Below are 56029 nucleotides of genomic sequence, written 5' to 3'. Positions count from 1 at the left end.
CTGCATTTGGGCGGCGACGGTGCTCTTGCCGCTGCCGATGCCGCCGGTGAGGCCGATGCGCAGCATGGCCGACTCAGAAGCCCAGGGGGAAGGCGAAGGGCAGCCAGGCGCGCACGGTGGCCGGCCCGAGGATCAGGCAGAGCAGGCCAGCGCCCGCCAGGAAGGGGCCGAAAGACAGAGGCACATGCCGGTTGGCCAGGCGGCCCACCAGCAGCAGCACGATGCCCAGCACTGCGCCCACCAGCGAGGACACGAGGATGATGGCCAGCAGGAAGGGGGCGCCCAGCCAGGCGCCCAGGGCGGCCAGCAGCTTAAAGTCGCCAAAGCCCATGCCCTCCTTGCCGGTGGCGGCCCGGTAGAGCCGATAGACGATCCAGAGGCTCAGATAGCCGAAGATGGCGCCCCAGATGGCCGAGGTGGGCGAAACCCCGGTCAGCCCATAGGCTGCCCCCGCCAGGCCCAGCCACAGCAGCAGGTAGTTGAGCGAGTCCGGCAGAAGTTGGGTGTCCAGGTCGATGACGAACTGGCAGACGAGGATCGCACAGAAGGCCGCCCAGAGGGCTGCGACCGGCGTCATGCCGAAGCGCCACGCGCACAGCGCGAACAGCGCGCCCGTGACCAGTTCGACCGCCGGGTAGCGCAGGCCGATCGGCGCCTTGCAGGCGCTGCAGCGGCCCCGCAGCACCAGCCAGCTCAGCAGCGGGATGTTTTCGTACCACCGGATCTCGTGGCCGCAGTGGCCGCAGCGCGATACCGGTCGCGCGAGCGTGAGTGGTGGCAGCGCATCGACCTGGTCGAGCGCGGCCTGGGCATCCTGCTCGAGAAGGCCAGGGGGCTTCGTGTCTTTGCCGAAGACCAGTTCCCAAAGGCTGGGAATGCCGGGCTGGGGCGCCAGGTTGGCCGTGGCATCCACGAGCCAGCCGCGGTACATCATGCGCGGCAGGCGATGGATCACCACGTTGAGGAAGCTGCCGACGACAAGGCCCAGCAGGCCGCCTGCCGCGGCATCCAGGAACGCCGGCGCCATCAGACGACCTGGCCCAGCTTGAAGATCGGCAGGTACATCGACACGACGATGCCCCCGATCACCACCCCCAGCACGACGATGATGATCGGCTCCATCAGGCTCGACAGGCCCGCCACCATGGCGTCGACCTCCTGCTCGTAGAAGTCGGCGGCCTTGCCCAGCATGTGGTCGATGGAGCCGGACTCCTCGCCGATGGCCGTCATCTGCAGCACCATGGGCGGGAACAGGTTCGCGCCCGTCATGGCCGTCGTCAGGCTGGTGCCCGTCGACACCTCCTGCTGGATGCGGGTGGTGGCCTTGGCATACACCGAGTTGCCCGATGCCCCACCCACCGAGTCGAGGGCCTCCACCAGCGGGACGCCAGCGGCGAACATGGTCGAAAGCGTGCGCGTCCAGCGCGCCACGCAGGACTTGTCGATGAGCGCGCCGAAGATCGGCAGGCGCAGCAGCAGGCGGTCCATGCCCTCCTGGAATTTCTCGTTGCGCTTCCAGGCCTGCATGAGGAAGTAGCCGCCCGCGATCAGCACCCCGAAGATCAGCCACCAGTAGCCCACGAAGAATTCGCTCATGGCGATGACCAACAGCGTGGGCGCGGGCAGGTCGGCCCCGAAGGAGGTGAACACCTGCTTGAAGGACGGGATCACGAACAGCATGATGATCGTGACCACGATGAAGGCCACCAGGATCACGGCCGTCGGGTACATCAGCGCCGACTTGATCTTCGACTTGATGGCCTCGGTCTTCTCCATGTAGATGGCCAGGCGGTCGAGCAGCTCTTCCAGGATGCCGGCCGCCTCGCCGGCCTCGATCAGGTTGCAATAGAGGCTGTTGAAATACTTGGGATGCTTGCGGAAGGCCGAGGACAGCGAGGTGCCGGTCTCCACGTCGGTGCGGATGTCGTTGAGCAGCCGCGCCATGTTGGGATTGCTGTTGCCGCGGCCCACGATGTCGAAGGACTGCAGCAGCGGCACGCCGGCCTTCATCATCGTCGCCATCTGCCGGGTGAACACGGCCACGTCGCGTGGCTTGATCGCCTTGCCCGAGCGCAGGCGGCGCTTCTTGATCTTGGTGGTCAGGACGCCCTGGCGCCGCAGCGAGGCCTGGACCTGGTTCTCTCCCAGGGCCCGCATCTCGCCCCGGACGGCCTTGCCGTTGCGGTCGCGGCCTTCCCACTCGTAGAGGTGTTCCTTGGCAGAGGTGGGGCGGGTGGGGCTTCGTTTCTGGGCGGCTGTGGCCATGGCAACTCCGTTGGGCGCGCGTCCGAGTCTATTCGTTGGTGACGCCGAGCACCTCTTCGAGGGAGGTCACGCCCTGCATCACCTTCTGCAGGCCCGAGCGGCGCAGCGAGCGCACGCCCTCGCGCTCGGACTGGGCGGCGATCTCGAGCGCGCTGCCATCGCGAAGAATGATCTTCTGGATCTCCTCCGAGATCGGCATCACCTGGTAGATGCCGACCCGGCCCTTGTAGCCGCCGCTGCAGGCGGGGCAGCCCACGGGTCGGTAGGGCTTCCAGCTGCCGTCGATCTCCTCGCGCCGGAAGCCAGCGTCCAGCAGCGCTTGCGGCGGAAGGTCGGCGGGCAGCTTGCACTGCGGGCACAGGCGACGCGCCAGGCGCTGGGCGGTGATCAGGATGACGCTCGACGCAATGTTGAAGGGGGCGATGCCCATGTTGCGCATCCGCGTCAGCGTAGTTGGCGCGTCGTTGGTGTGCAGCGTGGAGAGCACCAGGTGGCCGGTCTGCGCGGCCTTGATGGCGATGTCGGCTGTGTCCAGGTCGCGGATCTCGCCGACCATGATGATGTCCGGGTCCTGCCGCAGGAAGGCGCGCAGCGCCGCGGCGAAGGTCAGGCCGGCCTTCTCGTTGACGTTGACCTGGTTGACGCCCGGGAGGTTGATCTCGGACGGGTCCTCGGCGGTGGCGATGTTGACACCCGGCTTGTTCAGCAGGTTCAGGCAGGTGTAGAGCGATACCGTCTTGCCCGAGCCCGTGGGCCCGGTCACCAGGATCATGCCGTAGGGCCGGCCGATGGCGGTGAGCAGGCGCTCCTTTTCGTCCGCGTCGTAGCCGAGCGCGTCGATGCCCAGGCGCGCGCTGCTGGGGTCGAGGATCCGGATCACGATCTTCTCGCCGAAGAGCGTAGGCAGTGTGCTGACGCGGAAGTCGATCACCCGGTCGGCGCCGATCTTCAGCTTCATCCGGCCGTCCTGCGGGATCCGCTTCTCGGAGATGTCCAGCTTGGAGATCACCTTGATGCGCGAGGCCAGCTTGTCCTTGATGGCCACGGGCGGGCTGGCGATCTCGCGCAGTTCGCCGTCCACCCGGAAGCGCACGCGGTAGTTGTGCTCGTAGGGCTCGAAGTGGATGTCGGAGGCGCGCATCGAGAAGGCGTCGAGCAGCATCTTCTGCAGGAAACGCACCACGGGGGCGTCCTCCACCTCGGAAGAGGCGGCCGTCTCCTGGGCCTCGTCCGGCTCGCCGAGCAGTTCGTCGTATTCGAACTCGCTGCTCGCCAGTTGCTCCAGCGTTTCCGAGGGGGTGGCCGCGCTCGCGTCGACGAGGCGCGACAGCTTGTCGTACTCGGCCACCACCCAGTCCACGCCCAGTTGGGAGGCGAACTTGATCTTTTCTGCCGCCTGCTGATCGGAGGGGTCGGCCGTGGCCACCACCAGCCGGTTGCCACGCTTGGCCAACACCACGATGCGGTAGGACTGGCAGAGGCGCACATCCAGCAGCCCCTTGGGCAGTCGCAGCGGATCGACTGCGGCGAGATCGACCAGGGGGGCGGAGAAACTGATCGCCAGCACATGCGCCAACTCGTGCGGAGACACCTGACCGGTGCCGGTGAGTTCGGCAATGAAACTGCTGCGCGAGGCCAGCGAGCGACGGTAGATCTGCTCGGCGGCTTGCGGGTCCAGAATGCCTGCCGACACCAGGGCGCGTGCCAAACCAGGCAGCGCGACGGAGGCGGTGTCACGAAGCGGTGGGTCGGCAACAGCCATGCGGCGGAAAACGGAAGGTGGGAGCTGGACGGTCAACGGACCATCGCGCCAATGTACATGGGTTGCACAAAAACACATTGTGCAACACGGCTGTAAGCCCTTCGTGTTTGTGCCGGGCGTTGGATTGGGCCGACAAAAAAGCCCCACGACGTGGGGCTTTGGTGCCTTGCCCGGTGGGCAAGGATAAATCTGGTCGGGGTGAGAGGATTCGAACCTCCGGCCTCTACGTCCCGAACGTAGCGCTCTACCAGGCTAAGCTACACCCCGCTGATCAATCCTGCTTGAGTGCCGATCAGGTTCGGCGCTCAAGAAGCTGAGCCGCTAACTGTAGCATACCTTTCGAGTAAATATTGGCGGGTAGCGCGTCGAGCGCGGAAATTGCGCGTTCGGCTTCGCGCGCGGCCGCGGCACGGGTCGCTTCCAATGCGCCGGTTTCCCGCACGATCTGGACCACCTGCGGGAGTTGGGAGACGTCGCCTGTTTCCAGTGCCGTGCGGACGATGGCGGCCTGCGTGGCGCTGCCGTGCTTCATGGCGAGGATGAGTGGCAGCGTGGCCTTGCCTTCCCGGAGATCGTCGCCGACGTTCTTGCCCGTTTCGGCCGCATCGCCCGCGTAGTCGAGCACATCGTCCACCACCTGGAATGCGGTCCCGAGGGCTTGGCCGTAGGTGGCGCACGCCTCTTCCAGATCGCGCGGGGCGCCGGACAGGATCGCCGCCAGCCGGGTGCTGGCCTCGAACAGCTTGGCAGTCTTGGAGCGGATGACCTGCAGGTAGGCCTGCTCATCTAGCGACGCATCGCCCATGTTCATGAGCTGCAGCACCTCGCCTTCCGCGATGACGTTGGTCGCTTCGGCCAGAACGTCCATCACGCGCATGTCCTGGGCGTCCAGCATCATCTGGAAGGCGCGCGAATAAAGAAAATCGCCGACGAGCACGCTGGCTGCGTTGCCGAAGGACTCGTTGGCTGTGGGCCGGCCTCGGCGCAGGGTGGACTCGTCCACCACATCGTCGTGCAGCAGCGTCGCGGTATGGATGAACTCGACGACCGCTGCCAAGTTGAAGTGCTGCGTCCCCTCGTAGCCGAGCGCCCGGCTCATCAGCAGAAGCAGGACCGGGCGCAGGCGCTTGCCACCTGCGGCAATGATGTAGCGCGACACCTCGCTCACCAAGGGCACGCCCGTGGACAGGCGGGCGTCAATGACCCGGTCGACCTCGGTCATGTCGCTGGCCACGAGGTCGAGCGCTGCAAAGGTCGGCGGAGGTGGGCTGGCTGTGGTGGAAGACAAGAGAGGTGGCGCGAGGCGCGGTGATCGGTCTTTCGAGCGCCGGAATTATAGGGAGCGGCCACGGACAGGCCTGTCCTTTGGTTGCCAGGGCGTGCATCTTGCCAGTGCCCGTGCTATCATGGAGAGCTTCGCGGAATGAGCCGCGGAGAATCTTTCACAAGAGGTTTCCCATGTACGCGGTCATAAAAACCGGTGGCAAGCAGTATCGCGTTGCCCCCGGCGAGAAAATCAAGGTAGAACAGATTGCTGCGGACGTTGGCCAGGAAATCGTGATCGACCAAGTGCTTGCCGTCAGCGACGGTAGCGCGATCAAGGTCGGCACGCCCCTGGTGTCCGGCGCCACGGTGACGGCCACGGTGCTGTCCCACGGCAAGCATGACAAGGTGCGCATCTTCAAGCTGCGTCGCCGTAAGCATTATCAAAAGCGTCAAGGCCACCGCCAGCAGTTCACCGAGCTGCAGATCGGTGCGATTGCCGGCTAAGCCCAGGAGCAGGACACCATGGCACAGAAAAAAGGCGGCGGCTCTACGCGTAACGGGCGCGATTCCAAGCCCAAGATGCTCGGCGTGAAGGCGTTCGGCGGCCAAGTGATCAGCGCCGGTTCCATCATCGTGCGTCAGCGCGGCACGCGCCTGCACGCCGGTGACAACGTGGGCGTGGGCAAGGACCACACCCTGTTCGCGCTGGTCGATGGCCGCGTGTCGTTCGGCATGCGCGGCGCGCTGAACAAGCACGTCGTGAACATCACCCCGGTCTGAGCGACCTCGCTCTCCCGTGTGAAGCCCCGCTTTGCCGGGGCTTCATCGTTTATGTGCCTCCCGGCACGTCTCATTTGTAAACTGCCCTCATGAAGTTCGTCGACGAAGCCTTCATCGACATCGCCGCTGGCGATGGCGGCAACGGCTGCGTGTCGTTCCGCCATGAGAAGTACAAGGAATTCGGCGGTCCCGACGGCGGCGACGGCGGCCGCGGCGGCCACGTCTTCGCGGTGGCCGATCCCAACCTCAACACGCTGGTCGACTACCGCTTTTCGCGTCGGCACGAAGCCAGGCGCGGCCAGCACGGCATGGGCTCCGACATGTTCGGGGCCGCGGGCGACGACGTCACGCTGCGCATGCCGGTCGGCACCATCATCAGCGATGCCGAGACGGGAGAGGTGCTGTGCGAACTGCTCGTGCCCGGCGAGCCGGTCACCATCGCCAAGGGCGGGGACGGCGGCTTCGGCAACCTGCGCTTCAAGTCGTCCATCAACCGCGCGCCGCGGCAGAAGACGCCCGGCTGGCCCGGTGAGCGCAAGAGCCTCAAGCTCGAACTCAAGGTGTTGGCCGACGTGGGCCTGCTGGGCATGCCCAATGCCGGCAAGTCGACACTGATCAGTGCGGTCTCCAATGCCCGCCCGCGCATCGCCGACTATCCCTTCACCACGCTGCATCCCAACCTGGGCGTGGTGCGCCTGGGGCCGGAGCAGAGCTTCGTCATTGCCGACCTCCCGGGGCTGATCGAAGGCGCCTCCGAAGGGGCGGGCCTGGGCCACCTCTTCCTGCGACATCTGCAGCGAACCCGGCTGCTGCTGCATGTGGTCGATCTGGCCCCCTTCGACGAGGGTGTGGACCCCGTCGCCCAGGCCAAGGCCATCGTGGGCGAGCTCAAGAAGTACGACAAGGGCCTTCACGACAAGCCCCGCTGGCTGGTGCTCAACAAGCTGGACATGATCCCGGTCGAGGAGCGCGCCGCCCGCGTCAAGGACTTCGTCAAACGCCTGCGTTTCAAGGGACCGGTCTTCGAGATCTCCGCCCTCACGCGAGAAGGATGCGAGCCGCTGATGCAGGCCATCTACCAGCACGTCAAGGCGCAGCAGAAGGCCGAGCAGCCGCCGGAATACATCGATCCGCGCTTCGCTTCGCCCCAGGACTGACCACCGCCTTCGCCCGCACTCTCCACGGCGCCTAGCGCCGCACGATTCCGCTCCATGACCCGCAACTTCTCGTCCTCCGTCCTGCGCGATGCGCGCCGTCTCGTGGTGAAGGTCGGCTCCAGCCTTGTCACGAACGAAGGCAAGGGTCTGGATGAGCAGGCGATCGGCGAATGGTCGCGCCAGCTCGGCGCGCTGGTCCGTGATGGCCGAGAACTGGTCATGGTGTCGAGCGGCGCGATTGCCGAGGGCATGAAACGCCTGGGCTGGTCCGTGCGGCCCAAGGAGGTCCACGAACTGCAGGCGGCCGCCGCCGTGGGGCAGATGGGCTTGGCCCACATGTACGAGAACAAGCTGCGCGAGAACGGCCTGCGCAGCGCGCAGGTGCTGCTCACGCATGCCGACCTGGCGGACCGCGAGCGCTATCTCAATGCCCGCTCCACCCTGTTGACCCTGCTCGGCCTGGGCGTTCTGCCTGTCATCAACGAGAACGACACCGTCGTCAACGACGAGATCAAGTTCGGTGACAACGACACGCTGGGGGCGCTGGTCGCCAATCTCGTGGACGCGGATGCGCTGGTCATCCTCACCGACCAGAAGGGCCTCTATACCGCCGATCCGCGCAAGAACCCCGATGCCACCTTCGTGCATGAAGCCCAGGCTGGCGATCCCGCGCTGGAGCTGATGGCCGGCGGGGCGGGCTCCAGCATTGGCCGGGGTGGCATGCTGACCAAGATACTGGCGGCCAAGCGGGCGGCCGGATCGGGTGCCTCCACGGTCATCGCCTGGGGGCGGGAGCCCGATGCGCTCATGCGGCTGGCGCGCGGTGAGGCCATCGGCACGCTGTTGGTGGCCGACACCGCCAAGCACCAGGCCCGCAAGCGCTGGATGGCCGACCACCTGCAATTGCGCGGCGCGGTGATCGTGGACGAGGGGGCCGCGCGCAAGGTCCGGGGCGAGGGCAAGAGCCTGTTGCCCATCGGCATGACGGCCGTCGACGGCGACTTTTCGCGGGGTGACGTCATTGCCATCCGCGATGCGGCGGGTGTCGAGCTGGCACGTGGCCTGGCGAACTATGCGGCCGCTGAGGCGCGGCTACTCTGCCGGCGCTCGTCGACGGACATCGAAGGGCTGCTGGGCTATTCGGCGGAGCCCGAGATGATCCACCGGGACAACCTTGTGCTGATGTGAGTGCGGGGCCTTGATGGCCCTCTCGCCGCTTGGTGTGATCCGCCGCATGCGGCGTGTTGCACCGCTGCTTGACTGCCGGCCGGCCCGGGTCTGTGGTGCTCAGTTGAGCAGGATCTCCGGGCGCTTGAGTTCGCGCACCATGTCCGTCACGCTTGCCCGCGGCGCGCGTCCCCGGCAGAGCGCCTGCCGGGACAACTCGTACGTGTAGATCGAATTGCGCTCGTCGATCCGCTTCCAATCCGGGTTGTCGACCAATCGCCACGCGCCATCGGCCGATCGTGCGTAGGTCTTGTATTCCGCCGTGGCGCAGCGCACGCCTTCGTAGAAGGCATTGACGGTGCCGCCGCCCTCGCGCCAGCCCAGCACCACATAGCGAACGACGCCATCCGGCGTGATCACGATGGTCTTGGGGTCGATGCCGAACTTGAGCGTCATGTACGCCGGCATCTCGATCTGCAGCGCACGCTTGACGTCGTAGGCGGGCGGAGGCGGGACTGCCGATTCCTGCCAATCCGGGTTGTCGACCAGTTGCGCATGCGCGGTGCCCGCCACCAAGGTCGCCGTGGCGAGCAGGTGCGTGAACTTCGCCGCTGCCGTCGAGCGCCACCGGGCACTAGGGACTTGCGGGTGTCGGGCTGTCGGGATGCGAGGCATGATCGGAGGCACTGTTGGGGTCGGGGTCGAAGGACGCCCCTGGCGGCAATTCGAAGGTGGGCGCAGCGGCAGCGGGCCCGTGCGGTGGCCGATCGCGATGATCGGCCTCGCGGCCTCGCATGCTGCCGCGCAGGAAGCGGTTGCGCATGTCGGGCCGCGGCAGGAAGCGGGCCAGCTCGGTCAGCGCCATCTCGTAGACGCCACGCTTGAACTCGACCACCACGTCCAGCGGGACCCAGTAGTCATGCCAGCGCCAGGCGTCGAACTCGGGATGGTCGGTGGCACGCAGGTTGAGATCCCAGTCGTGCCCCACAAGTTGCAGCAGATACCAGATCTGCTTCTGGCCCTTGTAATGGCCGCGGGCGTCGCGGCGGATGTAGCGGTCGGGCACCTCGTAGCGCAACCAGTCGCGGGTGCGGGCCACGATGCGCACGTGGTCGGGCATCAGGCCGACCTCTTCGTGGAGCTCGCGGTACATGGCCTGCTCGGGTGTTTCGCCCCGATCAATCCCGCCTTGAGGAAACTGCCAGGAGTGGGTGCGGATGCGCTTGCCCCAGAACACCTGGTTTTTCTGGTTGAGCAGGATGATGCCGACGTTGGGCCTGAAGCCGTCCCGGTCAAGCATAATCAAACCCCAATTTTTGAACTGGTTCGATTATGCATAGATCGATGCTGGCCGGGGCTTGACGCCGGCCAGCCCAGTTCCCGGCACCGCGCCGCTTGCGGCACGCCGCCTTCCTTCCAGCCTCTTGCCCCGCGATCGATGAAAGCATCCCGTTTCCTGGTGTCCACACTCAAGGAGGCCCCGGCCGACGCCGAAGTGGCCAGCCACCGGCTCATGACCCGTGCCGGCATGATCAAGAAGCTCGGAGCCGGCATCTACACGTACATGCCCATGGGGCTGCGCGTGATCCGCAAGGTGGAGGCCATCGTGCGCGAGGAGATGAACCGCGCCGGCGCCGTCGAGATGACCATGCCGGTGGTGCAGCCCGCCGAGCTCTGGCAGGAGACGGGCCGCTTCGACAAGATGGGCCCCGAGCTGCTGCGCATCAAGGACCGGCACGACCGCGACTTCGTCATCCAGCCCACCAGCGAAGAGGTGGTGACGGACATCGCACGGCAGGAGATCCGCAGCTACAAGCAGCTGCCCAAGAACTTCTACCAGATCCAGACCAAGTTCCGCGACGAGCGCCGTCCGCGCTTCGGCCTGATGCGCGGGCGCGAATTCATCATGAAAGACGCCTATAGCTTCGACCGCAGCCCCGAGGCGGCCAAGGCGAGCTACCAGGTGATGGCCCAGGCCTACCGCCGGATCTTTGATCGCTTCGGCCTGCGCTATCGCGCCGTGGCGGCGGACAGCGGCGCCATCGGCGGCGACCTGAGCGAGGAATTCCAGGTCATCGCCGCCACGGGCGAGGACGCCATCGTCTACTGCCCCGACAGCGACTACGCCGCCAACATGGAGAAGGCCGAAGCGCTGGCGCCCACCGGCCCGCGCGGCGCGGCGACGCAGCAGATGACCAAGACGCCGACGCCCGGCAAGTCCACCTGCGAGGACGTGGCGGCGCTGCTCGGCGTTCCGCTCTCGACCACGGTGAAGTCGCTGGTGCTGGCCACCGACCTGCTCGACGACCAGGGCGCCATCAAGGCCACCCAGGTCTGGCTGCTCCTGCTGCGCGGCGACCACGACATGAACGAGGTCAAGGTCGGCAAGCTGCCCGGCTTGGCCGGATTCCGCTTCGCCACGGTAGGCGAGATCGAGGCCCACTTCGGCTGCAAGCCCGGCTACCTGGGCCCGATCCACATGAAGCAGCCGGTCAAGCTCGTGGCCGACCGCGAGGTGGCACTGATGGCCGACTGGATCTGCGGCGCCAACGAGCCCGACTTCCACATCACCGGCGTCAACTGGGGCCGCGACCTGCCCGAGCCCGACCTGGTGGCCGACCTGCGCAATGTCGTCGCGGGCGACCCGTCGCCCGACGGCAAGGGCGTGCTGGCCATCGAGCGCGGCATCGAGGTGGGCCACGTCTTCTACCTGGGCACCAAGTACAGCCAGGCCATGAACGCCACCTTCCTGGAAGAAGACGGCAAGCCGCGTCCGCTGGAGATGGGCTGCTACGGCATCGGCATCACCCGCCTGCCGGCCGCCGCCATCGAGCAGAACCACGACGAGCGCGGGATCATCTGGCCCGACGCGCTGGCACCTTTCACCGTGGTGCTGTGCCCCATCGGCATGGACCGCAGCGCCGAGGTCAAGGCCGCTGCAGACGCCCTGTATGACCAACTGTTGGCCGACGGGGTGGACGTGCTGCTCGACGACCGCAATGAGCGCCCCGGCGCCATGTTCGCCGACTGGGAGCTCATCGGCGTGCCGCACCGGCTGGTCATCTCGGACCGCGGCCTGAAGGAAGGGCAGTTCGAGTACCAGCACCGCCGCGACACGGCGGCGACCAAGGTGCCTGCAGCAGAGGCGGCGGCCTTCCTGAAGGGCCGCTTGGCGGTGTGACGCAGCAGCGCCTGGCCTTGGCCGATGCGCAGGCCGGCGGACCGCTCGGCCCTGCTGCAACTGCCGCCACGACTGCGGTGGCAGAGGCGACGTCGCCCGTGTCCCAGGTCGGGCGCCGCGACTTCCTGGGCAGCGCGGTGCAAGTGGCGTCCTGGGCCGGACTTGCCGGCCCGCTGTGGCTGCCCTCCACCGCCCATGCCGGCGCCCAGATCGAGGAGCCGCTGGCCGATGCAGTGCGCACCGCACTCAGTTCGGCCATCCTCAACAACGCCCCGCCGGTTCCGGAGTTCGACGACTTCACCGGCCGCCTGCACTACCTGCGCTGGCTCGGCACCATGGGCGACCGGCTGCGGCGCAAGGTGTCCGATTGGCAGACCCGCAAGGAGCTGCTGCAGACCATCTGGTACGAAAGTCGCCGCGCCGGCCTGGACGTGAGCCTGGTGCTGGGCCTGATCCAGGTCGAGAGCAACTTCCGCAAGCACGCGGTGTCGAGCGCGGGTGCGCGGGGCTACATGCAGGTGATGCCCTTCTGGGTGCGGACCATCGGCAACGGCGACCCCTCGGTGCTGTTCCACATGCAGACCAACCTGCGCTTCGGCTGCGTGATCCTGCGCCACTATCTGGACCGTGAGCGCGGCGACCTGTTCATGGCGCTGGGCCGCTACAACGGCAGCAGGGGGCGCGCGCCGTACCCGGAAGCCGTTTTCGCCAATCAGCGCAACTGGACCTTCGATCCTCGTCATACCCCAGGCGGCGCAGGCGAGTGACTGGCAGGCTGGCCACCGGCTGCCGCTCAGACTTTTGCCGGAAGGCCGCCGACGGCGCACCGTTCAGTGGCGCACCGCGGGGTCGGGCTGGGCGGCAGCAGGCCCGCCACGCGTGACCATCACCTGATCGATGCGATGGCTGTCCACGTCCATCACCTCGAAGGTGAAGCCGGCCCAGCTCACGCTGTCGGTGCGGCGCGGCACGCGGCGCAGCATCACCATCAGGAAGCCGGCCAGCGTCTCGTACTCGTCCTCGTGCGGCATCTCGTCGATGCCCAGGGCGCGCTGCACGTCCTGGATGGGCGTCACGCCGTCGATCAGCCAGGAATGCTCGTCGCGCTGCACGATCTGCTGCTCGTCGGTAGAGGCCGGCACCAGGTCGCCCATCACCGTGCTCATCACGTCGTTGAGCGTGATGACGCCCACCACCAGGCTGTATTCGTTGACCACGATGGCGAAGTCTTCATGCGCGGAGCGGAACTGCTCCAGCACTTCGGTCAGGGTCAGCCGGTCCGGGATCACCAGCGCCTTGTGGATCGGCAGGCCCTGGTCGAAGGACAGGGGCTGGCCACCCAGCACCCGCTGGAACATGTCCTTGGCGTCGACATACCCGAGCACATGGTCGATGTCGCCCTCGCACACCGGGTAGGCGGAATAGGGTTCCGCCACGATGCGCGCGCGCAGCACCGATTCCGGATCGTCGCGGTGCAGCCAGGCGATGCGCTCGCGCGGCGTCATCACACTGTTGACCATGCGCACGTCCAGCTCGAACACATTGGCGATGACCTGGTGCTCCTGCGCCGCCAGCACGCCGGCGCGGGTGCCGGCCTCGGACATGGCCAGGATGTCGGCCAGGGTGATCTTGTCCTCGCGCACCATGGGCAGCCCGAGCAGCTGGAACAGGCCGTCGGTCATGCGGGTGAACAGCCAGGTGAGCGGGCCCAGCAGCGTGATCAGCCAGCGCATGGGCCGGGCGATGCGCATGGCCATGCGCTCCGGCTCGCTCATGCCCAGCCGCTTGGGAAACAGGTCGGCGAAGACCAGGAAGGCCGCGATGATGGTGATGAAGGAGGCGGTGAAGGCGGCTCGCTGGGCATTCTCGGCATCGAGCGCCAGCTCGAACAGGCGCGCGAAGTAGGGCGTGAGCGCGCCTTCGCCCACCACGCCGCCCAGGATGGCGATGGCGTTCAGGCCAATCTGTACCACGGTGAAGTAATGGCCCGGCTGCTCCTGCAGCGCGATCACCTCCTGGGCCCGCACATCCCCATCGTCGGCCAGCTGGCGCAGGCGCAGCCGGCGAGCGGCGGCGAGCGAGATCTCGGCGACGGAGAAGAAGGCGCTGACGGCAATCAGCAGCGCGATCAGGAGCAGGCTTTGGGTCAGGGTCATCGGCAGGCAGGAAGTGGCGCCGGCCTGAGGATAGCGTCCCGCCGTCGCCACGCCGATGGGATTGGCGCGGCGCCTGCGAGCCCCGGCAGCGCCGAGGTGCTTGCGCTGTGGTTACTGCACGAAGCCCATGCGCGGACGCTGGCCGGCGGCGCCGCGCGGCAGGTCGTACACCTGCATCTGCTCGCGCCGGGCCAGTCGGGCATTGCCGAACCCGGTCATCAGCGCGCGGCGCATCTCGCGTGGAGCGAGGCTGGCCAGGACGTCAAGCACGTCGTCGGCCGGCTCGGCCGCCAGGTGCCGGCCCCAGTCGTGCTCGGCGCGGATCGACAGGTACAGGTTGCGCGCGATGCGCCGTGCCTGCTCGGCCGAGGGCGCCTCGATCTCGAACACGTTCATCCGGTTGAGGATGGGCTCGGGCACGCTGCGCTCGTCGTTGGCCGTGGTGATCCAGATGACCTGGCTGGCGTCGATGGCCACCTCGGCGAATTCGTCGACGAAATGGTGCGCGGTGTCGTGCTCCAGCAGGCCATAGAGCGCGCCGAGCGGGTCGTACTGCGCGTCGGCACTGGCCTTGTCGATCTCGTCCACCACGATCACCGGGTTGGCGTACTGGCCATCCACCAGCGCCTCGAACACCTTGCCGGGCTTGGCGCCCTTCCATTGCGAGGAAGCGCCGGAGAGCAGCCAGCCGGCCGTCATCGAGCTCATCGGCACCAGTTGCATGCCGGTGCCCAGCAGCTCCGCCAGCTTGCGCGCGAAATGGGTCTTGCCGATGCCGGGCGGGCCGAGCAGCAGCATGGGCGTCACTTCGAGGCCGTCGCGGCTGTCCTGGGCCAGGGCGACGTGGCGGCGCACGTCGTCCAGAGCGTCGGTGAAATTGGGGAGCTGCTCGTAGAGGGCGGCCATGTCGGGCACGCCGCTGGGCTTGACCTGGAAGCGCTCGGGGCCACGCTCGAGCATGCGGGTGTAGGTGCTGCGCAAGGTCTCATGATCGCGCTCGGGCAGCTTGGCGAGCCGGCGCTCGACCTCGTGCGTCTCGTAGACGCTGCGCAGTTGCGCCACGGGCAGCTGGAAGCCTGCGCTGGTGGGAACGAGACTGCGGGAATCCATCGGGAACACCTCCGTATCGAACATCAACAACACCTGATGCGATACAGCATAAGACGTGCCCGCGCTGCGTGCACGCGGGCCGCAGGGGCCGACAGGCGATGTGGCTTGGCGACTACAAGAGGGGAGGCAGTGCCGAACGGCGTGGCGCGCGCCATGAAAAACGGCCCGCGCGCGGCGGGCCGATCCGGGCCCGGGGCGCCCGTCAGAAAGGCAAGCCGTCCAGCCTTCAGGCGGCCTGGGTCAGCATCTGCTGCAGTTCGCCGGACTCGTACATCTCCATCATGATGTCCGAGCCGCCCACGAACTCGCCCTTGACGTAGAGCTGGGGGATGGTGGGCCAGTTGCTGTATTCCTTGATGCCTTGGCGGATCTCGGCGTCGTCCAGCACGTTGACCGTGGTCAGTGCCTTGGTGTCGACGCCGCAGGCCTTCAGGATCTGGACGGCGCGGCCGGAGAAGCCGCACATGGGAAAGCTCGCGTTGCCCTTCATGAAGAGCACGACATCACTCGACTTCACGATGCCGTCGATGCGTTGCTGAACGTCGCTCATGGGGTTTCCTGTGGGTGGTGGGGTGATAAGGAGGTGGATTATTTCATCGGGACCCAGGTTCCGCCGGTGCACCGGGCAATGCCGGACAGGTCGTGGCGGTGCTGGATGTCGGCGAAACCCGCGTCGGCCAGTAACTGGCGCACGGCGGCCGCCTGGTCGTGGCCGTGTTCCAGCAGCAGCCGGCCACCGGGCAAGAGGTGGCCGGGCGCGGCGCGCACGATCTGCCGCAGGTCGCCCAGACCATCGGCGCCGGCCACCAGTGCCGACAGCGGCTCGTGGCGCAGGGCGGGAAGGTGCGGGTCGCCCTCGGCGATGTAAGGCGGGTTGCTGACGATGAGGTCGTAGCCGGTCGGGGAAGCACCGTCCAGCCAGGAGGCCTGCCGGAAAGCGACGGGCAGGCCGAGCCGCCGGGCGTTCGCCGCGGCCACTGCGAGTGCGTCGGCGCTGGCGTCGACCGCCTCGACCCGCGCATCGGGCCGGGCGCGCTGCAGCGCCAGGGCGATGGCGCCGCTGCCGGTGCCCAGGTCGAGCACGCGCGGGGCGTGGCGGCCCTCCAGGCAGGCGAGGGCCCAGTCGACCAGCGTTTCGGTGTCCGGGCGCGGCACGAGCACCCGGGCGTCCACCTGAAGGTCGAGGCCGTGGAATTCCTTCTCGCCGAGCAGGTAGGCGGCGGGTTCGCCGGCCAGGCGCCGCCGGAAGAGGGCGGCGACGCGTGCCCAGTCGCCGGCAGCGAGCGCGTCGCCGTCGTGCGTCAGCAGCCAGGCCCGGTCGTGCGGCGCCCGGCCCAGCGCGAAGAGCAGCAGCAACTGGGCATCGAGTCGATCGAGGCCGGCGCGCAAGCCGGCCTGCAGGGCAGCAGCGATGTGCGGGGGTGCCGGCTCCGCCATCAACTCGGCCGCCGGAGCTGCCGGAGCCTCCGCAATCGCTGGCGCTGCCGGAACCGGTGGTGCGCAGGCGGCGATCCCGGAATGACCGTCGGCGCCTGCGCGGCAAGCCTCCTTCGCAACGGCAGGACGCCCGCTCATGCCTGGCTCGCCTCCAGCTCCGCCAGCTGCTCGGCCTCGCGCGCGGCCTGCAGCGCATCGAGCACCTCGCCCAGGTCGCCTTCCATGACGGCGCCGAGCTTGTAGAGCGTGAGGTTGATGCGGTGGTCGGTGAGCCGGCCCTGCGGGAAGTTGTAGGTGCGGATGCGGTCGCTGCGGTCGCCGCTGCCGATCAGGCCCTTGCGCAGCGCGGCCTCCTTGGCGGCGCGCTCGCTGCGCTCCTTCTCCTGCAGTCGGGCCTGCAGCACCTGCAGCGCCTTGGCCTTGTTGCTGTGCTGGCTGCGGCCGTCCTGGCATTCGGCGACCAGGCCGGTGGGCAGGTGCACCACGCGCACGGCCGAGTCGGTCTTGTTGATGTGCTGCCCGCCGGCACCGCTGGCGCGGAAGGTGTCGATGCGCAGGTCCGCAGGGTTGAGGGTGATGGCCTGCGCCTCGTCGGGCTCCGGCATCACGGCCACGGTGCAGGCGCTGGTGTGGATGCGCCCCTGGGTCTCGGTGGCGGGCACGCGCTGCACGCGGTGGCCGCCCGACTCGAAGCGCAGCCGGCCGTAGGCGCCGTCGGCCTCGACGCGCAGCACCACTTCCTTGTAGCCGCCGATCTCGCTCTCGCTGGCGCTCATGATCTCCAGCTTCCAGCCCTGGCTGGCGGCATGGCGGGTGTACATGCGCGCGAGGTCGCCGGCGAACAGGGCCGACTCGTCGCCGCCCGTGCCGGCGCGGATTTCGAGGAAGGCGTTGCGGGCGTCGTCCGGGTCCTTCGGCAGCAGCAGGCGCTGGAGCTCGTCCTCCAGCTGCTGAAGCTCGGCGGTGGCGGCGGCGATCTCTTCCTGCGCCATCTCGGCCATGTCCGGGTCACCCAGCATGTCGCGGGCGCCGGCCAAGTCGGTCTCGCGCTGCCGGTAGCGGGCCCAGCGTCCGGCGATGGCCGTGACCTCGGCATGTTCGCGTGAGAGCACGCGGTACTGCGCCATGTCGGCCATGATGTCTTCGCGCGAGAGCAGGAAGTCGAGCTCTTCCAGGCGCTGGGCGAAGCGTTCGAGTTGATGACGGAGGAAGTCTTTCACGGGCAAGGCGGAATGGGGGCGGGGCCGCGGGGCCAGGGCCACGCGAGGCAGGCGCGCGGCGGGCGGATGCGGCCCGTGCAGGGCCGCGGCGAGCGAGCGTCGCTAGTTGTCGCGGCGAGGGTCGCCGTTGCGCAGGAAGAGCCGGCTCACCGTCTGCGCCGTCTGCGCGCGGCTGGCGGCATCGCCGGCATGCAACTCGGCCAGCGCGCCGTGCAGCATCTTCTGCGTGAGGCCGCGGGACAGGGCCTCCAGCACCGCCTCGACATCGTCGCCGCGGGCGAGCTGGCGGCGGGCACGGGCCAGTTCGGCCGCGCGCCAGGCATCGGTCTGGGCCTGCAGTTGCTGGATCAGCGGCACGCTGCTGCGCTGGTCCATCCAGTGGAGGAAGTTCTGCACCCCGGCATCGATGATGGCTTCGGCCTGGGCGACGGCGGCCTGGCGGCTGGCTTCGCCCTGGCGCACCACATGGGCCAGGTCGTCCACGGTGTAGAGGTAGACGTCTTCCAGCGCCTTGACCTCGGGCTCGATGTCGCGCGGCACCGCCAGGTCGACCATGAACATGGGCCGGTGCTTGCGCACCTTGAGCGCCCGCTCCACGGCACCCAGGCCGATCAGCGGCAGGGTGCTGGCGGTGCAGCTGACCACGATGTCGAAGTCGGCCAGACGGCCGGGCAGGTCGGCCAGGCGCATGGCCTCGCCGCCCAGGCGGCTGGCGAGCTTTTCGCCGCGTTCGAGCGTGCGGTTGGCGATGACGATCTTCGCAGGCTGGCGTGCCGCGAAATGCGTGGCGGCCAGATCGATCATTTCGCCCGCGCCGACGAAGAGCACGCGTGTCTCGCGCAGGTCCTCGAAGAGCTGGCCGGCCAGGCGCACCGCGGCGGCGGCCATGCTGATCGAATGGGCGCCGATCTCGGTGGAGGTGCGCACTTCCTTGGCGACGGCGAAGGAGCGCTGGAAAAGCTGGTTGAGCGTGGTGCCCAGCGCGCCGGCCGTCTCGGCGGCGCGGATGGCGTCCTTCATCTGGCCCAGGATCTGGGCCTCGCCGAGCACCATGGAATCCAGGCCGCTGGCCACGCGGAAGGCATGGCGCGCGGCCTGGCCGTCGGTGAGCGTGTAGGTGTGGGAGCGCAGCAGGGCCGGCGAGACGCCGCCGCTGCCGGCCAGCCAGTCGACCGTGTGCTCCAGTGCGGGCCGGTCGGCGGCGCAGTAGATCTCGGTACGGTTGCAGGTGGAGATGATGGCGGCCTCCACCGGCGGATGACCATGCAGGCCCACCGCGCTGCGCAGACTCTGCAGGGTGGGCGCGATCTGGTCGACGGCAAACGCGAACCGGCCGCGCAGGTCGAGCGGCGCGGTCGTGTGGTTCAAGCCGAGTGCCCAGACTGCCATAACCGCGCATTATAAAATTTGCGCCCCTCTTCGGCGCCCTGCACTGCAGCAAATCCTCCTATTGCAGTCATGTGCCGGTCGATCCGCGACGCATGTCCCCCCTCCAGTTTCTCGATCACCTGCTGAACTTCGTGGCGCCTGCCGTGGTCGTGGCGGCGTTGCTTGCACTGGGTTTGCGCGTGCTGCAGCGGGCGCGATCAATGCGCGTGCCGCTTTGGAAGCAGCTGGCCGTCACCACGGGCGCTGGCGTCGCGACGCTGCTCGGCGGTCTGGTGCTGACGGGCCACGACGGGCGCATGGCCACCTATGCGGCACTCGTGGTGCTCGCCGGGACTGTCCAGTGGGCGCTACTGCGCGGCGGGCGCTGATCCCGTCTCGCTCCCTTTCCTGCGGGTAAGCCCGAGCTTTTCGGAGCCTCGTTCGATCCATAACATGAATATGAATTCATGTTCATGTTGAGTCGATGCAGGAAGAACTTGTTCAGAAAGCCGCCGGCCCGCTGCCGGCGCAGCATGCCGTCGCGCCCAAGCGTCCGCGCGGCCAGGAGCGCCAGCAGGCGCTGATCGAAGCCGGGCTGCAGCTGACGGCCAGCCGCCGCTGGTCCGAGGTGACGGTCAGCGACATCGCCCAGGCCATCGGTTGCTCGGTCGGCACCTTCTACACGCGCTTCCACAACAAGGAGGCCTACTTCGCCGTGCTGCAGCAGTTGCTGGCAGATGTGCTGCAACAGCGGCTCGACGCCTTCCACGCCGCGCCGGAGCGCGAGGGCGAGACGCCCGCGCAGTTCCTCCAGGCGTGGGTCGGGCTGATGGTCCATTCCTTCCGGCTGCACCGCGGGCTCTATGCCGCGGCGCTGGGCCAGACCCAGCAGCAACCGCGCGAGGCCAACACGGCCCATCCGCTGGCGCAGGTGCGGCTGGTCACGCGCAAGCGTCTGACGGCGGCCATGGCGCGCTGGCCGCAGTGGCGGGGCGAGGCGGCCGCCGCCCGCCTGGGCTTTGCCCACCAGATGCTGCACGGACTGCTGGTCAGCGCCGTGCTCACCGACCCGGGGCCCGTCCGGCTGGACGAGGCCGCCTTGGTCGCGCAGACCGCCGCGGCGCTCGGCGCCTACCTGGGCATTGAGCCCGATCACCGGGACACCCAGCCATGAAAACCGCCTACGGCCCCACCCTCGACCTCCAGCGCCTGGCCGCGGCCGGCGCGCCGCCGGAGGACGGCGAGGACTTCGACGACGCCCGTCGCGGCTTCCTCGGCAGCGACGACGAGGCCGAGGTGGCCGGCGTCTCCGGCGCGCCGGTCTGGAGCCTGCGGCCCTACGCCTTCCTCGACGACGAAACGCCCGCGCCCACCGTCAACCCGGCGCTCTGGCGGCAGGCGCGGCTCAACCGCATCCACGGGCTCTTCCAGGTCACGCCGCGGATCTTCCAGGTGCGGGGCTACGACCTGGCCAACATCACCTTCATCGAGGGCGACGAAGGCCTGATCGCCCTCGACGCCCTCACGGTGCCCGAGACCGCCGCCGCGGCGCTGCGCCTCTACCGGCGCCTGCGCGACCCCGAAGGCCGCCGGCCGCTGCACACGGTGATCTACAGCCACAGCCACAGCGACCACTTCGGCGGCGTCGCCGGCCTCGTCTCGCAGAAGGACGTGGATGCCGGCCGGGTGCAGGTGATCGCGCCCGTGGGCTTCATGCACCACGCGGTGGCCGAGAACGTGATCGGCGGCGTCGCCATGGCGCGGCGGGCGCAGTTCCAGTTCGGCCACACGCTGCCGGTGGGCGCCGACGGCCAGGTGGATGCCGGCCTGGGCAAGAGCCTGCCGCGCGGCCGGCCCTCGCTGATCGCGCCCACCTGGGAGATCGTGCAGGACGTCGAGGTCCACACCATCGACGGCGTGGTCATCGAGTTCCAGCTGGCGCCCGATACCGAGGCGCCGGCCGAGATGCACTTCTACTTTCCCGGTGAGCGCGCCCTCAACCTGGCCGAGAACGCCACGCGCACGCTGCACAACCTCTGCCCGCTGCGCGGCGCCAAGGTGCGCGATTCGCTGGCCTGGTCCAAGTACCTGCACCAGGCGCTGCAGCGCTGGGGCGACCGCAGCGACGTGGCGCTGGCCCAGCACCACTGGCCGACCTGGGGCCAGGACCGGGTGCAGGGCTTCCTGCGCGAGCAGCGCGATCTGTACCGCTGGCTGCACGACCAGACCGTGCGGCTGATGAGCCATGGCCTCAAGTCCGCCGAGATCGCCGAGGGCCTGACGATGCCGGGCCCGCTGGCGCGGCGCTGGCACGCGCGCGGCTTCTACGGCACCGTGTCGCACAACGTGAAGGCCATCTACCAGCACTACCTGTCCTGGTACGACGCGCATCCGGCCAACCTGCATGCGCATCCGCCGGTGGCGGCGGCCGAGCGCTACGTGCGCTACATGGGCGGCATCGACGCGCTGGTCGAGCGCGCGCGCGAAGACCTGGCGCGCGGCGACTACCGCTGGGTGGCCGAGGTCATGAAGCATGCCGTCTACGCGCATCCCGACCATGCCGGGGCCCGCGCGCTGGCCGCCGAGGCGCTGGAGCAGATGGGCTTCGCCGCCGAATCCGCCACTTGGCGCAATGCCTTCCTGCTGGGAGCGCGCGAATACCGCGAGGGCCCGCCCGCCGCGCCGGCCGTGCCCGGCGGCAGCGCCATGCTGGCGGCGCTGGGCAACGGCCTGCTTTTCGACGCGCTGGCCGTGCGCCTGAATGCGCCACGCGCGGGCGAACTCGCCTGCGTGGTCGGCCTGCACCTGGTCGACAGCGGCGAGCACTGGCGGCTGGAGCTATCCAACGGCGCGCTGAGCCCCATCCGCGTGCCGTCGTCCGAGCCGCCCTGCGATGTGCACCTGACGCTGCCGCGCCGCGCCCTCAACGCCCTGCTCGCGCGTCAGCAGACGCTGCCCGAATTGGTGGGGGCCGGCGAGGCGCAACTGCGCGGCGACGCCAGCCTGCTGACGCGCTTCTTCGGCCTGCTGGACAACTTCAGCGGCAGCTTCCCGGTGGTCGACGCGGCCCGCTGGCCCGACTGACGACGCACGCACGCACGCACGCACGAGGGCCCTGCGACCGACCCGCGCCCACGCTCCGATTCCTCCCCAGCGTTCAGGAGACGCGCCATGCCCGAGAACAACAAGGAAGAGCACTTCGACTACGTCATCGTCGGCGGCGGCACTGCCGGCTGCACGCTGGCGGGCCGGCTGAGCGAGGACCCGCGTGTCACCGTCGCGCTGCTCGAAGCCGGCGGCAGCGACGCCAGCGGCTGGGTGACGGTGCCCATGGGCCTGATCGGCACCGTCCCCACGCGGCGCATGAACTGGGCCTTCGAGACCGAGCCGCAACCCGGCCTGGGCGGCCGCCGCGGCTACCAGCCGCGCGGCAGGGTGCTGGGCGGCAGCTCGTCGATCAACGCCATGATCTACGTGCGCGGCCATCCCGCCGACTACGACGAATGGGCGGCGCTGGGCTGCACCGGCTGGAGCTGGCAGGAGGTGCTGCCGTACTTCCTGCGCAGCGAGGGCAACACCTCGCTGCCGGCCTCGGCGCTGCACGCGACCGACGGGCCGCTGAAGGTCTCCGACATCCGCTCGCCCGCCGCCTTCAACCAGCGCTTCCTGGAGGCGGGCGTGCAATGCGGCTACGCGCTCAACCCCGACTTCAACGGCGAGCGGCAGGAGGGCGTGGGCTGGTTCCAGGTCACGCAGGACGGCGGCGAGCGCTGGAATGCGCAGCGTGCCTACCTGACACCGGCGCGCAACCGCCCGAACCTGCGCGTGATCACCGGCGCCCACGCCCTGGGCCTGCGCATGGAGGGCCGACGCGTGACCGGCGTGGACGTGGCGGTCGACGGCCAGCGCCGCAGCCTGACGGCCCGCGCCGAGACCCTTCTGTGCGCCGGCGCCTTCGGCAGTCCGCAGCTGTTGATGCTCTCTGGCATCGGTCCGGTCAATGAACTGCAGGCCCTGGGCATCGCGGTGCGGCATGCGCTGCCGGGCGTGGGCCGCAACCTTCAGGATCACCTGGACTGCGTGCTCTCGCGGCGCTGGTTCGACCTGGAACTCTTCGGCCGTACGCCACAGGGGCTGGTGTCGCTCTTCCGGCACTGGGGCCGCTGGCGTCGCCAACGCGAAGGCTGCTTCAGCACCAACTTCAACGAGGCCGGTGCCTTCCTGTGCAGCCGGCCCGGGCTGCCCCGGCCCGACATCGGTCTGCATTTCTCGCGTGCCCAGGTGCAGGACCATGGCCGGCGCCAGATGCCCGGACATGGCTACGGCCTGCATGCGTGCGTGCTGCGACCGGCGTCGCGCGGGACGGTGGGCCTGCACAGCGCCGACCCGCATGCGCCGCCGCGTATCGACCCGGCTTTTCTCTCCGATCCGCAGGACATGGCGGCCATGGTCGAGGCCTACCGCATGTGCCGCCGCATCCTCGGGGCGCCGGCCTTTGCCGATGTGCGCGGCATTCCCGGCCGTGCCGAGCCCGACCCGGCCGACCGCATGGGCGTGGAGGCTTACATCCGGGCCACCGCCGACACCATCTACCACCCCGTCGGCACCTGCCGCATGGGCCAGGACGACCAGGCCGTCACCGACCCCGAACTGCGCGTGCGCGGGCTGGACGGTCTGCGCGTGGTCGATGCCTCGGTGATGCCGCGGCTGATCGGTGGCAACACCAATGCGCCGACCTACATGCTGGCGGAGAAGGCGGTCGACCTGATCCGGGGACGCGCCGCGCCGGCCGCAGTGGCCGCGCCTGTGGCCGAGCCGGGCGTCCCCACGGTCGCGTAGTCCGCGCGAATCCGCAGCCCGCCTGCAGTTCGCCTATTCGGCACCCATGACCCAGGAGCTCGCCCATGCCCGCCGCCCAACCGCCCGAAGCCCCCACCTACCAGGGCCACGCCGGCCGCACCCTGGCCGAGTCGCGCCCCTGGTGGCCCGAGCCCGCCCGCCCCAAGCCCGGCACGCCCAATGTGCTGGTGGTGCTGTTCGACGACGTCGGCTTCTCCGACTTCGGCTGCTACGGCTCCGACATCGCCACGCCCACCATCGACGCGCTGGCGCGGCAGGGCGTGCGCTGCACCGGCTTCCACACCACGGCCATGTGCTCGACCACGCGGGCCTCGCTGCTCACGGGGCGCAACCATCATGCGGTGGGCATGGGATGCCTGGCCAACTTCGACTCGGGCTACCCAGGCTACCGCGGCAAGATCGCGCGCGATGCGCCCACACTGGCCGAGATGCTGCGCCCGCACGGCTACAACAACTACATGGTCGGCAAGTGGCATGTCACGCCCGTCAGCGAGACCGGCCCCGGCGGCCCCTACGACGGCTGGCCGCTGCGCCGGGGCTTCGACCGCTTCTACGGCTTCCTCGATGCCGAGACCGACCAGTACAGCCCCGAGCTGGTCCAGGACAACACGCTCATCGCCGCCCCCGGCACCTACGAGACCGGCTACCACCTGACCGAGGACCTGGTGACCCAGGCCATTCGCATGATCGCGGACCACCAGGCCGACCGGCCGCGCCAGCCCTGGTTCACTTTTCTGGCCCTGGGTGCCTGCCACGCGCCGCATCAGGCGCCGGCCGAACTCATCGCGCACTACGACCAGCGCTTCGCCCATGGTTGGGACGAGGAGCGCGCCCGCCGCCTGGCGCGTCAGATCGCGATGGGCGTCGTGCCGCCCGGCACGCAGTTGCCCGAACGCAACCCCGGCGTCGAGGCCTGGGACGCGCTGCCGTCCGAGCAGCAGCCTCTGTTCACCCGCCTGCAGGCCGCCTATGCCGCGATGCTCGACCATGCGGACCAGCACCTGGGGCGGCTCGTTGCCTTCCTGAAGGAAGCGGGCCTGCGCGATGACACGCTGATCCTCGTGCTTTCCGACAACGGTGCCAGCCAGGAGGGCGGCCCGCTCGGCATGGTCAATGCCATGGGCCCCTTCAACCTGCTGCAGGAGACGCTGCAGACCAAGCTGGCGCGCATCGACGACATCGGCGGGCCCGACACGCACAGCAACTTTCCCTACGGCTGGGCGATGACGGCCAACACCCCGCTCAAGCGCTACAAGCAGAACACGCATGGCGGCGGCATCCGCGATCCGCTGGTCGTCTCCTGGCCGCGCGGCATCGCGGGCGACGGCGCGCTGTGGAAAGGCTTCTGCCACGTCAGCGACCTGGCACCCACGGTGCTCGACCTGCTGAAGCTGGCGCCGCCCACGCAGGTGGAGGGCGTCGCCGCACAGCCCATGACCGGCCAGAGCTTCGCCGCCTGCCTGCGCGACCCCGCCGCCGCCTGGCAGCGCGGTCCGCAGTACTTCGAGATGTTCGGCCACCGCGGCCTGTGGCACGAGGGCTGGAAGGCCGTGGCCTGGCATGCCGTCAACACGCCTTTCGAGGCCGACGTGTGGGAGCTCTACCACCTGGACGAGGACTTCTCGGAGACGCGCGACCTGGCGGCCGTGCATCCCGAGCGGCTGGAGGCACTCAAGGCCCTGTGGTGGCGCGAGGCCGAGGCCAACCAGGTGCTGCCGCTGGACGACCGCTTCGCGCCGCGCTTTGCCGAGAACGGCCGGCGCGTGCACGGCCCGCGCACGCAGTTCGTGCTGCATGCCGGCATGGGCCACCTGCCCAACGACGTGGCGCCCGACGTGCGCAGCCGCGACTACCGCATCGAAGCCTATGTGCGCATCGACCGCGCCGATGCGCAGGGCGTGCTGGTGGCCCATGGCGACGCCACCTGTGGCTACAGCCTGTACCTCAAGAACGGCCACCTGGTGCACGACATGAATGTCGGCGGGCGCCACCACCTCATCGTCTCGGAGCGCCCCTTCACGCCCGGCCACCATGTGCTGGGCCTGCAGATGCGACTCGGTCCCTGGGTGCGGGTGCGGCTGCCGGTGATCGGGATGACCATCATGCCCTCCACCCGCACCGCCACGCTGCTCATGGACGGCGAGCCCGTGGGCCGGCTGGACACGCGCATGCTGGGCTTCAACAGCCAGGTGTCCTTCTCGGGCCTGGACATCGGGCTGGACCGCGGCAGTCCGGTTTCCCACTACGAGGCACCGTTCGTGCTGCAGGGCGCGCGGCTGTTCCGCGTCGAGTACCAGCTCGATCCGTTGCAGCGCCTCGATCCCGAACTGCTGGCGCTGGTGGAGATGGCCCGGCAGTAGCCCATCGCATCGCCCGTGGAACAACACAACGACAGGAGACAACCATGCAACGCCGAGAACTGCTTGCCGCCGGCCTGGCGGCCTTGCCTGCCTTCGCGCCCCTGCCGGCGCGGGCGCAGACGCCCCTGCGCATCGTCACCACCGACCAGCCCGGCGGCGGCATGGATGCGCTGTTGCGGCCCCTGGCCGAGCGCCTGGGCCAGAGCCTGGGCCGACCGGTTCTGGTCGAGAACCGCGCCGGCGCCCAGGGCCGCATCGGCGGACAGGTGGTGGCCAGCAGCCCGCCGGACGGCAACACGCTGCTGGTGACGGTCCAGGCCGGCGTGGTCATCAATCCGCAGGCCTATCCGAGCTGGCCGTACAACACGCTCACCGATCTCATGCCCGTGACGGACATGGGCCGCGGGAGTCTGCTGCTGCTGACCGGCCCGTCGATGCCGGCTAACGACTTCGCGGGTCTGGCCAAATGGTTGCAGGCCCAGCCCAAGGGCAGCGTGAGCTATGGCACCTACAGCCCCGGCACCATCTCGCATTTCGGCGGCGTGCTGCTGGCGAAGTCGCTGGGCGTGGACATGGTGGCCGTGCACTACAAGGCCTCGGGCGACCAGGTGCGCGACATCGCTGGCGGGCAGGTCGCGCTGGGCTGGGGACCAGCGGCTGGCTCGGTGGGGCAGTTGATCAAGGCCGGGCGCCTCAAGGCCATGGCCTATCTGGGGCCCAAGCGCCTGCCGGCCTTTCCTGAGGTGCCCACCATCCGGGAACTGGGTCATCCCTCCGTGGAGATGGATGGCTGGATCGGCGTCTTCGCGCCCCGCGGCACGCCTTCCGACGCGGTCGCTCACCTCCAGAATGAGATCGCCCGCGCCATCGCCGCGCCGCAGATGCGCGACCTGTACCTCAACGTCGGCTTTGCGCCGGGTGGCGCGCCGCCGGCCGAATTCGCACAGTTGGTCAAGTCGGACTGGCAGCGCTTCGGCGAGACGATCCGGATGATGGATTACCGGCCGGAGTGAGCGGCGCGCCCGCGGCGCGTTCCTGCCGAGCACAAGCCCGATCGATCGCGGCACGCCCCTCCGTTCCGGCCCTGCCGCGACGCTCTGGCGCTCAGGCCAGCGGCGCGGGCGCCGGCGGCGTTGCCGCCACCACCGGCGTGACCAGCGGCAGGCCGGCGCGCTTGAAGTCCTCCAGCATGGTGAAGAGAAGGTCGCTCTTCACCCCGCCGGCCACGCGCGGGCTGTTGACGTAGGCGATGGCCTGGAAAATCAGCATGCCGTTCTCGATGCCTTCGAGCGACACCGACGGTGCCGGCGTCGGCAGGATGGACGGATGCGCCGCACAGGCCGCCAGCATCAGCTCGCGCACATGGCGCGCATCGCTGGCCAGCGGCATCGGCAGGCGGATCAGCACGCGGCCCTCGGCATTGGCCAGCGTCATGTTGCGCACGGTCTTGGTGATGAACTCCGAGTTAGGCACGATCACCGTGGAGCGGTCGGCCAGCTGAATCTCAGTGGCGCGCACATTGATGCGACGCACATCGCCCTCGGTGGTGCCCAGCACGACCCAGTCGCCCACCTTCACCGGCCGCTCGGCCAGCAGGATCAGGCCCGAGATGAAGTTCTGCACGATGGCCTGCAGGCCGAAGCCGATGCCCACCGACAGGGCGCTGGCGATCCAGGCGATGCGGTTGATGCCGATGCCCAGCGCCGACAGCGCCATCGCCACCACCAGCACACCGCCCGCATAGCCCAGCAGCGTGGTGAGCGAGCTGCGCATGCCGGGCTCCAGGCCCGAGGCCGGGAAGTAGCGCGTGTCCAGCCAGACGCGCAGCACCCGCAGGGCGATGAAGCCGGCCACCAACACCGCCAGGGCGCTGAACAGGGCCGCGGGCACGAACTGGAACTCGCCCACCTGAAGGCCGCTGCCGAACTGGCCCGAGCGCTGCACCACTTCTTCCGGGCCCGTGCCCAGCGGCGCCATCAGCGTGATGACGAGATAGAAGAACAGCGCGAGCCGCAACACGCCCGACAGCAGCACCGCGGCCTGGTCCAGCCGCGTGGGCTGCAGGCCGAAGCTGGCCGCCAGCCTCTGCCCGGTGGCGCTGCGCGCCGCGAGCAGCGCCATGCACAGGTCGTCGACGAACTTGAACAGCACGTAGAAGGCACAGCCCACGATGCCGGTCCAGATCAGTTGGCTGGCCACCAGGCTGGCCAGCGCCACGTAGCCGCTGACGAGCAGCGCCACCACGGCCAGCAGCACCACGCCGACCAGGCCACGCAGCAGGCCGACCCATACCGGCCGGATCGTCTGGGTGGCCGAGGTGCCATCACCGGCATCGGCCGGGCGGGCCGCGTCGGGGGCGGCGGCCTGGGCCGCGCCAACGGCGCCGCCCGTCGCGGCCGGCCGCAGCCGGAACATCAGCAGGGCCACCAGCATCGTCAGGGCTGCGGCGGTGGCCGCCTGCGTCGCCTGCAGCGCCGCATAGCTGGCCTCCACCAGCGCATTCACCTGCGCCGGTATCCAGACCAGTGCGCCGACGATGGCGACCAGCAAAGGAAAGGGCCGCAGCCGCAGCGCCATGGCGTCCGCGATGGGCGGCAACCGCCAGGAGCGCCGCGCGTTCGCCAGCAGGGCGCGGCCCAGGCTCAGCACGAAGGTCATGAACAGCGCGACGCCGATCAGCTCCTTCACCATCTCCCGCGCCGCCTCGCCGAGCAGTTGCCGGTCTTCGAGCAGTGCGCGGAAGCCGTGCAGGGCCAGCGCCACCAGCAGCATGTTGACGAGCACGACGGCGATCACCAGCAGCGAACGCCGCAGACGGCCGCCGGGCAGGATGCGCTGCGCCAGCGCCACCAGGCCGCGCTCGGCCAGCATGTTGCCGAGCGTGATCACCCCCAGTGCCAGCAGCAATGCGCCCAGTACCACGCCGCGGTTCTCGGGCGACAGCGCTGCGGCGGCGGCCGTGCGCAGTTCGGCCAGCAGCGGTGCCAGCCGGTCGCGGTCGTCCGGCCAGGCGTCGGCGATTGCGCGCCAGAACACCGGCGACAAGGGCGAGGCGGTGCGTTCGGTCAGGCGCGCCTCGAAGTCCTGGCGGCGCTTGTTCAGCAGTTCGGTGGCGCGCTGCTGGGCATCGACCACCACCAGTCGCGCCAGGCGGATGTCGGCGTCGACGCCATTGCGCTCGCGCGTGAGCGTGGCGCGCTGGCGGGTGATGTCGGGGTCTTCGGTGGTCCCGGCTGCCGGTGCCGGTCCGAGCTCACCCAGGCGGGCGTTCAGGTCGTTGAGCTGGCCCGTGCGCAGGTCGATCAGCTTCTGCGCCGCGGTGCCGATGGCGTCGACCTGGCGCACCAGAAGGCGGGCCTCGTCGCTCGTCTCGGCCGATTTGGGCAGGGCCGTGAGCTGGGATCGCAGCGTGGCAATGTCGGCCGGCGCATCGGCCTGCGTGGCGGGGGTCGAGGCGCCGGAGGCGGGCTGGGCCCAGGCCGTTGGCAGGTGGGGCAGGCCCGTCCACAAGGCCAGCCAGAGGGCGAAGAGGAAGAGAAGACGCGGAGTCGGGCGCATCCGCTGGATCATAGGCAGCGCGGTCTGCGGGGCCTGTCGGCCGGCGCTGGCAGCGTGGGGCATCGCATGCGATCGCCCCCCGAGGCCTGCACCCTTCAAGCGCGAAGGGGCGCCAGACGATCAGGCGGTCAGCCCGCCGGCGAGAACAGGTCGACCCGATCCGTGATGATGCCGTCGGTGCCCAGATCGATGAGCCGCTGCGCCGCCCATTCGTCGTTCACCGTGTAGCTCAGTTGCCGGAAGCCGGCGGCGCGGGCGTCGGCCACGGTCTGCGCATCCCACAGCGCGTGGTTGCAGACGATGGCCACGCAGCCGAGCTGGCGGGCGATGTCCAGCCAGTCGCCGGGCATGGTGTCGAGCAGCAGGGCCCGCGGCAAGGCCGGCGCCGCATCGCGTGCAGCCGCAAGCGCATCGGGGCGGAAGGAGCTGAGCAGTGGCGGCACGGCTGCATCGGTCCACAGCCGCGCGGCCTCGCGCGCCACGGCGGCACCGGTCTCAGCGTCGGTCCCGGGCGTGGGCTTGATCTCGATGTTGAGCAGATGGCCGTTCGCCAGGCAGAAGCGCGCCAGCGCGGCCAGCGTGGGCAGCGGCTCGCCCGCGTAGCGCCGCGAATGCCAGCGGCCCGCGTCGAGCTGAGACAGCGCGGTCCACGGCTGATCGCCGCCGATGCCAGGCATGCCGGTCGTGCGCCCTAGCGTGGCGTCGTGCATCAGGAAGATCACGCCATCCTGGCTGAGCTTGGCATCGCACTCGAACATGCGATAGCCGTATTCCGCGCCGAGCCGGAAGGCGGCCAGCGTGTTCTCCGGCGCGAGCTTGCCGGCGCCGCGGTGGGCGATCCAGCGGGGATAGGGCCAGGGATGCAGGAGGTTCATGGCTTACCTTGGAGTTCACTCAGCAGGCCGCGAAGCGGCATGGGGGTGTTACTCCAGTCTTTTTCCCGAGCCGGCGTCGAACCAGTGCAGCCGCTCTTCACTCGCGCCCAGCCGCAGCGTGTCGCCGACCTTGGGCGCGGGCTTGTCGGCATCGGTGCGCATCACGATCTGCTCGTCGCCGATGCGGCCATAGACCAGTCGCTCGGCGCCCAGCAGCTCGACCTGTTCGACGTTCACGGTCCAGCCCGAATCGTGCGGCGCGATGTGCTCGGGGCGGATGCCGAGGATCTTGCCGCTCGGCACGCCCGGCGCGTTCTTCAGCAGGTTCATGGGCGGCGAGCCGATGAAGCTGGCGACGAAGGTGGTGGCCGGCCGGTGGTAGACCTCTTCGGGCGTGGCGAACTGGTCCATCACGCCGCCGTTCATCACGATGATGCGCTGGGCCAGCGTCATGGCCTCGACCTGGTCGTGCGTGACGAAGAGCGAGGTGATGCCCAGCTCGCGGTGCAGCTTCTGGATCTCCAGGCGGGTCTGGGCGCGCAGCTTGGCGTCCAGGTTGGACAGCGGCTCGTCGAACAGAAAGACCTGCGGCTGGCGCACGATGGCGCGGCCCATGGCCACGCGCTGGCGCTGGCCGCCCGACAGCTCGCGCGGCTTGCGCTCCAGCAGGTGGCCCAGTTCGAGGATCTTGGCGGCCTTGTCGACCCGGGTCTTGATCTCGTCCTTCGGCACGCCCTGGATGCGCAATCCATAGGCCATGTTGTCGAAGTTGGTCATGTGCGGGTAGAGCGCATAGTTCTGGAACACCATCGCGATGTCCCGCTTCGCCGGCTCCACGTCGTTGACCACCCGCCCGCCGATGGCGATCTCGCCGGCGGAGATCTCCTCCAGCCCTGCCACCATGCGCAGCAGCGTGGACTTGCCGCAGCCCGAAGGCCCCACGATGACGACGAACTCGCCATCCCGGATGTCGGCCGACACCCCATGGATGACCTGATTGGCCTTGGCACCCTTGCCGTAGCGCTTGATGACGTTGCGAAGGGAAATACCGGACATAAAAGAACTGGAAATAGGTTGCAACGTTGGAGGTGGCCCGCTGCAGGCGGGAGACACCACGGAACCGGCTCCGCCGGGCCGTCGGTGTCGCCCCCTTGAGGGGGGATTCGGCTACACGAAGTGAGCAAGAAACGGGGGTGGGCTCATTTCTCGGTGTCGACGAGGCCCTTGACGAACCACTTCTGCATCAGCACCACCACCACGGCCGGCGGCAGCAGCGCCAGGATCGCCGTGGCCATGATGATGTTCCAGTCGTTGGCCGCATCGCCGCTGGCGATCATCCGCTTGATGCCGATCACCACCGGATACATGTCCTCGGTGGTCGTGGCCAGCAGCGGCCAGAGGTACTGGTTCCAGCCGTAGATGAACTGGATGACGAACAGCGCCGCGATCGAGGTCTGCGACAGCGGCACCAGCACGTCCTTGAAGAAGCGCATCGGTCCCGCGCCATCGATGCGCGCTGCCTCGACCAACTCGTCCGGCACCGACAGGAAGAACTGCCGGAACAGGAAGGTGGCCGTGGCCGAGGCGATCAGCGGCACCGTCAGGCCCGCATAGGTGTTGAGCATGTTGAGGTCCGACAGGACCTTGTAGGTGGGCAGGATGCGCACCTCCACCGGCAACATCAGCGTCACGAAAATCATCCAGAAGACGAGCTTCTTGAACGGGAAGCGGAAGTACACGATGGCGAAGGCCGACAGCAGCGAGATGGCGATCTTGCCGATAGCGATCACCAGTGCCGTGACCAGGCTCACCCACATCATGCGACCCACGGCCGCCTTGGATCCCTGCGTCTCGGCGGTGCCGGTGAGGGCGGCGGTGTAGTTCTCGATCAGGTGCTTGCCGGGCGTGAGCGGCATGGGCACCTGCACGATCTCGTCGCGCGTGTGCGTCGAGGCCACGAAGGCCAGGTAGATCGGGAAGGCGATGATCAGGATGCCCAGCAGGAGCACCACATGCGAAAGGACCGTCAGGCCCGGGCGGCGCTCAACCATGATGCGACTCCAGCAGGTGGGTCAGGATTCCGAAGGCCGCGGAGCAGGCCACGCGCGCGGCACCCGCGGAACTGGCTTCGCCAGGCCGCTGGGTGTGCCCCCGTGAGGGGGGTGGCGAAGCGACACGAAGTGCGCGAAGACTGGGGGCGGGCCTCATCATCAGTACTGCACCTTCTTCTCGACGTAGCGGAACTGCACCACCGTCAGCGCAACCACGATCAGCATCAGCACCACCGACTGCGCGGCCGAGCCGCCGAGGTCGAGCGCGCGGAAGCCGTCATGCCAGACCTTGTAGACCAGGATGGCCGTGTCGCGCCCCGGGCCGCCCTCGGTGGTGGCATGCACCAGCGCGAAGGTGTCGAAGAAGGCATACACCACGTTGATCACGAGCAGGAAGAAGGTGGTGGGCGACAGCAGCGGGAACTGGATGGTCCAGAAGCGTCGCAGCGGCCCGGCGCCGTCGATGGAGGCCGCCTCGATCAGCGCCTTCGGTATCGACTGCAGGCCGGCCAGGAAGAACAGGAAGTTGTAGGAGATCTGCTTCCACACCGCCGCGACCACGATCAGCGACAGCGCCTGGTTGGAGTTGATCAGGTGGTTCCAGTCGTAGCCCATCTTGCGCAGGCCGTAGGCCACGACGCCGATGGAGGGCGAGAACATGAACACCCAGAGCACCCCCGCCACGGCGGGTGCCACGGCATAGGGAATGATCAGGAAGGTCTTGTATGCCAGCGCCCCGCGCAGGATGCGGTCGGCAAAGATGGCCAGCACCAGCGACAGCGCGATGCCGCAGCCGGCCACCAGCACCGAGAAGATGGCCGTGACCTTGAAGGACTCGATGTAGGCCGGGTCCTGGAACAGGTGCTGGAAGTTCTCCAGCCCCACGAACACGGTCGACGTGCCGAAGGCGTCCTCGCTCTGCATCGACTGCAGCACTGCCTGGCTGGCGGGCCAGAAGAAGAAGACCAGGATCACCGCCATCTGCGGCGCGATGAGCACCCAGGGCAGCCAGGAGGATCGGAAGAGGACGCGTTTTTCCATGGGGCTCTGAAAACGAAAACGCCCGGCTGGCGTCAGCGCGGGCGTGCGAGTCTACTGCGGTGTCAGCTTGCCGGCAGCTCGACTGCCCGCCGGTTGGGACGGGCAGGCGAAGGCCGCTGGCATGCCGCGAGCCGGGCGGAGGGCATCAGCTCCGGTTCGCCTTCTGGAAACGCTCCAGCTGCTCGTTGCCACGTTGCACCGCGGCGTCCAGCGCTTCCTTGGCGCTCTTCTTGCCCGACCAGATCTGTTCGGTTTCCTCGTCGATGATGGTGCGGATCTGCACGAAGTTGCCCAGGCGGATGCCGCGCGACTTGTCGGTGGTCTTGCGGATCATCTGCGTCACGGCCACATCGGTGCCCGGCTTCTCCTTGTAGAAGCCCGACTTCTCGGTCAGCTCGTAGGCGGCCAGGGTGATCGGAAGGTAGCCGGTGCGCTTGTGGCTGGCCGATTGCACGTCGGCGTTGGACAGGAACTTGAAGAAGTCCGCCACGCCCTTGTATTCGGCGGGCTTCTTGCCGGCCATGACCCACAGGCTGGCGCCGCCGATCACGGTGTTCTGCGGCGAACCTTCGACGTCGGGGTAGTAGGGCAGGGTGGACAGGCCATAGGCGAACTTGGCGTCCTTGGCCACGCGGGCATACAGGCCCGACGAGCCCGTCATCATGGCGCACTCGCCGGCCGGGAAGGCGGCGTCCGGCACGTTGCCGCGGCCCTTGTAGACGAACAGGCCCTGCTTGGCCATGTTGGCCAGGTTCTCGAAGTGGCGCACATGCAGCGGCGAGTTGAAGGCCAGACGTGCGTCGGTGCCGCCGAAGCCGTTGTTGCGCGTCGCGAACAGCGTGTTGTGCCAGGTCGAGAAGCTCTCCAGCTGCGTCCAGCTGATCCAGCTGGTGGTGAAGGGGCACTTGTGGCCGCTGGCCTTGAGCTTGGCGGCGGCGGCGACGACCTCAGGCCAGGTCTTGGGCGCCTTCTCGGGGTCGAGACCGGCCGCCTTGAAGGCGTCCTTGTTGTAGTAGAAGATCGTCGTCGAGCTGTTGAAGGGCAGGCTCAGCATCTGGCCGTTGGGCGCGGTGTAGTAGCCGGCCACGGCGGGGATGTAGGCCTTGGGATCGAAGCTCACGCCGCTTTCCTTCATCACCTCGGCGACCGGCTTGATGGCGGCCTTGGAGGCCATCATGGTGGCGGTGCCCACTTCGAAGACCTGCAGGATGTGCGGCGCATTGCCCGAGCGGAAGGCGGCAATGGCGGCCGTCATCGACTCGTCATAGGTGCCCTTGAAGGTGGGCACGACCTTGTATTCCTTCTGACTTTCGTTGTACTGCTTGGCGAGGTCGTTGACCCACTCGCCCAGCGGGCCGCTCATGGCGTGCCACCACTGGATCTCGGTCTGTGCGTGCGCCGGAACGGCGGCCATGACGGCCACGGTGGCGGCTGCAGCAAGTTGCGTGAATCGCATGAAGACTCCTGGATGCGAATGACAAAAGTGAAGAGACTATGGCTGTTCTGTGACAGCGTGACGGCGGGTTGTCGCATGGCAGGCGGTCCATGCTCAAGCGGGGAAACCCTTTTTGCGGCCGGGGCGGGCCGGCCGCGCTGCGGCGGTGCAGCAGGCTTGAACCATACTCGACCGTTTTGACAAACGTGTTGATGCCGGGCATGACGAAGACCACCTCGCTGGACAAGGCCAAGATCAAGTTCCTGTTGCTGGAAGGCATCCATCCCTCCGCGGTCGAACTGCTGCAGGCCTCCGGCTACACCCAGGTGGAGGTGCTGCCCGGTGCGCTCGAAGGCGAAGAGCTCAAGGCCCGCCTGGCCGACGTGCACTTCCTGGGTATCCGCTCGCGCACCCAGCTCACGGCCGAAGTGTTCGCGGCGGCGCCCAAGCTGGTGGCCGTCGGGGCCTTCTGCATCGGCACCAACCAGATCGACCTGGACGCGGCGCGCGAGCACGGCGTGGCCGTGTTCAACGCACCGTACTCCAACACCCGCTCGGTGGCCGAGCTGGTGCTGGCGGAGGCCATCCTGCTGCTGCGCGGGGTGCCCGAGAAGAACGCGGCGGCCCATCGCGGCGGCTGGCTCAAGACCGCCGACAACGCCTTCGAGATCCGCGGCAAGACGCTGGGCATCGTGGGCTATGGGTCCATCGGCGCGCAGCTGTCGGTGCTGGCCGAGGCACTGGGCATGCATGTGGTCTTTCACGACGTGGTGGCCAAGCTGCCGCTGGGCAATGCGCGCCAGGCCCGCAGCCTTGAAGAACTGCTGGCCCAGTCCGACATCGTGAGCCTGCATGTGCCCGAGCTGCCTTCCACGCAATGGATGATTGGCGAGGCCGAGCTCGCGGCCATGAAGCCGGGCGCCATCCTCATCAATGCCTCGCGCGGTACGGTGGTGGTCATCGAGGCGCTGGCCGCGGCCCTGCGCGAGCGCCGGCTGCTGGGCGCTGCCATCGACGTCTTCCCCAAGGAGCCCAAGAGCAACAAGGACGAGTTCCAGTCGGCGCTGCGCGGGCTGGACAACGTGATCCTCACGCCGCACATCGGCGGCTCGACCATGGAGGCCCAGGCCAACATCGGCGTCGAGGTGGCGGAGAAGCTGGTGCGCTACAGCGACAACGGCACCACCACACGCTCGGTCAACTTTCCCGAAGTGGCGCTGCCGGCGCACCCGGGCAAGCACCGTCTGCTGCACATCCACCGCAACGTGCCCGGCGTGCTGTCGGCGGTGAACCAGGTCTTTGCCGACCACCATATCAACATCGCGGCGCAGTACCTGCAGACCAACGACAAGGTGGGCTACGTGGTGACCGATGTGGACGCCGCCTCGTCCGACGTGGCGCACGAGGCGCTGGCCAAGGTGCCGGGGACGATCAAGAGCCGGGTGCTGTTCTAGTCACGGCTTCGCGGCCTGCCTTGGCTTGAGCCGCCGGGCCTCTCGGGGCCCGCATGCCACGCTGCCAAAGCTTCGGCTGATGTCCAGCCTGTCTGCCGCGGGTGGCCGTACGATGGCGCCCCTTGTCATTGCCGGGAGCGTCCATGCCGCTTCGAGTCGTTCAGTTGGGATCGCCGCGTGCCGCCGACGAAGGCACGCGCATCGGAACCGTCCGCCGCCCGCCTCGCGGTGTGCCCAAGGCGGCCTTTGCGTCGGGCAACTGGTACGACGTCTGGTTCCCGGTCCTGGCGCCCTCGGCCGACACCATGAAGCAGGGGCGCGAGGCCGAGACGCCGCAGCAATGGTCCGCTTTCGTCCGCAAATTCAAGGCGGAGCTGAACACACCGGAGGCCCAGCAGTCGCTCGACCTGCTGGCGGTCCTGTCGCGCGACGCCAACCTGTCCGTGGGCTGCTACTGCGAGCATGAGAGCCGCTGTCATCGCTCGGTGCTGCGTGAACTGCTCGCCGCCCGCGGTGCGGTGTTCGCGGACAACGACAGGGCTTGAAAATCCGTTGTCCGCGACCGTCGCTTCCTTCTCCAGTCCTATGCCACGCATCGATCACGTTGCCCTTTGGGTGAACGACCTGGACGCCATGTGCGCCTTCTATTCGGAGGCCTTCGGCGGACAGCCTGGGCCGCTGTACCAGAACCTCACGAAGGGATTCGCGTCCCGCTTCGTGGTCTTCGAGGACGGCGCGCGCATCGAGTTCATGACCACGACCATCCTCGCGCCCATTGCGTCCGCACCTGGCAGCCAGCGCATGGGGCTTACCCATCTGGCCATGGCCGTGGGCAGCGAGGCCCGGGTCGACGCGCTGACCCGGGAGCTACAGCGTCGTGGCTCGCCGTTGCTCGATGGCCCGAGGCGTACGGGCGACGGCTACTACGAAAGCGTCGTGCTCGATCCGGAGGGCAATCGGATCGAGATCACCGTCTAGCCGCCCGGCCGGCACTGCCCACCCTCAGTGGCCTCGCGAGAGCGCCGGGGTAGAGCGGCGACTGCAATGCCCCCTGGTTCAACCGCACGACGCGCCTGCGAATGCCTCCCTCCCCAGCGAACGCCCCGACGGGGCGTGATGCGCCGCGTGGAGCACACGGAGTTGAGCGCGCGGTGCAAACCCGGTTATGGTGATCGCATGTTGCACGGCAGTTCTTGGTCCCCCACGGAAAAGAAGATCGCGCGGAGCGTCTTCGACGCGGCGCTGCAATCCGAACTCGCCGACCTGATCGCGCAGGTCCGGGAAACTGCGGCGACCCTGTCCACGGCCGATGAGTTGTGGGACTTGCAGGAACTGCTCCATCGCCGGCGGCGGGAGATCAGCGACAAGTACGACTACCGCTATCCCCGGCTGGAGTTGTTGTTCGTGTGGCTGCTCAGGGAGCGGCGCATCGCGCTTGCGCAATTGCAGGGGCTGAAGCCGGAACGCCTGGCGCGCATCGAGTCCGTGCTTGCGCAGGCCCTGTGCGACGAGGAGCGCGGCGCAGGCGCCGGTCAGGATGACCCGGCTCCCCGCTAGCGCCGGCCTCGCCGACTAAAATCCGCCCCCCGGTTCAAGGGCGCGAGGCGCCCTGCCGTGGCGCCTTCCCCCGATGAATGCCCCGACCGCGCTCAATGCGCTGCTGTCGCAGGCCGCCGAGCCGGCGCGTCTGCGCGAGATTCCGTACAACTACACCAGCTTCTCCGACCGCGAGATCGTGATCCGGCTGCTCGGCAGCCGGGCCTGGGAGCTGCTGCAGAGCCTGCGTGACGAGCGCCGCACGGGCCGCTCCGCCCGCATGCTGTACGAGGTGCTGGGCGACATCTGGGTGGTGCAGCGCAACCCCTACCTGGTGGATGACCTGCTGGACAACCCGCGCCGCCGCGGCCAGCTGGTCGAGGCCCTGCGCCACCGCCTGACCGAGGTGCAGCGCCGCCGCACGCCGCAGGACGACGCCCAGCGCGACACGCTGGTGGGCGAGCTGCTGGTGCTGGTGCAGCAGGCCATCGACGGCTTCTCTGCCCACTTCGACGAACTCGCGGCCCTGCGCCAGAAGGCCCAGCGCGTGCTGCGCCGCTGCACGGCGCGCGACAACATCAAGTTCGACGGCCTCTCGCGCGTGGCCCATGTGACCGACGCCACCGACTGGCGGGTCGAATACCCCTTCGTCGTGCTGGTGCCCGACACCGAGGCCGAGATGGCCGCGCTGGTGGCCGCCTGCATCGAGCTCGGGCTCACCATCATCCCGCGCGGGGGCGGCACCGGTTACACCGGCGGCGCCATCCCGCTGACCTGGAAGAGCGTGGTGATCAACACCGAGAAGCTCGAGGCCATGACCGAGGTCGAGATGGTGAACCTGCCGGGCCTGGACGGCCCGGTGCCCACCATCTGGACCGAGGCCGGCGTCGTCACGCAGCGCGTGGCCGATGCGGCCGAACGCGCAGGCTTCGTCTTCGCGGTCGACCCGACCTCGGCCGAGGCCTCCTGCGTGGGCGGCAACGTGGCCATGAATGCGGGCGGCAAGAAGGCCGTGCTGTGGGGCACGGCGCTGGACAACCTGGCCTCCTGGCGCATGGTCACGCCGCAGGCCGAGTGGCTCGAAGTCACACGCCTGGGCCACAACCTGGGCAAGATCCATGACGTCGACAGCGCCGTCTTCGAGCTCCAGTACTTCGCCGCCGATGGCCGCACGCCGCTGCGCACCGAACGCCTGGAGATTCCCGGCCGCACCTTCCGCAAGGAAGGCCTGGGCAAAGACGTCACCGACAAGTTCCTGGCCGGCCTGCCCGGCATCCAGAAGGAAGGCTGCGACGGCCTGATTACCAGCTGCCGCTGGGTGGTGCACCGCATGCCGGCCCACACCCGCACCGTCTGCCTGGAGTTCTTCGGCAATGCCAAGGACGCGGTGCCCTCGATCGTCGAGATCAAGGACTTCATGTTTGCCGAGCAGAAGCGTTCGGGCGTGCTGCTGGCGGGCCTGGAGCACCTGGACGACCGCTATCTCAAGGCCGTGGGCTACGCCACCAAGAGCAAGAAGCACGGCGGCGGCCTGCCCAAGATGGTGCTCTTCGGCGACATCAGCGGCGACGATGCCGATGCGGTGGCCCGCGTCACCAGCGAGGTGGTGCGCATCGCCAACTCGCGCTCGGGCGAAGGCTTCATCGCCATCAGCCCCGAGGCGCGCAAGAAGTTCTGGCTGGACCGCAAGCGCACCGCGGCCATCAGCCGCCACACCAACGCCTTCAAGATCAACGAGGACGTGGTGATCCCGCTGCCGCGGATGGCCGAGTACACCGACGGCATCGATCGCATCAACATCGAGCTGTCGCTGCGCAACAAGATTCGCCTGACGCACGAGCTGGAAGCCTTCCTGTCGCGCGGCAACCTGCCGCTGGGCAAGAGCGACGACGCGCACGAGATCCCGGCCGCCGAGCTGCTGGAAGGCCGCGTGCAGCAAGCCGTGGCGCTGGTGCGCGAGGTGCGCGGCCGCTGGCAGAGCTGGTTGGGGGACGTGGAAGCGCTGTTCCCGCAGCTGCAGGACCATGCGCTGCGCGCCAGCTGGAAGACCGAGATCCGCGCCCCGCTGGCCAAGATCTTCGGTGGCAGCGAATTTGCGCCCATCCTGGCCGAGTGTGAGGCCATCCACAAGCGCGTGCTCAAGGGCCGCGTGTGGGTGGCGCTGCACATGCATGCCGGCGACGGCAACGTGCACACCAACATCCCCGTCAACAGCGACGACTACGAGATGCTGCAGACGGCGCACGAGGCCGTGGAGCGCATCATGAAGCTCGCGCGCAGCCTGGACGGCGTGATCTCGGGCGAGCACGGCATCGGCATCACCAAGCTGGAGTTCCTCTCGGACGAGGAGCTGGCGCCCTTCGCGCAGTACAAGCAGCAAGTCGACCCTGAAGGCCGCTTCAACAAGGGCAAGCTGCTGCGCGGCGATGCGGCCCCGGCCGACGCCCGCCATGCCGACCTGACCAATGCCTACACGCCCAGCTTCGGGTTGATGGGGCACGAGTCGATCATCATGCAGCAGTCCGACATCGGCGCCATCGCCGACTCGGTCAAGGACTGCCTGCGCTGCGGCAAGTGCAAGCCGGTGTGCGCCACCCATGTGCCGCGCGCCAACCTGCTCTACAGCCCGCGCAACAAGATCCTCGCCACCTCGCTGCTGGTGGAGGCCTTCCTGTACGAGGAGCAGACGCGCCGCGGCGTGTCGATCCAGCACTGGCAGGAGTTCGAGGACGTGGCCGACCACTGCACGGTCTGCCACAAGTGCCTCACGCCCTGCCCGGTGAAGATCGACTTCGGCGACGTGTCGATGAACATGCGCAACCTGCTGCGCAAGATGGGCCAGAAGAGCTTCCGCCCCGGCAACGCGGCGGCCATGTTCTTCCTCAACGCGACCAATCCGTCGACCATCAAGGCCATGCGCACCGGCATGGTGGAAGTGGGCTTCAAGGCCCAGCGCCTGGCCAACGACCTGCTGCGTCCCGCCGCCAAGAAGCAGACCGCGCATCCGCCCGCCAGCCTGGGCGCGGCGCCGATCAAGGAACAGGTCATCCACTTCGTCAACAAGAAGATGCCCGGCGGCCTGCCCAAGAAGACGGCCCGCGCGCTGCTGGACATCGAGGACGCCGACTACGTCCCGATCATCCGCGACCCCAAGGCCACGACGCCCGAGACCGAGGCGGTCTTCTACTTCCCGGGCTGCGGCTCGGAGCGGCTGTTCTCGCAGGTGGGCCTGGCGACGCAGGCCATGCTGTGGCATGCGGGCGTGCAGACGGTGCTGCCGCCGGGCTACCTGTGCTGCGGCTATCCGCAGCGCGGCTCGGGCCAGTTCGACAAGGCCGAGCAGATGATCACCGACAACCGGGTGCTGTTCCACCGCGTCGCCAACACGCTCAACTACCTGGACATCAAGACCGTGGTGGTCAGCTGCGGCACCTGCTACGACCAGCTGCAGGGCTACCAGTTCGACAAGATCTTCCCCGGCTGCCGGATCATCGACATCCACGAATACCTGCTGGAGAAGGGCATCAAGCTCGAGGCCAACGCCGCCGCCTACCTCTACCACGACCCCTGCCACACGCCCATGAAGCTGCAGGACCCGATGAAGACGGTCAAGTCGCTGGTAGGCGACCAGGTGCTCAAGAGCGATCGCTGCTGCGGCGAGTCGGGCACGCTCGGCGTGACGCGGCCCGACATCTCCACGCAGATCCGCTTCCGCAAGGAAGAGGAGCTGAAGAAGGGCGAGGCCGCGCTGCGCGCCACCCATGCGCTGCCGGCGCAGGGCGACGTGAAGATCCTCACCAGCTGCCCCAGCTGCCTGCAGGGCCTGTCGCGCTACGGCAATGACCTGAACAACGGCCTGCTCGAAGCCGACTACATCGTGGTCGAGATGGCGCGCCGCATCCTGGGCGAGAACTGGATGCCCGAGTACGTGTCGGCCGCCAACGCGGGTGGCATCGAGCGGGTGCTGGTGTGAGCGCGTTGGCGGGCTGCCCACTGTGCGCCGAGCCCGGCGGCCGTGTGGTCGCCGAGGGCGCGCAGTGGCGCGTGATCCATGCGCAAGAGGCGGGCTTTCCGGCCTTCTACCGCGTGGTCTGGACGGCGCATGTGGCGGAGTTCTCCGACCTGTCCGACGACGAGCGTGCCGAATGCATGCGGGTGGTGGTGGCCGTGGAGCGTGCGCTGCGCGATGCGCTGGCGCCCGCCAAGATGAACGTGGCCACGCTCGGCAACATGGTCCCGCACCTGCACTGGCACGTGATCTCCCGCTTCGACTGGGACAGCCACTTCCCCTCGCCCGTCTGGGCGGAGGCGCGCCGGGCGCGCGACATGGTGCGCGAGCAGGGCGTACAGGCCCGTCTGCCTGCGGCGGAGTCGGCCATGGTGGCCGCGCTCGCCCTCCGTTGATCATGAGCAAGGAATTCCCCGCATGGCAGGTCTGACGCCCGGCGCACCGACGCCCGAATCCATCACTCTGCATGCGCAGTCGCGCGTGCTGGAAGTGGGCTTTTCCGATGGCGCGGTGTTCCGCATCCCCTACGAACTGCTGCGCATCAACTCGCCCTCGGCCGAGGTGAAGGGCCACGGGCCGGGCCAGGAGATCCTGCAGACCGGCAAACGCGAGGTCGAGATCGTCGACCTGCAACTGGTGGGCCACTATGCCGTGCAGCCGCTCTTCAGCGACGGGCACGAGAGCGGCATCTACTCGTGGGACCTGCTGTACGACCTGGGCGCGCGCCAGGCCGAGCACTGGGCCGAGTACGAGCGTCGCATCGTCGAGGCCGGTGCCGATCGCGATGCGCCCATGCCCAAGTCGGGCCCCTCCACCTGCAGTCCGTCCTGAGCGCCGGGCGCTTCGCGCTTTGCGCGAATGTCCGCCGCATGTCAAGGGTCGTCGGCCGGAAGGCCGGGCGATCCGCCTAACATCGGACCCATGAGTTCCACCCACTTCGGTTTCGAGACCGTCGACGAAAGCGACAAGGCGCGCCGCGTGCGCGGCGTGTTCGATTCCGTGGCCCCGCGCTACGACCTGATGAACGACCTCATGTCCATGGGCCTGCACCGGGCATGGAAGGCGTACACCGTGATGGTCGCGAATGTGCGCGAAGGCTCCAAGGTGCTGGACATCGCGGGCGGCACGGGCGACCTCGCGCTGGCCTTCGCCAAGAAGGTCGGCCGCAGCGGCCAGGTGGTGCACACGGACATCAACGAGGCCATGCTGCGCACCGGCCGCGAGCGCCTGCTCGATGCCGGCGTGGTGCTGCCCACCACGGTCTGCGATGCCGAGAAGCTGCCCTTCCCCGACAACCATTTCGACGTCGTCACCGTGGCCTTCGGCCTGCGCAACATGACGCACAAGGACGCGGCGCTCAAGGAGATGAACCGCGTCCTGCGTCCGCGCGGCAAGCTGCTGGTGCTGGAGTTCTCGCAGGTGGCCCAGCCGCTGCGCAAGGCCTACGACTGGTATTCCTTCAACGTGCTGCCGCGCCTGGGCAAGGCGGTGGCGGGCGACGACGCCAGCTACCGTTACCTGGCCGAGTCCATCCGGATGCATCCGGATCAGGAGTCGCTCAAGACCCTCATGAAAGAGGGCGGTTTCGGACATGTGGACTATCACAACATGACGGGGGGCGTGGTCGCCCTGCATGTTGGAATCAAGTGCTGAGGGGCTGACCGGCCCGGCCGCATTGCATGCGGCCGTCAGGTGCAAGGGGAGTGGCGTGCTCGCTATTCACACAACAAGAGAACTACGAGTCGATCTGAAACTGATGTTTCGTATCCGGAAGGAGACTGGACGATGAAGCGAAATCTGTGGGCCGTGCTGCTGGTGTGTGCGTCGATGGCCGTCGTGAGCCTGGACGCCGACGCCAAGCGGCTCGGTGGGGGCAAGTCGATGGGGCGGCAGTCCAACAACGTGACGCAGCGTGAGGCCGCGCCGACGGCCGCACCGGGCGCCCCGACCCAGAACGCGACCAACGCGGCGCCCGCCGCCAGGCCGGGCACGCCGGCTGGCGCGGCGCAGGCAGCGCCCAAGCGGCCCTGGGCGGGCATCCTGGGGGGCATCGCAGCCGGCCTGGGCCTGGCCTGGCTGGCCAATTCGCTGGGCCTGGGCGCCGCCTTCGGCAACTTCCTGCTGATCGCGCTGCTGGTCCTTGCTGCCGTGGTGATCTGGCGCGTGCTGAGCAACCGCTCGCGCGGCGCCGCTGGCCAACTGGCCATGCAGGGCGCCGGTGCAGCCGGCTCGCCCAGCATGCCGCGCAGCTACAGCCCGAACAACGTCGGCAACGACGCATCGGCGCGCCCGTGGGAGCGTCAGCAGGCGGCCTTCGACGGCTCGGCCGCGGGTGGCAACGCAGGGTCGGCTTCGACCCTGGCCGGTGCGACCGGCGTGAGCATCGGCTCGGCCCTCCAAGGGGCCCAGGGCTGGGGCGTGCCGGACGGCTTCGATGCGGAGGGCTTCCTGGCTGCGGCCAAGCGCAATTTCGTGACGCTGCAGCATGCCTGGGACCGTGCCGACATCCCGGCGCTGCGTTCCATGATGACCGACAGCATGGTCGAAGAGATCCGCACCCAGCTGGAGGAGCGCGAGCGCAGCTCCGGCGGCCGTCCCAACAAGACGGAAGTGGTGATGCTCGATGCCAAGCTGCTGGGCATCGAGGAGATGCCGGACGTCTACCTCGCCAGCGTGGAGTTCTCCGGCATGATCCGCGAGGACGACTCGGCCGGCCCCAGCCCCTTCCGCGAGGTCTGGAACATGAGCAAGCCTGCCCATGGCGGCGGCTGGCTCGTGGCTGGCGTGCAGGCGCTTCAATAAGACGTATTGGCCCGTGGGACGGGTCCGGGTTTCTGCTTCGGCAGCGGCCCGCCACCAGATAATGGGGACATGGTCACACCATCGTCCCCATTTGCTTTCGTGGAATCGCTGTTCGAGCGCATCGGCGAGCGCCTGCAGCCGCCCGCCTGGGCCATCCACGAGGTCCAGCACCGTGCCGTGCTCTTCCTGAATCACGTGCTGCAGCAGGAGCCCGAGGCGCAGGATCGCCTGGCGCGGCAGAAGGGGCGGGTGGTGCTCTTCCGCTGGCGCACGATGCACATGCGCCTGGTCGCCACGCCGGCCGGCCTGCTCGACGTGGCGCCCGAGGCGGCCCTGCCTGATCTGACGCTGACCATCACCGAGACCTCGCCCTTCGCCCTGGCCGGCGCCCAGTTGCGCGGCGACAAGCCCAAGGTCGAGATCGAAGGCGACGTGCAGCTCGCGGCCGAGGTCAACTGGCTGGTCGACCACGTACGCTGGGACGTCGAGGACGACCTGGCGCGCCTGATCGGCGATGCGCCAGCCCACGCCGTGGGCAATGCGGCCCGCAAGGTGGCCGGCGCGCTGCGCCAGTTCGTGGACCGCGCCGCACGGCCGCGGTCTTCCGGCGGCAGCGCCGAATGAGGCGCATCGCCCGCGGCTTCTTCATCGTCTGGGTCGCGCTGCGCTACGGCCTGGACGAGCTCGTCCTCACCAGCTTCCAGAATCCGCTGATCCGCCGGCTGGCGCGCATCCTGACGCTGGGTCGGCGCCTGGAAGCACCGCGTGGCCAGCGCCTGCGCGAGGCACTCGAAAGCCTGGGCCCGATCTTCGTCAAGTTCGGCCAGGTGCTGTCCACGCGGCGCGACCTGCTGCCGCCCGACATCGCCGACGAGCTCGCCTGGCTGCAGGATCGTGTGCCGCCCTTCGACTCGGCCATTGCCGTGGCGACCATCGAGCGTGCCTTCCGCCGGCCCATTGCCGAGATCTTCGAGCAGTTCGACACCACGCCGGTGGCGAGTGCCTCCATCGCGCAGGTGCACTTCGCCACCCTGCGCCTGCCCGACGGCAGCCTGCGCGAAGTCGCCGTCAAGGTGCTGCGCCCTGGCATGCGCAAGGTCATCGACAAGGACCTGGAGCTGATGGCCATGATGGCCGGCTGGGTCGAGGGCCTGTCGGCCGACGGCAAGCGGCTGAAGCCGCGGCAGGTGGTGGCCGAGTTCGACAAGTACCTGCACGACGAGCTGGACCTGGTGCGCGAGGCCGCCAATGCCGCCCAGCTGCGCCGCAACATGGCCAAGCTCGACATGCTCCTGATCCCCGAGATGTTCTGGGACTGGTGCCATCCCGAAGTGATGGTGATGGAGCGCATGAAGGGCGTGCCCATCGCCCAGCTCGACCGCATCCGTGCGGCCGGCGTGGACATCAAGAAGCTGGCCCGCGACGGCGTGACCATCTTCTTCACCCAGGTGTTCCGCGACGGCTTCTTCCACGGCGACATGCACCCGGGCAACATCCAGGTGAGCCTGGCGCCCGAGACCTTCGGTCGCTACATCGCGCTGGACTTCGGCATCGTGGGCACGCTCACCGAGTCCGACAAGGAATACCTGGCGCAGAACTTCGCCGCCTTCTTCCGCCGCGACTACAAGCGCGTGGCCGAGCTGCACCTGGAAAGCGGCTGGGTGCCGCCCGGCACGCGCATCGACGAACTGGAGGCCGCCATCCGCACGGTGTGCGAGCCCTACTTCGACCGGCCGCTGCGGCAGATCTCGCTGGGCATGGTGCTGATGCGCCTGTTCCAGACCTCGCGCCGCTTTCATGTGGAAATCCAGCCGCAGCTGGTGCTGCTGCAGAAGACGCTGCTCAACATCGAAGGCCTGGGCCGCCAGCTCGACCCCGAGCTGGACCTGTGGGCCACGGCCAAGCCCTTCCTCGAGAAGTGGATGGCCGACCAGATCGGCCCGCGCAAGCTGTGGGAGCAGCTGCGGGCCGAGGGCCCGCGCTACGCCAAGCTGCTGCCGCAGCTGCCGCGCCTGCTGCACGACTACCTGGCGCAGCGTCCCGGCGACGATCGTCGCGAACTGCAAGAACTGCTCGCGGCCCACAAGCGCACCCACCGGCTGCTGCAGGCCGTGATCTGGGGTGGCACGGGATTTGTATTGGGCATGCTGGTCATGCAGGTGCTGCCGCGACTGCACTGGCTCTGAGCGATTTCCCTTTCGTCTTTCCGGTTCCAACAACAAGCCTTGATCGAGGAGAACCCGTCGTGCTGCTGTCACTGGTCATCGTCTACCTGCTGGTCACCATCGGCATCGGCCTGTACGCGGCCCGGCGGGTGAAGAACACGACCGACTTCGCGATCGCCGGCCGGCATCTGCCGTTGTTCATGATCGTGACCACCACCTTCGCCACCTGGTTCGGGTCGGAGACGGTGCTGGGCATCCCGGCCAAGTTCATCGAGGGCGGCCTGGGCGGCGTGGTGGAAGACCCCTTCGGCGCCGGCACCTGCCTGATCCTGGTGGGCCTGTTCTTCGCCGGCAAGCTCTACCGCATGACGCTGCTGACCATCAGCGACTACTACCGCGAGCGCTATGGCCGTTTCATTGAGGTGGTGTGTTCGCTGATCATCATGCTGAGCTACCTGGGCTGGGTGTCGGCGCAGGTCACGGCGCTGGGGCTGGTGTTCAACCTGCTGTCTGGCGGCGCGGTGAGCGTGCCCTGGGGCATGGTGATCGGCGTCATCTCCATCCTGGCGTACACGCTCTTCGGCGGCATGTGGTCGGTGGCCGTCACCGACTTCGTGCAGATGATCATCCTGGTGGCGGGCCTGTCGATCATCGCGGTCTTCGCCGGCAACATGGCCGGCGGCGCCGACAAGGTGATCGACCTGGCGGCGAGCAAGGAGCTCTTCAAGTTCTGGCCCGAGCCGAGCTGGCACGACATCGTCTTCTTCTTCGCCGCCGCCATCACGATGATGCTGGGCTCCATTCCGCAGCAGGACGTGTTCCAGCGCGTGATGTCGGCCAACAGCACCAAGGCCGCCACGCGCGGCCCGGTGATCGGCGGCGTGGCCTACATCCTCTTCGCGGCCGTGCCCATGTTCCTGGTGGCGAGCGCGCTGATCATCATGCCCGAGCAGACCACGGCGCTGCTCAAGGAGGATCCGCAGAAGGTGCTGCCCACGCTGGTGATGGAGAAGATGCCCTTCGTCATGCAGGTGTTCTTCTTCGGGGCGCTGCTGTCGGCCATCAAGTCCACCGCGTCGGCGACGCTCCTGGCACCCAGCGTGACCTTCACCGAGAACATCTGGCGCCAGTTCCGCCCCCAGGGCACGGACCGGGAGAACCTGCGCACCATGCGCATCACCGTGCTGGTGTTCAGTGGGGCGGTGCTGGCCTACGCCATCCGCATGCAGGGCACCTCGATCTACGAGCTGGTGTCCGGCGCCTACCAGGTGCCGCTGGTCGGCGCCTTCGTGCCGCTGGTCTTCGGCTTGTACTGGAACCGGGCCACCACTCAGGGCGCCGTGGCGGCGGTGCTGCTGGGCGTCGGCGTTTGGCTGGCCGGCCTGGCGCTGCCGTGGGGCGAGGTGTTTCCGGCGCAGCTGGCCGGCGTGCTGGCTTCGGCGGCGGGCATGGTCGTCGGTTCCCTGCTGCCGCAGTGGGTGGCCAACCGGCGCATGCCGCACCGGATGCTGGCTGGCGAATAAGGCGCTGCAGGCGCTGGCCCTCGCCACCCCAGGCTGGGGAAAGCCCGGGGCCGGTGCCTATAATCGCGGGCTTTGCGCGGCGGCCGCCGGCCGCCCGTTTCACGTCTTCCCCAGCAGCTTTTTCCATGCCCATCTACGCCTACAAATGCAGCGCCTGCGGCTTTGCCAAGGATGTGCTGCAGAAGATGTCGGATGCGCCGCTCACCGTCTGCCCTTCCTGCGGTGCGGCCTCGTTCAGCAAGCAATTGACCGCCGCCGGCTTCCAGCTCAAGGGCTCTGGCTGGTACGTCACCGATTTCCGCGAGGGCGGCTCGAACACCGGCAAGTCCGGCGGCAGCGCACCGGCTCCAGCCCCCGCCAGCGGCGATGCCGCGGCCCCCGCGCCGGCGGCCGCGCCTGCAGCGGCGTCGCCGGCTCCTGCTGCACCGGCCCCGGCGCCCGCCGCCAAGGCCGACTGACCCTCGCCTCGCACATCGCACCATGCTCGCCCTGCGCAAGTGGCTCCTTTCCGGCCTCCTGGTCATCGTGCCGCTGGCCGTGACCCTGGGCGTGCTCAACTGGATCGTCGGCACCCTCGATCAGACGCTCTGGCTGCTGCCCGAGCACTGGCAGGACTGGCTGTCCGCCCATCGCATCCGCGGCCTGGGCGTGCTGCTTACGCTGGCCATCCTGCTGGCGGTCGGCGCCGTGGCCAGCAACTTCATCGGCAAGCGGCTGCTGGGCTGGGGTGATGCGCTCGTGCGCCGCATCCCGGTGGTGCGCTCCATCTACTCCAGCGTCAAGCAGGTCTCGGACACGCTGTTCTCCGAAAGCGGCAATGCCTTCCGCACCGCGGTGCTGGTGCAATGGCCGCGCGAGGGCATGTGGACCATCGCCTTCGTCACCGGCGCACCCGGCGGCGACGTGGTCAACCACCTGCACGGCGACTACCTGGGCGTGTACGTGCCCACCACGCCCAACCCCACGGGCGGCTACTTCGTCATGCTCCGGCGCAGCGACTGCATCGAGCTGAAGATGAGCGTCGACGAGGCGCTGAAGTACATCGTCTCGATGGGCGTGGTGGTGCCGGGCGGCCCTGCCGCGCTGCCCACCAAGCAATCCTGACATCACAAACAAGAAGGCGCCCCGCGCGGGGCGCAGGAATCCAAGCATGGCCATGCGTTCTCACTACTGCGGTCTCGTGACCGAGGCCCTGATGGGCGAAACCGTCACCCTGTGCGGCTGGGTCAATCGCCGCCGTGACCATGGCGGCGTGATCTTCGTCGACTTGCGCGACCGCGAAGGCTATGTGCAGGTGGTGTGCGACCCCGACCGCGCCACCACTTTCGCCGCCGCCGAAGGCCTGCGCAACGAGTTCTGCGTCCAGGTCAAGGGCATCGTCCGTGCCCGGCCCGAGGGCACCACCAACGACGGCCTCAAGAGCGGCAAGATCGAGGTGCTGGCGCACGAGCTGAAGGTGCTCAATCCCTCCGTCACGCCGCCCTTCCTGCTGGACGACGACAACCTGTCGGAGACCACCCGCCTCACGCACCGCGTGCTCGACCTGCGCCGCCCCGCGATGCAGAAGAACATGATGACGCGCTACAAGGTGACGATGGAGGCACGCAAGTTCCTCGACGCCAACGGCTTCATCGACATCGAGACGCCTATGCTGGGCAAGTCCACGCCCGAGGGTGCGCGCGACTACCTGGTGCCCAGCCGCGTGCACGACGGTGCCTTCTACGCGCTGCCGCAGTCGCCCCAGCTCTACAAGCAGATGCTGATGGTGTCGGGTTACGACCGCTACTACCAGATCGTCAAGTGCTTCCGCGACGAGGACCTGCGCGCCGACCGCCAGCCCGAGTTCACGCAGATCGACATCGAGACATCCTTCCTCACCGAGGACGAGATCCGCGACATGTTCGAGGGCATGATCCGCAACGTCTTCCGCAATGTGGCCGACATCGACCTGGGCGTGTTCCCGGTCATGAGCTACGGCGACGCGATGTTCAAGTACGGCTCCGACAAGCCGGACCTGCGCGTCAAACTCGAGTTCACCGAGCTCACCGAGGTGATGAAGCGGGTGGAGTTCAAGGTCTTCTCCGGCGCCGCCAACATGGACGGCGGCCGCGTGGTGGCCCTGCGCGTGCCCGGCGGCGGCGTGGCCGAAGGTGGGCTGTCGCGCGGCGACATCGACGGCTACACCGAGTTCGTCAAGATCTACGGCGCCAAGGGCCTGGCCTACATCAAGGTCAACGACTGGTCGCTGGGCCGCGAGGGCCTGCAGAGCCCGATCGTGAAGAACCTGGACGACAACGCCCTGGGCGAGATCATCGCCCGCACCGGCGCGCGCAACGGCGACCTGATCTTCTTCGGCGCCGACAAGGCCAAGGTGGTCAACGACGCCATCGGCGCGCTGCGCGTGAAGATCGGCCAGAGCGCCTTCGGCCGCAAGAACGGCCTGTTCGAGGATCGCTGGGCACCGCTGTGGGTGGTGGACTTCCCGATGTTCGAGTTCGACGAGGACAACCAGCGCTGGAGCGCGGTGCACCATCCGTTCACCAGCCCCAAGGACGGCCACGAGGACCTGATGGACACAGCGCCCGAGAAGTGCCTGGCCAAGGCCTATGACATGGTGCTCAACGGCATCGAGATGGGTGGCGGTTCGGTGCGTATCCATCGCGAGGAAGTGCAGAGCAAGGTGTTCCGCGCCCTCAAGATCTCGGCCGAGGACGCGCAGCTCAAGTTCGGCTACCTGCTGGACGCCCTGCAGTACGGCGCGCCCCCGCACGGCGGCATCGCCATCGGCCTGGACCGCCTGGTCATGCTGATGACCGGCGCCGAGTCGATCCGCGACGTGATCGCCTTCCCCAAGACGCAGCGTGCGCAGGACCTGCTGACGCAGGCGCCGAGCGCCGTGGACGAGAAGCAATTGCGCGAGCTGCACATCCGCCTGCGCAACCCGCAACCGGTCTGAGGACTGGCCCGGCCGACGCGGTCCCACATGCGGGGCCGCGGTGGGCGGGCGCCCCGTCTCCCGATCATGGCCACGGACATGCCGCCGACGGCCTTCAAGATCCCGCAGTCGGTGCTGGTGGTCATCCACACGCCGGCGCTGGAGGTGCTGCTCATCCGCCGTGCCGGCGTCACGCCGCCCTTCTGGCAGTCGGTGACGGGTAGCAAGGATTGGCCCGAGGAAAGCTGGTCTGCCGCCGCCGCGCGCGAGGTGTCCGAGGAGACCGGCATCCGTTGCGGCCCGGGTACGCCGCTGGCGCTGCAGGACTGGGGCCTGGAGAACGTCTACGACATTTACCCGCGCTGGCTGCATCGCTATGGGCCGGGCGTGACGCGCAACACCGAGCATCTCTTCGGTCTGTGCTTGCCCGAGGCCATCACACCCGTGCTTGCACCGCGCGAGCACGATGCCTGGCAATGGCTGCCCTGGCGCGAGGCAGCCGACACCTGCTTTTCCCCTTCCAACGCGGAAGCCATCCTGCTGCTGCCACAATTTCGCGCATGACTGCTGCGCATCCCACGAGCGGCCCCGGCCGGCCTGAAAGCGAGTTCGGCGCCCTGTCGACGCTGCGGGTGGCCACCTACAACATCCACAAGGGCGTGCAGGGCGTGGGCCCGGCGCGGCGGCTGGAGATCCACAACCTGGGCCATGCCGTCGAGCAGCTCGACGCCGACCTGGTGTGCCTCCAGGAGGTGCGCAAGCTCAACCGCCAGGGCGAACGCCGCTTCGCCCGCTGGCCGGAGCAGCCGCAGGCCGACTTCCTCTGCCCCGAGGGCTACCGGGCCGTCTACGAGACCAATGCCTACACCCGCCACGGCGAGCACGGCAATGCGCTGCTCACGCGCTGGCCGGTGGTGCGCCATGGCCATGAGGACATGTCCGACCACCGCTTCGAACAGCGCGGCCTGCTGCACGTGGAAGTGACCCTCGGCAGCCAGCCGGTGCATGCCATCGTCGTGCACCTGGGGCTGATCCGCGGCAGCCGGGTGCGGCAGGTGGCGCAGCTGCAGCGCTACGTCGAACGCGAGGTGCCGCCCGGCGAGCCGCTGGTGGTGGCTGGCGACTTCAATGACTGGGGTGCGCGCATGCGGCCGGCCATGAACGACGTGGGCCTGGTCGACCTGGTGATGCCGCGCTGCGCGACCTATCCCTCGCGGTTGCCGCTGGCGCAACTGGACTTCATCTACGGCCGGGGGCTGCGGCCCGTGTCGCTGTCTGTGCCCCGCGGGCGCATCTGGGCCCGCATGTCGGACCACTTGCCGTTGGTGGCCGAGTTCGCGTTGGACTGAATGTGCAGGCAGCCGTGGTGCGCTACGCCCGACGCACCATGGTCGGATCACAGCGGCCCATGGCGGTACGTGGGATTGGGCGCTGCGCGCCCGTGATGAAAAAACCCTGCTGTTACGATTCCGCCCCATGTTGATCCCCGCCCAGCCTGAGGACCGTTCCGCCGTTGCGGCGAGCGACGAGGGCACGCCCGTCTCCGTCAAGATCCGCGAGCGCCTCAAGGCCGCACGCCATCGCTTCCACGCCAACGACAACATCGCCGAGTTCATCGAACCTGGCGAGCTGGAGGCGCTGCTCGACGAGGTCGAGGTCAAGATGCGCGATGTGCTGCACAGCCTGGTGATCGACATCGACAGCGACCACAACACGGGCAATACGGCCCGCCGCGTGGCCAAGATGTACCTCAACGAGGTGTTCCGTGGCCGCTATGTGCACGGGCCCAGCCTCACCGAATTCCCCAATGCCGAGCGGCTGAACGAGCTGATGATCGTCGGCCCGATCACCGTGCGCAGTGCCTGCTCCCACCACTTCTGCCCGATCATGGGCAAGCTGTGGATTGGCGTGATGCCGAACGAGCACACCAACGTCATCGGCCTGTCCAAGTACGCGCGCCTGGCCGAGTGGGTGATGGGCCGGCCGCAGATCCAGGAAGAGGCCGTGGTGCAACTGGCCGACCTGATCCAGGAGAAGACCCAGCCCGACGGCCTGGCCCTGGTGATGGAGGCCGAGCATTTCTGCATGCAGTGGCGCGGCGTGAAGGAGACGGACAGCAAGATGATCAATTCCGTCATGCGCGGCGTCTTCCTCAAGGACCCGAACCTGCGCCGCGAATTCCTCGCGCTGCTTCCACGCAAGGGGTGATGCCATGCTCGTGCGCCTTCTCTATGCCAGCCGTGCCGTCGACGTGTCGCCGGCCGCACTCGACAGCATCCTGTCCACCGGGCGGACCCACAACACGGCGTCGGGCATCACCGGCATCCTCTGCTACGGCGGTGGCGTGTTCCTGCAGGCGCTGGAAGGCGGCCGCATGGCCGTGAATACGCTGTATGCGCAGATCCTGCGCGACCCCCGCCACAAGGACGTGGCACTGCTGCACTACGAAGAGATCCTGGAGCGCCGCTTCGGTGGCTGGACCATGGGCCAGGTCAACCTCAACAAGCTCAACGCGAGCACGGTGCTCAAGTATTCCGAGCGCCCGGAGCTTGATCCGTATGCCGTTTCGGGCAAGGTCTCTCTGGCGCTTCTCGAAGAGTTGATGGCCACGGCGGCCATCGTCGGCAGGCCCTGAAGGTCATCGCTGCCGCGGCGGCAGTCCAGCGGGCGAAGCGCCTGGTCGGCTGCGACTTTTCGAGCACGCCCACGCGCCGCAAGCCCGTCGTGCTGGCCTGGGGGCGATGCGATGGCGACGAGGTGCTCGTCGAGGCGCTGGAATCCTTTCCGACGCTGGACGCCTGGACCGACCGCCTCGCCGCCGAGCCGGCGTGGGTCGGGGGTTTCGACTTTCCCTTCGGCCTGCCGCGGGAGTTCGTGCTGGCCCAGGGCTGGCCGCTGGACTGGGCGGCCTGCATGGCGGTCTACGCCGGATGGAGCCGAGCCGAGTTGCGCGAGCGATTCATCGCCTTCTGCGCCGCACGGCCGGTGGGGGCCAAATTCGCCCACCGCGCCACCGACAGGCCGGCGGGTTCGAGCCCCTCGATGAAGTGGATCAATCCCCCGGTCGCCTGGATGATGCATGCGGGCGTGCCGCGACTCCTGGCGGCTGGCGCGTGGTTGCCGGGGCAGGGCGGCATGCCGGGAGCGCCCAAGGTCGCGCTGGAGGCCTATCCCGGACTGGTGGCGCGTGACCTGCTCGGCACGCAAAGCTACAAGAGCGACGAGCGCGGCAAACAGACGCCCGATCGCCTGGAGGCGCGGCAGCGCCTGATCACCCATCTGGAGGCCGGAAAAGGGCGGCTGGGCCTACGCCTCGTCTTGCCGAGCGAGCTCCGCGAAGCGCTGGCCTGCGATGGCAGCGGGGACTCGCTGGACGCCGTGCTGTGCCTCATGCTTGCGGCCTGGGGCGAGCAGCGCGCCCAAAGCGAAGGGCCGGGGTATGGACTCCCGGCCCGGATGGATCCGCTCGAAGGCTGGATCGTCGGCGCCTGAGCGGCGCGGGGTGCGGCGGACGAGGGCTTACTTGTCCATCCAGTCGCTCAGCTCGTCGGCATGCTCTTCCTCATCGGCGAGGATCTCTTCGAGCATGCGACGCGTGGTCGAGTCCTTGTCACCGATCAAGGCCACCATCTGGCGGTAACTCTCGACCGCGATGCGCTCGGCCTTGAGGTTGGCACGCACCATGGCCTGCAGATCCTTCGACTCGTCGTAGTCGGCATGGCTGCGCTTCGACAGGCTGTCGGGCTGGAAGTTGGGCTCGCCACCCAGTTGCACGATGCGCTCGGCAATGCGATCGGCGTGTGCCGACTCTTCGTTGGCGTGCACCAGAAACTCGTCGGCAATTGCAGGCGATTCCACGCCCTTGGCGGTGAAGTAGTGGCGCTTGTAGCGCAGCACGCACACCAGTTCGGTAGCGAGCGCGTCATTGAGCAGCTTGACGATGTCGTCGCGCCACGGGCCATAACTGGGCGTGACGGCGCCATCGTCCAGGCTCTTCGCGGCGGCATCGATGGCCGTCTGGTCGAGTTGGAGGGGCTGACGGGCTGCAAGGGTGTCGTTCATGGCATTTCCTTTCGTGGGGGAGAGTCTGGTTCTGGGCGGGACATGGCCAAGGTGGTGATGAGGTCGGCCACATCGGAGGTGCGCAGCAGCAGCGCCAACAGCGCGGTGCCGGACAGCAGCCGCCATGGCCGGGTCAGCGCGAGCACCGAACCCGCCGCAGCCGCTCCCGCCACCAGCTTGGCAGGATGCCGGCTGGCGTAGCCCTGCAACAGAGGGTGCGCGAGCTGCCCCGCGGCATGCAGGGGATGCCGCTGCCACCAGCGTCGGGCCATGTTGCGGCCCATGTCCAGCCAGGGCAGCTTTCGAAGCACGGACGCGCTGCGCGCCGCCACACCTTGCGCTGAACCCGTCCCGCGGCTGCGTTGCGGCGGAGGAGGCGGTATGAGTGCATCCAGCAAAGCCAATCGAGATTGGGCCAGGCGCTGCTCGGGTGTCAGAGGCAGCCCCGTGTCATCGATGCGGTCAGCGATCGGCATGGCTGCTTTCGGAGAGGG

54 protein-coding genes and 1 tRNA gene (2 of these 55 only partly in view) are annotated in these 56029 nt (G+C 68.4%); 32 read left to right on the top strand and 23 right to left on the bottom strand.

The features are described 5' to 3' along the window. The 6 genes from coaE to DFR41_RS12030 all read right to left on the bottom strand — a co-directional run. Window positions 1–66: the start of a dephospho-CoA kinase gene (gene coaE / locus DFR41_RS12055; protein ID WP_114802849.1), read on the bottom strand. 540 nt of this gene lie to the left of the window's left edge; only the first 66 of its 606 coding nucleotides appear in the window; it begins with the start codon at window positions 64–66; the stop codon falls past the left edge of the window. Window positions 67–73: 7 nt separating this feature from the next. Beyond that, complete coding sequence (locus DFR41_RS12050; RefSeq protein WP_043118549.1) at window positions 74–1030, bottom strand: prepilin peptidase; 957 nt, start codon at window positions 1028–1030, stop codon at window positions 74–76. Then, a complete protein-coding gene (locus DFR41_RS12045) occupies window positions 1027–2265 on the bottom strand; it encodes a type II secretion system F family protein (RefSeq protein ID WP_114802848.1) in 1239 nt (412 codons plus the stop codon). Before DFR41_RS12045 ends, DFR41_RS12050 begins: the two co-directional genes overlap by 4 nt. Before the next feature lie 28 nt (window positions 2266–2293). Continuing rightward, a complete protein-coding gene (gene pilB / locus DFR41_RS12040; protein ID WP_043118559.1) occupies window positions 2294–4027 on the bottom strand; it encodes a type IV-A pilus assembly ATPase PilB in 1734 nt (577 codons plus the stop codon). Window positions 4028–4217: 190 nt separating this feature from the next. Next, window positions 4218–4294 (bottom strand) — tRNA-Pro (locus tag DFR41_RS12035). 25 nt (window positions 4295–4319) lie between these two features. Continuing rightward, a complete protein-coding gene (locus tag DFR41_RS12030; RefSeq protein WP_081682498.1) occupies window positions 4320–5249 on the bottom strand; it encodes a polyprenyl synthetase family protein in 930 nt (309 codons plus the stop codon). Window positions 5250–5485: 236 nt separating this feature from the next. Between DFR41_RS12030 and rplU the strand changes: the two genes are divergently transcribed. The 4 genes from rplU to proB all read left to right on the top strand — a co-directional run bounded on the left by rplU (window position 5486) and on the right by proB (window position 8418). Beyond that, window positions 5486–5797: a 50S ribosomal protein L21 gene (gene rplU, locus DFR41_RS12025; RefSeq protein ID WP_017761189.1), complete on the top strand. Its 312-nt coding sequence runs from the start codon at window positions 5486–5488 to the stop codon at window positions 5795–5797. 18 nt (window positions 5798–5815) lie between these two features. Next, window positions 5816–6073, top strand: coding sequence for a 50S ribosomal protein L27 (gene rpmA / locus DFR41_RS12020; protein WP_017761188.1), 258 nt, complete (start codon window positions 5816–5818; stop codon window positions 6071–6073). 89 nt (window positions 6074–6162) lie between these two features. Further along, window positions 6163–7230: an Obg family GTPase CgtA gene (gene cgtA, locus DFR41_RS12015; protein ID WP_017761187.1), complete on the top strand. Its 1068-nt coding sequence runs from the start codon at window positions 6163–6165 to the stop codon at window positions 7228–7230. Window positions 7231–7284: 54 nt separating this feature from the next. Beyond that, window positions 7285–8418 (top strand): glutamate 5-kinase, encoded by a 1134-nt coding sequence (gene proB, locus DFR41_RS12010; protein ID WP_017761186.1) that lies wholly within the window; start codon window positions 7285–7287, stop codon window positions 8416–8418. A gap of 99 nt (window positions 8419–8517) precedes the next feature. Here proB and DFR41_RS12005 read toward each other — a convergent pair whose 3' ends face one another. Both DFR41_RS12005 and DFR41_RS12000 read right to left on the bottom strand, forming a co-directional pair. Next, window positions 8518–8970: a CNP1-like family protein gene (locus DFR41_RS12005; protein WP_017761185.1), complete on the bottom strand. Its 453-nt coding sequence runs from the start codon at window positions 8968–8970 to the stop codon at window positions 8518–8520. A gap of 61 nt (window positions 8971–9031) precedes the next feature. Continuing rightward, the gene (locus DFR41_RS12000) at window positions 9032–9697 is read right to left on the bottom strand and encodes an RNA pyrophosphohydrolase (protein ID WP_017761184.1); all 666 of its coding nucleotides are present in this window, start codon (window positions 9695–9697) and stop codon (window positions 9032–9034) included. Window positions 9698–9835: 138 nt separating this feature from the next. On the opposite strand from DFR41_RS12000, the gene DFR41_RS11995 reads away from it, so the two are divergent. Together DFR41_RS11995 and DFR41_RS11990 are read left to right on the top strand one after the other, a co-directional pair. Next, entirely contained in the window at window positions 9836–11578 is a 1743-nt protein-coding gene (locus DFR41_RS11995; RefSeq protein ID WP_043118564.1) for a proline--tRNA ligase, read from the top strand. Window positions 11579–11676: 98 nt separating this feature from the next. Then, window positions 11677–12345: a lytic transglycosylase domain-containing protein gene (locus tag DFR41_RS11990; RefSeq protein WP_081682499.1), complete on the top strand. Its 669-nt coding sequence runs from the start codon at window positions 11677–11679 to the stop codon at window positions 12343–12345. Between the two features lie 63 nt (window positions 12346–12408). On the opposite strand, the gene paeA is transcribed toward DFR41_RS11990, so the two are convergent. The 6 genes from paeA to hemA form a co-directional block, all read right to left on the bottom strand. Continuing rightward, on the bottom strand, window positions 12409–13734 hold the full coding sequence (gene paeA, locus DFR41_RS11985; RefSeq protein WP_114802847.1) for a polyamine export protein PaeA: 1326 nt from the start codon (window positions 13732–13734) through the stop codon (window positions 12409–12411). 111 nt (window positions 13735–13845) lie between these two features. Beyond that, a complete protein-coding gene (locus DFR41_RS11980) occupies window positions 13846–14844 on the bottom strand; it encodes an AAA family ATPase (RefSeq protein ID WP_114802846.1) in 999 nt (332 codons plus the stop codon). Window positions 14845–15070: 226 nt separating this feature from the next. Continuing rightward, complete coding sequence (gene grxD / locus DFR41_RS11975; protein ID WP_017761179.1) at window positions 15071–15394, bottom strand: Grx4 family monothiol glutaredoxin; 324 nt, start codon at window positions 15392–15394, stop codon at window positions 15071–15073. 38 nt (window positions 15395–15432) lie between these two features. Continuing rightward, a complete protein-coding gene (gene prmC / locus DFR41_RS11970; RefSeq protein WP_114802845.1) occupies window positions 15433–16281 on the bottom strand; it encodes a peptide chain release factor N(5)-glutamine methyltransferase in 849 nt (282 codons plus the stop codon). 134 nt (window positions 16282–16415) lie between these two features. Next, window positions 16416–17501, bottom strand: coding sequence for a peptide chain release factor 1 (gene prfA, locus DFR41_RS11965; RefSeq protein WP_114802844.1), 1086 nt, complete (start codon window positions 17499–17501; stop codon window positions 16416–16418). A gap of 102 nt (window positions 17502–17603) precedes the next feature. Beyond that, window positions 17604–18890 carry a glutamyl-tRNA reductase gene (gene hemA / locus DFR41_RS11960; protein WP_114802843.1) on the bottom strand — a complete coding sequence of 429 codons (1287 nt, stop codon included), beginning with the start codon at window positions 18888–18890 and terminating at the stop codon, window positions 17604–17606. Window positions 18891–18982: 92 nt separating this feature from the next. Here hemA and DFR41_RS11955 point away from each other — a divergent pair, with 92 nt between their 5' ends. From DFR41_RS11955 to DFR41_RS11930, 6 genes are all read left to right on the top strand, one after another. Continuing rightward, window positions 18983–19258: a hypothetical protein gene (locus tag DFR41_RS11955; RefSeq protein WP_017758589.1), complete on the top strand. Its 276-nt coding sequence runs from the start codon at window positions 18983–18985 to the stop codon at window positions 19256–19258. Window positions 19259–19353: 95 nt separating this feature from the next. Next, a complete protein-coding gene (locus tag DFR41_RS11950; RefSeq protein WP_114802842.1) occupies window positions 19354–20043 on the top strand; it encodes a TetR/AcrR family transcriptional regulator in 690 nt (229 codons plus the stop codon). After that, the gene (locus tag DFR41_RS11945) at window positions 20040–21953 is read left to right on the top strand and encodes an alkyl/aryl-sulfatase (RefSeq protein WP_114802841.1); all 1914 of its coding nucleotides are present in this window, start codon (window positions 20040–20042) and stop codon (window positions 21951–21953) included. Before DFR41_RS11950 ends, DFR41_RS11945 begins: the two co-directional genes overlap by 4 nt. 87 nt (window positions 21954–22040) lie before the next feature. Further along, complete coding sequence (locus DFR41_RS11940; protein WP_114802840.1) at window positions 22041–23708, top strand: GMC family oxidoreductase; 1668 nt, start codon at window positions 22041–22043, stop codon at window positions 23706–23708. Window positions 23709–23773: 65 nt separating this feature from the next. After that, complete coding sequence (locus DFR41_RS11935; RefSeq protein ID WP_017762302.1) at window positions 23774–26089, top strand: arylsulfatase; 2316 nt, start codon at window positions 23774–23776, stop codon at window positions 26087–26089. 44 nt (window positions 26090–26133) lie between these two features. Then, window positions 26134–27102 carry a Bug family tripartite tricarboxylate transporter substrate binding protein gene (locus DFR41_RS11930; RefSeq protein ID WP_017762301.1) on the top strand — a complete coding sequence of 323 codons (969 nt, stop codon included), beginning with the start codon at window positions 26134–26136 and terminating at the stop codon, window positions 27100–27102. Between the two features lie 91 nt (window positions 27103–27193). Here DFR41_RS11930 and DFR41_RS11925 read toward each other — a convergent pair whose 3' ends face one another. From DFR41_RS11925 to ugpB, 6 genes are all read right to left on the bottom strand, one after another. Then, the gene (locus DFR41_RS11925) at window positions 27194–29647 is read right to left on the bottom strand and encodes a DUF3772 domain-containing protein (protein WP_244917722.1); all 2454 of its coding nucleotides are present in this window, start codon (window positions 29645–29647) and stop codon (window positions 27194–27196) included. 128 nt (window positions 29648–29775) lie between these two features. Then, on the bottom strand, window positions 29776–30522 hold the full coding sequence (gene ugpQ, locus DFR41_RS11920) for a glycerophosphodiester phosphodiesterase (protein ID WP_114802838.1): 747 nt from the start codon (window positions 30520–30522) through the stop codon (window positions 29776–29778). 48 nt (window positions 30523–30570) lie between these two features. Beyond that, window positions 30571–31578, bottom strand: coding sequence for a sn-glycerol-3-phosphate import ATP-binding protein UgpC (locus DFR41_RS11915; protein ID WP_114802837.1), 1008 nt, complete (start codon window positions 31576–31578; stop codon window positions 30571–30573). Between the two features lie 143 nt (window positions 31579–31721). Continuing rightward, window positions 31722–32573, bottom strand: coding sequence for a sn-glycerol-3-phosphate ABC transporter permease UgpE (gene ugpE / locus DFR41_RS11910; RefSeq protein WP_017759313.1), 852 nt, complete (start codon window positions 32571–32573; stop codon window positions 31722–31724). Window positions 32574–32732: 159 nt separating this feature from the next. After that, complete coding sequence (ugpA, locus tag DFR41_RS11905) at window positions 32733–33614, bottom strand: sn-glycerol-3-phosphate ABC transporter permease UgpA (protein WP_114802836.1); 882 nt, start codon at window positions 33612–33614, stop codon at window positions 32733–32735. Between the two features lie 145 nt (window positions 33615–33759). Continuing rightward, window positions 33760–35070, bottom strand: a complete 1311-nt coding sequence (ugpB, locus tag DFR41_RS11900; protein ID WP_114802835.1) for a sn-glycerol-3-phosphate ABC transporter substrate-binding protein UgpB — start codon at window positions 35068–35070, stop codon at window positions 33760–33762. A gap of 200 nt (window positions 35071–35270) precedes the next feature. Between ugpB and serA the strand changes: the two genes are divergently transcribed. The 20 genes from serA to DFR41_RS11800 all read left to right on the top strand — a co-directional run bounded on the left by serA (window position 35271) and on the right by DFR41_RS11800 (window position 54965). After that, entirely contained in the window at window positions 35271–36503 is a 1233-nt protein-coding gene (gene serA, locus DFR41_RS11895; RefSeq protein ID WP_114802871.1) for a phosphoglycerate dehydrogenase, read from the top strand. Window positions 36504–36646: 143 nt separating this feature from the next. After that, a complete protein-coding gene (locus DFR41_RS11890) occupies window positions 36647–37048 on the top strand; it encodes a DUF488 domain-containing protein (protein WP_043117451.1) in 402 nt (133 codons plus the stop codon). A gap of 40 nt (window positions 37049–37088) precedes the next feature. Next, entirely contained in the window at window positions 37089–37481 is a 393-nt protein-coding gene (locus tag DFR41_RS11885; protein ID WP_043117454.1) for a VOC family protein, read from the top strand. 198 nt (window positions 37482–37679) lie between these two features. Further along, a complete protein-coding gene (locus DFR41_RS11880; protein WP_052383767.1) occupies window positions 37680–38060 on the top strand; it encodes a hypothetical protein in 381 nt (126 codons plus the stop codon). A gap of 73 nt (window positions 38061–38133) precedes the next feature. Continuing rightward, a complete protein-coding gene (locus tag DFR41_RS11875; RefSeq protein WP_114802834.1) occupies window positions 38134–42012 on the top strand; it encodes a DUF3683 domain-containing protein in 3879 nt (1292 codons plus the stop codon). Then, on the top strand, window positions 42009–42443 hold the full coding sequence (locus DFR41_RS11870) for an HIT family protein (RefSeq protein ID WP_114802833.1): 435 nt from the start codon (window positions 42009–42011) through the stop codon (window positions 42441–42443). Before DFR41_RS11875 ends, DFR41_RS11870 begins: the two co-directional genes overlap by 4 nt. Window positions 42444–42465: 22 nt before the next feature. Continuing rightward, complete coding sequence (locus DFR41_RS11865; RefSeq protein ID WP_114802832.1) at window positions 42466–42879, top strand: gamma-butyrobetaine hydroxylase family protein; 414 nt, start codon at window positions 42466–42468, stop codon at window positions 42877–42879. Window positions 42880–42969: 90 nt separating this feature from the next. Beyond that, the gene (gene ubiE / locus DFR41_RS11860) at window positions 42970–43701 is read left to right on the top strand and encodes a bifunctional demethylmenaquinone methyltransferase/2-methoxy-6-polyprenyl-1,4-benzoquinol methylase UbiE (RefSeq protein ID WP_017761574.1); all 732 of its coding nucleotides are present in this window, start codon (window positions 42970–42972) and stop codon (window positions 43699–43701) included. Window positions 43702–43833: 132 nt separating this feature from the next. After that, window positions 43834–44850: a Tim44 domain-containing protein gene (locus DFR41_RS11855; RefSeq protein ID WP_114802831.1), complete on the top strand. Its 1017-nt coding sequence runs from the start codon at window positions 43834–43836 to the stop codon at window positions 44848–44850. A gap of 69 nt (window positions 44851–44919) precedes the next feature. Further along, window positions 44920–45474, top strand: coding sequence for a ubiquinone biosynthesis accessory factor UbiJ (locus tag DFR41_RS11850; protein WP_043116427.1), 555 nt, complete (start codon window positions 44920–44922; stop codon window positions 45472–45474). Next, window positions 45471–47036, top strand: a complete 1566-nt coding sequence (gene ubiB / locus DFR41_RS11845; RefSeq protein WP_017758789.1) for a ubiquinone biosynthesis regulatory protein kinase UbiB — start codon at window positions 45471–45473, stop codon at window positions 47034–47036. The genes DFR41_RS11850 and ubiB overlap by 4 nt, the downstream gene beginning before the upstream one ends. Window positions 47037–47095: 59 nt before the next feature. Further along, window positions 47096–48538, top strand: a complete 1443-nt coding sequence (locus DFR41_RS11840) for a high affinity choline transporter 1 (RefSeq protein ID WP_017758790.1) — start codon at window positions 47096–47098, stop codon at window positions 48536–48538. A 125-nt stretch (window positions 48539–48663) separates the two neighbouring features. After that, entirely contained in the window at window positions 48664–48996 is a 333-nt protein-coding gene (locus DFR41_RS11835; RefSeq protein WP_114802830.1) for an FmdB family zinc ribbon protein, read from the top strand. A gap of 22 nt (window positions 48997–49018) precedes the next feature. Continuing rightward, window positions 49019–49642, top strand: coding sequence for a DUF502 domain-containing protein (locus tag DFR41_RS11830; protein ID WP_114802829.1), 624 nt, complete (start codon window positions 49019–49021; stop codon window positions 49640–49642). Between the two features lie 46 nt (window positions 49643–49688). Next, window positions 49689–51494: an aspartate--tRNA ligase gene (gene aspS / locus DFR41_RS11825; protein ID WP_017761752.1), complete on the top strand. Its 1806-nt coding sequence runs from the start codon at window positions 49689–49691 to the stop codon at window positions 51492–51494. A gap of 66 nt (window positions 51495–51560) precedes the next feature. Then, on the top strand, window positions 51561–52037 hold the full coding sequence (nudB, locus tag DFR41_RS11820) for a dihydroneopterin triphosphate diphosphatase (protein WP_017761753.1): 477 nt from the start codon (window positions 51561–51563) through the stop codon (window positions 52035–52037). Further along, window positions 52034–52822 (top strand): endonuclease/exonuclease/phosphatase family protein, encoded by a 789-nt coding sequence (locus DFR41_RS11815; RefSeq protein ID WP_017761754.1) that lies wholly within the window; start codon window positions 52034–52036, stop codon window positions 52820–52822. The genes nudB and DFR41_RS11815 overlap by 4 nt, the downstream gene beginning before the upstream one ends. Window positions 52823–52949: 127 nt before the next feature. Continuing rightward, window positions 52950–53681, top strand: coding sequence for a GTP cyclohydrolase I (gene folE, locus DFR41_RS11810; protein WP_017761755.1), 732 nt, complete (start codon window positions 52950–52952; stop codon window positions 53679–53681). A 4-nt stretch (window positions 53682–53685) separates the two neighbouring features. Next, window positions 53686–54108 (top strand): BLUF domain-containing protein, encoded by a 423-nt coding sequence (locus tag DFR41_RS11805; RefSeq protein ID WP_114802828.1) that lies wholly within the window; start codon window positions 53686–53688, stop codon window positions 54106–54108. An 89-nt stretch (window positions 54109–54197) separates the two neighbouring features. Next, on the top strand, window positions 54198–54965 hold the full coding sequence (locus tag DFR41_RS11800; protein WP_244917721.1) for a DUF429 domain-containing protein: 768 nt from the start codon (window positions 54198–54200) through the stop codon (window positions 54963–54965). A 27-nt stretch (window positions 54966–54992) separates the two neighbouring features. Here the strand turns inward: DFR41_RS11800 and DFR41_RS11795 are convergent, their stop codons facing one another. The 3 genes in view from DFR41_RS11795 to DFR41_RS11785 are tightly spaced (each overlapping or abutting the next) and all read right to left on the bottom strand, a layout consistent with a single transcriptional unit that may run on beyond the window. Then, entirely contained in the window at window positions 54993–55535 is a 543-nt protein-coding gene (locus DFR41_RS11795) for a ferritin-like domain-containing protein (RefSeq protein WP_017761758.1), read from the bottom strand. Continuing rightward, entirely contained in the window at window positions 55532–56011 is a 480-nt protein-coding gene (locus DFR41_RS11790) for a hypothetical protein (protein ID WP_081682069.1), read from the bottom strand. The genes DFR41_RS11795 and DFR41_RS11790 overlap by 4 nt, the downstream gene beginning before the upstream one ends. Next, window positions 55998–56029 carry the 3' portion of a hypothetical protein gene (locus DFR41_RS11785; protein ID WP_017761760.1) on the bottom strand. The gene runs 355 nt beyond the window's last position, so 32 of the gene's 387 nt are visible here — the last part of the coding sequence; its start codon lies beyond the right edge, outside the window; the stop codon is at window positions 55998–56000. Before DFR41_RS11785 ends, DFR41_RS11790 begins: the two co-directional genes overlap by 14 nt.

Source organism: Pseudacidovorax intermedius, from assembly GCF_003350475.1.
Lineage (GTDB): Bacteria > Pseudomonadota > Gammaproteobacteria > Burkholderiales > Burkholderiaceae_C > Xenophilus > Xenophilus intermedius.
The sequence above is the reverse complement of the archived record's forward strand: the minus strand, read 5'-3'. Positions and strand labels throughout refer to the sequence as shown.

Excerpts from the sequence above, each read along its gene's own strand:
- DFR41_RS12045 (WP_114802848.1), bottom strand. The coding sequence starts at position 2,265 with ATGGCCACAGCCGCCCAGAAACGAAGCCCCACCCGCCCCACCTCTGCC.
- pilB (WP_043118559.1), bottom strand. The coding sequence starts at position 4,027 with ATGGCTGTTGCCGACCCACCGCTTCGTGACACCGCCTCCGTCGCGCTG.
- DFR41_RS12030 (WP_081682498.1), bottom strand. The coding sequence starts at position 5,249 with ATGACCGAGGTCGACCGGGTCATTGACGCCCGCCTGTCCACGGGCGTG.
- rplU (WP_017761189.1), top strand. The coding sequence starts at position 5,486 with ATGTACGCGGTCATAAAAACCGGTGGCAAGCAGTATCGCGTTGCCCCC.
- rpmA (WP_017761188.1), top strand. The coding sequence starts at position 5,816 with ATGGCACAGAAAAAAGGCGGCGGCTCTACGCGTAACGGGCGCGATTCC.
- cgtA (WP_017761187.1), top strand. The coding sequence starts at position 6,163 with ATGAAGTTCGTCGACGAAGCCTTCATCGACATCGCCGCTGGCGATGGC.
- proB (WP_017761186.1), top strand. The coding sequence starts at position 7,285 with ATGACCCGCAACTTCTCGTCCTCCGTCCTGCGCGATGCGCGCCGTCTC.
- DFR41_RS12000 (WP_017761184.1), bottom strand. The coding sequence starts at position 9,697 with ATGCTTGACCGGGACGGCTTCAGGCCCAACGTCGGCATCATCCTGCTC.
- DFR41_RS11995 (WP_043118564.1), top strand. The coding sequence starts at position 9,836 with ATGAAAGCATCCCGTTTCCTGGTGTCCACACTCAAGGAGGCCCCGGCC.
- paeA (WP_114802847.1), bottom strand. The coding sequence starts at position 13,734 with ATGACCCTGACCCAAAGCCTGCTCCTGATCGCGCTGCTGATTGCCGTC.
- DFR41_RS11980 (WP_114802846.1), bottom strand. The coding sequence starts at position 14,844 with ATGGATTCCCGCAGTCTCGTTCCCACCAGCGCAGGCTTCCAGCTGCCC.
- grxD (WP_017761179.1), bottom strand. The coding sequence starts at position 15,394 with ATGAGCGACGTTCAGCAACGCATCGACGGCATCGTGAAGTCGAGTGAT.
- prmC (WP_114802845.1), bottom strand. The coding sequence starts at position 16,281 with ATGGCGGAGCCGGCACCCCCGCACATCGCTGCTGCCCTGCAGGCCGGC.
- hemA (WP_114802843.1), bottom strand. The coding sequence starts at position 18,890 with ATGGCAGTCTGGGCACTCGGCTTGAACCACACGACCGCGCCGCTCGAC.
- DFR41_RS11955 (WP_017758589.1), top strand. The coding sequence starts at position 18,983 with ATGTCCCCCCTCCAGTTTCTCGATCACCTGCTGAACTTCGTGGCGCCT.
- DFR41_RS11950 (WP_114802842.1), top strand. The coding sequence starts at position 19,354 with ATGCAGGAAGAACTTGTTCAGAAAGCCGCCGGCCCGCTGCCGGCGCAG.
- DFR41_RS11945 (WP_114802841.1), top strand. The coding sequence starts at position 20,040 with ATGAAAACCGCCTACGGCCCCACCCTCGACCTCCAGCGCCTGGCCGCG.
- DFR41_RS11940 (WP_114802840.1), top strand. The coding sequence starts at position 22,041 with ATGCCCGAGAACAACAAGGAAGAGCACTTCGACTACGTCATCGTCGGC.
- DFR41_RS11935 (WP_017762302.1), top strand. The coding sequence starts at position 23,774 with ATGCCCGCCGCCCAACCGCCCGAAGCCCCCACCTACCAGGGCCACGCC.
- DFR41_RS11930 (WP_017762301.1), top strand. The coding sequence starts at position 26,134 with ATGCAACGCCGAGAACTGCTTGCCGCCGGCCTGGCGGCCTTGCCTGCC.
- DFR41_RS11925 (WP_244917722.1), bottom strand. The coding sequence starts at position 29,647 with ATGCGCCCGACTCCGCGTCTTCTCTTCCTCTTCGCCCTCTGGCTGGCC.
- ugpQ (WP_114802838.1), bottom strand. The coding sequence starts at position 30,522 with ATGAACCTCCTGCATCCCTGGCCCTATCCCCGCTGGATCGCCCACCGC.
- DFR41_RS11915 (WP_114802837.1), bottom strand. The coding sequence starts at position 31,578 with ATGTCCGGTATTTCCCTTCGCAACGTCATCAAGCGCTACGGCAAGGGT.
- ugpE (WP_017759313.1), bottom strand. The coding sequence starts at position 32,573 with ATGGTTGAGCGCCGCCCGGGCCTGACGGTCCTTTCGCATGTGGTGCTC.
- ugpA (WP_114802836.1), bottom strand. The coding sequence starts at position 33,614 with ATGGAAAAACGCGTCCTCTTCCGATCCTCCTGGCTGCCCTGGGTGCTC.
- ugpB (WP_114802835.1), bottom strand. The coding sequence starts at position 35,070 with ATGCGATTCACGCAACTTGCTGCAGCCGCCACCGTGGCCGTCATGGCC.
- serA (WP_114802871.1), top strand. The coding sequence starts at position 35,271 with ATGACGAAGACCACCTCGCTGGACAAGGCCAAGATCAAGTTCCTGTTG.
- DFR41_RS11890 (WP_043117451.1), top strand. The coding sequence starts at position 36,647 with ATGCCGCTTCGAGTCGTTCAGTTGGGATCGCCGCGTGCCGCCGACGAA.
- DFR41_RS11885 (WP_043117454.1), top strand. The coding sequence starts at position 37,089 with ATGCCACGCATCGATCACGTTGCCCTTTGGGTGAACGACCTGGACGCC.
- DFR41_RS11880 (WP_052383767.1), top strand. The coding sequence starts at position 37,680 with ATGTTGCACGGCAGTTCTTGGTCCCCCACGGAAAAGAAGATCGCGCGG.
- DFR41_RS11875 (WP_114802834.1), top strand. The coding sequence starts at position 38,134 with ATGAATGCCCCGACCGCGCTCAATGCGCTGCTGTCGCAGGCCGCCGAG.
- DFR41_RS11865 (WP_114802832.1), top strand. The coding sequence starts at position 42,466 with ATGGCAGGTCTGACGCCCGGCGCACCGACGCCCGAATCCATCACTCTG.
- ubiE (WP_017761574.1), top strand. The coding sequence starts at position 42,970 with ATGAGTTCCACCCACTTCGGTTTCGAGACCGTCGACGAAAGCGACAAG.
- DFR41_RS11855 (WP_114802831.1), top strand. The coding sequence starts at position 43,834 with ATGAAGCGAAATCTGTGGGCCGTGCTGCTGGTGTGTGCGTCGATGGCC.
- DFR41_RS11850 (WP_043116427.1), top strand. The coding sequence starts at position 44,920 with ATGGTCACACCATCGTCCCCATTTGCTTTCGTGGAATCGCTGTTCGAG.
- ubiB (WP_017758789.1), top strand. The coding sequence starts at position 45,471 with ATGAGGCGCATCGCCCGCGGCTTCTTCATCGTCTGGGTCGCGCTGCGC.
- DFR41_RS11835 (WP_114802830.1), top strand. The coding sequence starts at position 48,664 with ATGCCCATCTACGCCTACAAATGCAGCGCCTGCGGCTTTGCCAAGGAT.
- DFR41_RS11830 (WP_114802829.1), top strand. The coding sequence starts at position 49,019 with ATGCTCGCCCTGCGCAAGTGGCTCCTTTCCGGCCTCCTGGTCATCGTG.
- aspS (WP_017761752.1), top strand. The coding sequence starts at position 49,689 with ATGGCCATGCGTTCTCACTACTGCGGTCTCGTGACCGAGGCCCTGATG.
- nudB (WP_017761753.1), top strand. The coding sequence starts at position 51,561 with ATGGCCACGGACATGCCGCCGACGGCCTTCAAGATCCCGCAGTCGGTG.
- DFR41_RS11815 (WP_017761754.1), top strand. The coding sequence starts at position 52,034 with ATGACTGCTGCGCATCCCACGAGCGGCCCCGGCCGGCCTGAAAGCGAG.
- folE (WP_017761755.1), top strand. The coding sequence starts at position 52,950 with ATGTTGATCCCCGCCCAGCCTGAGGACCGTTCCGCCGTTGCGGCGAGC.
- DFR41_RS11805 (WP_114802828.1), top strand. The coding sequence starts at position 53,686 with ATGCTCGTGCGCCTTCTCTATGCCAGCCGTGCCGTCGACGTGTCGCCG.
- DFR41_RS11795 (WP_017761758.1), bottom strand. The coding sequence starts at position 55,535 with ATGAACGACACCCTTGCAGCCCGTCAGCCCCTCCAACTCGACCAGACG.
- DFR41_RS11790 (WP_081682069.1), bottom strand. The coding sequence starts at position 56,011 with ATGCCGATCGCTGACCGCATCGATGACACGGGGCTGCCTCTGACACCC.